Origin of the sequence: Bacillus sp. AFS059628, assembly GCF_002571225.1 — a bacterium.
Taxonomy (GTDB): Bacteria; Bacillota; Bacilli; order Bacillales; family Bacillaceae_G; genus Bacillus_A.
This window is the reverse complement of the sequence record NZ_NVEC01000025.1, coordinates 1-57,671: the sequence shown is the minus strand read 5'-3', so window position 1 is coordinate 57,671 and position 57,671 is coordinate 1. Positions and strand designations below refer to the sequence as shown.

Sequence of the window (57,671 nt, the reverse complement as noted above, 5' to 3'; positions counted from 1 at the left end):
GTGTTCGTTTGAACCTTTTTCTGAGTTAGAAAAAACATAACATTTTTTATCTAAATACGGGAATGGTTCTATATGCTCTACTACATAATCGTACGTTCTTTTTCCCATAATTATTGTATCAATTGTTTCATACATTTCTGTATAACCGTTATCTCCCTCTCCTTCCGTTTCCATTAACCACTCTAAATCATCATTTTCTTTCGCAATATATCCATCTAAACTCGCCGCAATAAATAAAACAATTTCACGTGACATCTTTTTACCTCCTTGTGTTTCATCTTGATAACATTATGATGTAAACAATATACTAACAATAAAACATGACACTTTATGTCATGTTAAAAAGAAAAAGGTGATACATTTGTCAAAAGCTAAACGCTTATTAGATATTCTTATATTTGCTTCTGCCAAAAAGACATTTACAGCTCAAGAAATAGCTGACGAATTTAATATTTCCGTTCGTACTGTCCATAGATACATTGTAGATTTAAGTGATATGGGTTTACCTATTTATGCAGAACAGGGTCGCAACGGAGGATATAAAGTATTAACAAATAGAGTCATTCCTCCTATTTTATTTACGGAAGAAGAAGCAGTCTCCATCTTTTTTGCATTTCAATCTTTAAGCTACTACAGAAACTTACCTTTTAACACAGAAATCACTTCCGTTACACATAAACTGTATAGCTCTCTTCAGCATGATGCGAAAGCGAAAGTTGATAAAATACGTTCTTATATCGCTTTTTGGAATCCGAAGAGAACGATTGATACACCTCTTTTAAACGAAGTATTAACTGCGGCTATTGAAAATAAAAATTTACACTTTCAATACGAATCTAAATCAGGGATAAAAACAAAACATGTTCATCCTATCGGTGTATATGCACATGATGGTTTATGGTATTTACCTGCTTATGATTTTAATGTAGAAAAAACATTACTGTATCGCGTCGATCGTATTCTTTCTATATTATCAACGGAAGAAAATGAAGATACATTCATGAATTTAGAAGAGTGGTTTGCCTCTAACTCTAACGTAATACATAGTCCTACTCAGTTACATGTTTTACTAACAACAGAAGGTGTACGCCAATGTAAAAGCGTTCCTTACCTTGAAGAATTCGTAGTAGTAAACGAAGACGGTTCAGGATATATATATTCAACAATTGATAAAGGTGAAATTAACTTTATTACCCCTTTATTTTATAGACTTGGGAAAGATGCACGAGTTTTAGAACCGAAAGAATTGATAGATGGTTTACGTATGCGTGCAAAGGAAGTTTTACATATGTATGGAGACTGATAGCTCTTCCATCTTTTCATAATCGTTGTTTGTAACTTTCATATAATTCCTCCTCTCACTCTATATAACGAATGAGCGATATACTTTGTGACACCACAAAATCTGTTTATAAATAAAATAAACAAAAGCCCAATTTCTCTATTTTAACTGAGAAACTGGGCTTTTTAATATTAGAATTTTCCTGACCGCTACGCCTTTTCAGTAAGCAGCATATGCTCTATCGCTTCTTTTAACAAATTCTGTGTCTCTTCCAAGTTATGATTCTGCTTTTCTTCCGGTTGTACCATATAAAACTCAGCAAACGAACGCTCTTTATATCTTGGTACGACATGCATATGATAATGTGTTAACTCGTTAAATACTCCACCATTTTGACAAACTGTAACTCCGTCAGGTTTATATACTATCTTAATCGCTTTTGCAATAATCTTAGAAGCATCCATAATTGCTTTTGCTACAATATCATTTAATTCATCTACTTCTACAATATGCTGCTTGGGCACAATTAAAGTATGACCTGGATAAAAAGGTTCATGATCTAAAAAACATGTTACATAGTCATCTTCATATACTTTATATATTTTTTCCTCTTCGTTTGCTAATTTACACCCTAAACATTCCATCATACTTTCCCCTCTCTCTAAAACAGAAAAACGTGAGAGCCGTATTCTCACGTTTTTCTGTTTCACTTTATTAGCTCAATTGTTTCCGTAACTTGTATACTATCTTTTACCGATTGAACAATCGTGCAATTTTTCACTGCAAGCTGCAGCGCCTTGTCCAACTGCTCTTCTGTAATGTTTTGTGCTTTAATTTTATAATGCAAATGAATACTTTCAACTGGTTTCGATAGAGCATCACTTCTACCAATTTCCGTTTCAATTGTAAACGTATCGTATGTAATACGTTTCTTTTCTAAAATTGTTCGAAAAACAATTGCGCTACATCCTGCGATAGAAGAAACGAGTAATTGTAGCGGTGAATACCCGTTTTCTTTTCCAATCGCTAATGAACCATACGATAAATCTGCCTCAATATCATCGTGTTTGATTGTTAGTTTCATTAGTTGTCTCCACCTTCATCGGTTTCTGCCGTTTCTTATTTATATAATAATATATGTAGCAGAAAATGATAAATGGAATACCACAATATAACGCCATTCTTTGTTCTGGAATAAACGCTAAACTAATAACAACGATACTATTTGTAATTAAAGCTAAGATTGGGACGATTGGGTATAGTGGTGTTCTATACTTTAAGTCCTCTAACTTTCCTCCGCCTTTTATATACTGACTTCTAAAGCGAAGTTGCGATAAAGCAATAATAATCCAACTTGAAACAGCTGATAAACCAGCTATAGATAATAAGTACATGTATACTGTATCTTCTGCAAGGAAGCTTGTTAATAAAGATAGAGCAGCTACAGCAATTGTTACAACTAACGCTGTAATTGGAATACCACGTTTATTTACTTTTTGGAAAGACTTTGGTGCCATTCCTTCATTTGCAAGTGACCATAGTATACGAGTTGCCGCATATAATCCTGAATTCGCTACAGATAGTAACGCTGTAATAATAACGAAGTTCATAATATCAGCTGCGTACGGAATACCGATTTTATCAAATACGACTACGAATGGACTTTCAATTACGCCAGCTTCTTTCCAAGAAATTAATCCGACTAAAATCGTCATTGTTAAAATGAAGAATAACATAATGCGCCATACTGTATTACGGATCGCGCGTGGAATTGTTTTTTCTGGATTTTCACTTTCTCCCGCTGCAATCCCGATTAACTCTGTTCCTTGGAACGAGAAGTTAACTGTAATCATCGTAAGTAATACGGCAGCTAGTCCATTCGGGAATAATCCACCATCGCTTACAAAGTTAGAAAAAAGAGGTGCTGCTTCTTTTCCGTCATATGATATAAACCCTAATAATGCACTACCACCAAGAACAACAAAGGCAAGAATGGTAACTACTTTAATACTAGAGAACCAAAATTCTAATTCAGCATAACTTTTCGCCGAAATTGCGTTTGACGCATATAAAATAATGCCGAATACGAGACACCATACCCAAACATCAACATTCGGAAACCATCTTTTCATCATTAAACCGATTGACGTTAATTCTAGTCCTACTGTTACTGCCCAGCCAAGCCAATATAGCCAGCCAATCATAAAGCCCGTTCCTGGCCCAATAAACTTCGTCGCATACTTTTGGAAAGAACCTGAAACTGGCATCGCTACCGTTAACTCTCCAAGACAAAGCATTGTTAAATACATAATAAATCCGCCCACTAAATAGGAAAGGATGGCTCCCCCTGGTCCAGCCTGATTAATGGTGTAACCTGAACCTAAGAAAAAACCAGTCCCGATTACACCACCTAGTGCGATCATAAATAAATGTCTACTCTTCATGGTACGATGTAATTTCTCATTCGTTGGTTGCTGCATCTAAATCCTCCCCCTACAAATACCCCTATATCTTGTTAAAATTTTCTGATAATAAAAATATACACGAAAGCGATTACATTTTCTATATAAAATTAAAACTTTTCTGATAAAATAATATAAAAAATCGAATTATCGCGAGATTATGATTATAATTAAAGGAAAATAAGGAGAAACAAGGAAAAACCTTTACATATATTGTAAAGGTTAACGGAGTTCTAATCTTCTCGATAAAATTGATAAACTATAATTTACGATAAAGTACATACAAGCTACTACCATAAACGTTGGAATCATATAATTTACATTTTGCCCGCTAATAATTTGAGCATTATGCATAAGCTCTGGCAGTGATATAACAACTGCTAATGCTGTATCTTTCAGCAACGAAATAAACTGACTAACAAGCGGTGGAACCATTCTTCTTAACGCCTGTGGTAAAATGATATGCCAAAGCGCTTGAACATACGTTAATCCCGAAGATCTTGCGGCCTCAATCTGTCCTTTTTCAATCGATAATAGACCACTTCGAACAATTTCAGATATCATTGCTGCTTCAAATATTGTTAAAGCAACAATTACAGCTGTTATAATTTCTAATTTCAAGCCTGCTTCTGGAAGTGCAAAATACGTGAAAAATATAATTAAAAGTAGTGGTAAGTTTCGAATTACTTCAACGATAATCCCTAATATTTGTGAGACGATAGGGATTTTCATGTAGCGCAATATCCCTACTACACTACCAATAATAAAACTAAGTACAATTGCTATGAGTGCTACCTCTAGCGTTATAAGTAATCCTTTTAATAAAAATAGAATATGATCACCTGTTATTGCTCCCTTAAAATCCATTTACACCGCCTCCTTTGCTAAGCGTTTTTCTAAATAACGCACTAGCATACTGAGCGGAATTGTTAATATTAAATAAAACATCCCGACAAATATATACACATCGAACGTAACAAATGTCTTCGTTGAAATTAAGTCTCCTTGATACATTAAATCAGCTCCAGCGATAATTCCGAGTATGGAAGAGTTTTTTACTAAATTTAAAAATTGATTTCCTAGAGGAGGGATTACGATTTTCATCGCTTGAGGTAAAACGACATGGTACATTGCTTGCGTATACGTCAATCCTGAAGAACGTGCTGCTTCCATCTGGCCTTTCGCGACTGATAGAATACCAGCACGAATAACTTCCGCAATAAACGCTGCAGTATATACGGTAAGCGTAGCTGTCCCTGCTACAAAACCATTTAAAGTAATTCCTATTACAGGTAAAGCAAAATAGAATATAAATGCAATTAATACGAGTGGAATATTTCTTACAAATTCCACCAAAGTAGCTCCCAACCAATTTAAAATGCGAATCGGTGCAATACGCATTACCGCTAATATTATGCCTAAAATAAAACTGCCTATTAATGCGATTACACTAGACATCACTGTATATTTAAATCCTTCTAAATACATATCAATGTTATTCGTTAATATAGAAAAATCAGGCACATATTCTCCCCTCTTTCTTTAGAAGAAGAGGATGAGTACTCTCATCCTCTCACTTTTACTATTTATCACTTTACTTCTCTGGTTTTTGCCCAATCCATTTCTCATATAATTTGTCATACTCTCCGCTTGCTTTCATGTCTTTAATTAAGCTATTAATCTCTTTCGTTAAATCATCTGCACCTTTTTGCACTGCAATTCCGTACGGCTCATCCGTGAAAATTTTTCCTACAACTTCATAATTCGAATCTTGTTTTGCCATACCGTAAAGAATTGCATTATCTGTCGTTAAAACATCCCCTTTCCCTGCTTTTAAAGCCGTAAATGCCTCACTGTAATTTTCAAATTCTAATACAGTCGCTTCTGGTGACTTTTGACGAATATTATTTGTAGATGTTGAACCTTTGACAGCTAACACTTTCACGCCCTTTTTCACATCATCAATACTTTTAATATCGCTCCCTTTTTTCACAAGTAACGATTGTCCTGCTTTAAAATATACATCTGAAAAATCCACTTCTTTTTTACGTTCTTCTGTAATTGTCATTGTTGCGATAATTGCATCAATATCACCGTTTTTCAATAGTGGAATACGCGTTTTAGACGTTACTTCTTTTAACTCTAACTTCTTTTCATCTCCAAGAATTTTTTTCGCAAGCGCCTTTGCAACATCAACATCGAATCCTTCTACTTGCCCTGTTGAAGGGTTTTTCAAGCCGAATAAGTTCGTATCATTCTTCACTCCAACTACTAATTTCCCCCGCTTCTTAATTTGCTCCACAGCCCTGCCTTGCTTCGTATTCGTTTCTTTCGCCTCATCTTTTTTACTTCCGCATCCGGCAATGACAAGTACGAATAAACATGAAAATACGATTAACGTAAACAACTTTTTCATTTTAAGCATAAAACTCCTCCTTTAATGGTTTAACACTCGGCTTAAAAATAGACGCGCTCTTTCTTGTTCAGGACTTGCAAAAAATTGCGCCGGTGTTGTATCCTCAATGATTTTGCCATCATCCATAAATAAAATCCGATCGGCTACCTCCCGCGCGAATCCCATCTCATGTGTGACAACAACCATCGTCATTCCTTCTTTAGCTAGCGTTTTCATAACATCAAGTACTTCCCCAATCATCTCTGGATCAAGAGCAGACGTAGGCTCATCGAACAACATAATTTCCGGCTGCATTGCGAGCCCTCTAGCAATTGCTACCCTTTGCTGTTGTCCTCCGGATAATTGATGCGGGTATACACTAGCCTTCTCCGGTATCCCTACTTTCTCTAAATAAAACATCGCTGTTTTCTCAGCTTCCTCTTTTGAAATTTTATTTACTTTAATAGGTGCTAGTGTAATATTTTGAAGAACCGTTTTATGTGGATATAAATAAAAATGTTGAAAGACCATTCCGATATTTCGGCGTAATTCATTCATATCTGTTTTGGCATTGTGTACCTCCGTATTTTGTACAATTAACTCTCCATCTGTAATTGCCTCTAGCTGATTTATGCAACGAAGCAACGTGCTTTTTCCCGATCCTGAAGGCCCAACAACTACTACCACTTCACCTTTCTTCACTTGCACATTAATATCTTTTAATACTTGAAAATTGCCATAATATTTATTTACATTACGAAACTCTATCAACATACTCCCCCCCTTCTCCTAACAAAGCATGTACATTCTTTTTATATTCAAAAATAGGCAAAAAAATAACTGCCTGCTTCATTTTACCCATAAAAAAAGCAAAGGGATTTTCCCTTTGCTTTTTCATTTCTAATCTATTAAGATACTTCTTCTTTCTTATCTTTTCCGTACTCATGCTCCCAGAAATCAGCATTTTTAATGCCTAATGGCCCTGGATCGAATACTGGATCTTTTCCTTCTTTTTTCTGCTTTTCATAATCCTTTAATGCGACTAATGCAGGTTTTTGTAATAGTAAAATCGCAATGATATTTACCCATGCCATAATTCCTACACCGATATCACCTAAAGCCCAAGCTGTTGCTGCTGTTTTTATACAGCCGTAGAATACAGCTCCTAAAAATACAAATTTTAGTACCAGAGACAGCCAAGGACGATCTTTCTCACGATTTAAGTACGCGATATTCGTTTCTGCAATGTAGTAATATGCCATAATTGTTGTAAATGCAAAGAATAGTAATGAGATTGCAACGAAACCGTTTCCAAATCCAGGGAAAACAGATTCTACTGCTGCCTGTGTATATCCCGGTCCTGGTTGAGCACCATTTAATTTATTTACGATAAAGTTTTTTCCGCTTGCATCAAATACGTTATACATGCCTGTAATAATCATCATAAATGCTGTTGCTGAACAAACAAATAATGTATCAATGTAAACGGAAAATGCTTGCACTAAACCTTGTTTAGCTGGATGTGATACTTCAGCAGCTGCCGCTGCATGTGGTCCAGTTCCTTGCCCTGCTTCATTGGAATAAATACCACGTTTTACTCCCCAAGAAATTGCTAAACCGATAATACCACCGAAAGCCGCCTCTAATGCAAAAGCACTTCTTATAATTAACATAAATGCTTCTGGCAATTTTTCAATATTCATAGCAACAATAACGCAAGCTACTAAAATATAACCAACTGCCATAAACGGTACGACAACTTGTGCAACGTTAACGATTCGCTTTACTCCACCGAAGATGATAAGAGCTAATACAACAACTAATAAAGCCCCTGATAATGTAGTGTTAATTCCAAAAGCTGTCTCTAAACTTACAGCAATACTATTTGCTTGCACACCTGGTAGTAAAAGCCCCGTTGCAAGAATTGTCGCTGCAACGAATACTAATGCATACCATTTCACACCTAAGCCTTTTTCAATGTAATAAGCAGGTCCACCGCGAAACTGTCCTTGATGTTTTGTCTTATATATTTGTGCGAGTGTAGATTCTACATAAGCTGATCCTGCTCCTAAAAAGGCCACTGCCCACATCCAAAATACAGCTCCTGGTCCACCGAAGGCAACCGCTGTTGCTACCCCAGCGATATTCCCTGTCCCAACGCGCCCTGATAATGAAAGTGCTAACGCTTGGAACGAAGAAACACCAGCCTCTGATTTTTCTCCTTGAAATGTCAGCTTCACCATTTCTCCTACATGTCTTACTTGTAAAAACTTCGTTCGAATAGAAAAATATAAACCTACTCCTAAACATAAATAAACAAGTGCTGGACTCCAAACAATATTATTTAACCAATTTACGAAAGCTTCCAACATTCCCCCTCCTTCTTTATAAAGAATATTCAGAATATATATAAAATTATAAGTGTATACCGAATCTAGGACAATATTATTTTAATAAAGTAAACATATTTTTGTATAAAAAAACAAAGTATATATTTATTTTATATACTTTGTTTTGAACAAAATGTATTATATATTCACAATTGCTTCTCTTTTTATAATTCTTTCGTATAGCTCTTCTGATAAATTCCGGAAGTTATCTGGCATATCTTTCCCTTTAAACTTCTTTTGAAGCGTGCCGTATAAACCTATATCACGTAAACGTAAAAATAGTGGTAACGATTCGTACCAACTATTTTCCAGTCTGTGCTCATACTCATATCCTTTTCGTAATACTTGTAATTGTTTACGAGCAAAGTCTGTCTTCTCTTCCGCTGTCCACGGTGTAAATAAAACTGAATAATAAAGGACCATTGCCAAATCATGAATGAAGTAATTATAGGACGCATCATCAAAATCAAAGATCGTTAGCTCTTTACCATCATAATGAAAATTACCTGGATGAATATCACCATGCATAAGGCCGAACGTTTCTCTTTCAATTGGAAGGGCCTTTATCTCATCCATTAATACCGCAGCGATCTTTTTCACTTGATCATCTTCTAATTCATTAACAATCCCACTCTCATCTTCTTCCCACGTATCACGGTAGTCTGTTTTAGGATAATCCATTGTAAGGCGATGCAGTTGGCCAATTGCTTTTCCCCATGCTTCAAAGTAAGCGTCTCCCCAATAAGGCGATTCCGCTCCTTTTACTTGCTCACCTTTTGCATATGTAAATAAAGAAGCAAAAAAGAAAGTCCCATCCTCTGCTACGATTTCTTCTACGAGATTTCGAGACGTTGAATAAAGAGGTCCTGCTACCTTTGCCCCATTCTCCGCAACATATCGTAAAAAATCTAGTTCAGCCTCTACCTCTTTTTTGGAGCGATGAGAAGAGTGAGTTAAACGCAATACGTAATCTTCGCCACGATCACCCTTCGCCTTAAAAATATAATTTTCAAAATCTCCAAGTGGCTTCTCTTCCACTGTTACATGAAACAAACTCGCCGCTCTTTTTAAAATCTCTTTTGTAAAAACACGTTCTACCGCTATTTCCATATGTATCCCTCCTATATATCTTCTTAATTCGACATAAATGTGAGAAGTACTGCTATAAATAATCTAAAAACAAAAAAAGGTTGATTAACTAAATCAACCTTTACACTATTAAAATTTTTATTTATCAATTCTTCATCAATTGATTCTCGTATATAACATTTATTTTTATTTCTCTTCACCTTTTGTCTGCATTGAATTGAAAGTCCAATTTAATTTTAATGAATCCCCTTGAAATACATTTTGCTCTGCATCATTATCTACAAATGTGAAAATTACATAAAAAGTATCATCATCACCAGGAGCAAGTCCATTTCCTTCTCGGTCTACAACACCTTTTTGTACAAGATCCGGAATACTTCCGTTTTGCGTAGCTACCTTTAATTCAGATAATGTAGTAGACCAAATTGGAACCTCATTTTTATCCAAATTCCATAAGAAATCAACACGGATATGATCACCAAAATCAGCATTTTCATTATCTCCTTTAGCATCGATTACACTGTAATCTGTCAGGAGTTTCACATCTCCTATTGCTAAAGTTCCTTTGTTTACTAATTGAAAACCACGCTCCATTTCATCACCTGGTTTAATATTATCGACATTAATAACAACTTCAGGATTAACACTCAAATCTAAAGTACCCGCTGCAAAAGTGTTTTGTGACACTTCCTTATCACTAAAATACGCATATGTTCCCCCACCAATTAAAGATAAACCAAGTGCTGCAGTTACAACACCCATACCAATTTTTTTCTTAATACTCATTTCACAAGTCCCCCTATTTTTAAAGTTCAAACTACAAACCTTATTTTCATCCCACAAACAATAATAATTTAAGCAACTCCCTTGTCCCACAACCAAATTGAACTAACTTTAAACTAGTTACTTCATGTACCAAAATGACTATTACTTTTAAAATAACCGGCAATGTTACCGTAAATCATTACCGGTTATTTGTTAACCAATCTCATCTCATTTCATTTTATATTTATTGTTTTATTGCTTTATTTACTCTAGAAGTTTGTCCACTTACTTTTTTGGTTCTAAACCAATAGAGCGTAAGATTTTATCTAACGTCACTGGCCCTACATTTTCTTTCGGTTTCTGATTTTCTTTAGCCTCTGGCCCCTTTTTCAAGAAGTTTTTCTCGATAAAACGAATATCTGTTTCATCTACAACACCATCTTGATTTATATCTCCATCTTTTACAGATACTTTTCCTTTTCCATACGATAAAGCTGCTATTCTAGCATCTTGAATATCTACCATTTTATCGCCGTTTACATCACCTGCAAGGTTATCATCCATGTTAGCTCTAAAGTTTTGTCCCACTAATTCACCGTCTTGCATCTTCCCTATTTTTGTTGTTAATTTACTATTTAAATGACCTGGCATTTCTACGAAAATATCATATTCTTTATCGCTTACTGGAACACTATGAATCTCAAATTGCCCATTTTCATTAATCGTTCCTGTATATTTCTTTCCATCCTTGCCAACTGCGTACACTTTTGCTCCTAGTTTTGTATAGTCTTTCTTACCTAAATACCCCTCTTCATTCAAGAAAGCTTCCGGACCAATATATCCTGTAACCGTTGAATGTTTCGAAACAATAGCAAAAGATTTATCTTTAAACACAGGAATCTCATTGCCTTCTGTTGCACCAACTTTTGTATAAGAGAACTTATCTACTCCAAATGCAGTTAAATCATTAAAGTATTCATCGCTCGTCATCTCGAATGTAACATCTAAAAATGGTGTATCTCCATCTAATCCTTTAAATTCTTTTCCTTCCAATGACGCGCCAATTTTCACCTTATTTTCCCAAGCTCCTTCTTCACTTACCTTCGGATCTTCTAATTTAAGATTCAGTCCATGTTGTTTTACATATTCCGTAAGTGCTGGATTTGGTTTCACATCTGTAAATTTAAAGAGCTGCTTGTAATAAGGAATTTCAAATGTACCTGACATAAGCTGTTTTACATTATTGAGATTCAAAGTTAACGTAATTTTTTCACCTAATTTTATTTTATCTTTGTCATAACTTGGAACAGCGTATTCTGTCCCTTCTTTTACAAAGACATAATCTTTATATCCAGTTGCCATATTCCCCGCAGTGGCAAGGTCATATCCAAATAATTTTAAATTTAACGGCTCATTTATTTCCTCTGGAAGTACTCCAAATTTAAAATCACCATTTGCTTGAATTGTATTCAACCAACCTGATGGGAAGGCTGAGTTTTGATAATATACAATTTGATTCGCTTTTTGATCATACTGCAAGCCTTTTGCCTTTAATGCATCTACTGTAGAATCATAAATATTACCATGCACCCATAATGCACGTTGGCCGTCTTCTTCTTTAAACATGGAATCATTGACTTCGTGTATACCAGGTTGTACATCCTTAAATTTCATTTCAGGTATTACATTATCAATGATTATGCTATCGCCTTTTGTATACGATTTCCCTTCTTTATCATATCCAACGAAGTTCAATTCGTAATCTCCATCAGGCAACATAACAGGTTTATCCCCAATTGGATGAGCTGGATCTCCTGTAAATGGAAGTACATACCCTGCCATACCAGAAAACATCATATACTCAACATTTGGTGTTAGACTACTTGCATTAAGTGTACCAACGACTCCTAATGCCTTCCCTGTCTTTCGGTCCTTCACAACTGCATCAATAGTTTCAAGAGGACTATTTAATTTAAATGTCAAAGGCGAACTAGGTCTTTCCATAAATGGATGGAATTTAGATGCATCTGTTGCCATTGCATCTCTCAGTAAATCCACAGACGCAATCCCTTTTTCTGTGAATTTAACCGCAAATGGTACTTGATATACTTCCTTTTCATTTTTTTTATTTGAAATATGAATATAACCCTCATATCTACCAAATTCAGCGTTTTCCGGAATGATAATTTCAGGACTAAGTTCCCCTGATGTACCAGGAGCTACTTTAATAGAATCTGGTACGTTTAGCTTCACACCATTCTTCGCTGCATCTTGCACACCTACACTTGTAGGTGAAAACTCTACTTCTAATTTAAATTCTTTCCCATCTGTTTTACTGCTGTTCTTAATTAACACTTTTCGGCTATCTTTAATAGGCCCAGTTTCAATTTGATTTTTATACCCAAATGCAATAGAACCTGTTTTTTCTTCAATTTCTACTTCTTCATCATCTATAACGTTTGATGTTTTATCGATAACCTCAATAGATGTATCTGCATGAACTGCACGATATGCATCAATTCTTCCTGATCCCACCTCAAATACAGAACGCTCTTCTTTTAAATCAACTGCGGTATTCATAAGTGCCTCTTTTACTTCAAATGGACTATAGTTTGGATGTTCCTGTAAAATCAGTGCCGCAACCCCTGCAGTATGAGGAGTTGCCATAGATGTACCTGACATACGTCCATACGCTACCGGATAATTTTCTCCATCCTTTGGATCATTAATATATTCAGGAACAGTTGAGAAGATAGACACACCTGGTGCTACAATATCTGGCTTAATATCATCTGTTTTCGCTGCGGGACCACGGGAACTGAAATCAGCTAAGTGATCTCCCTCTGTTTTTATATTACTAAGTTCTCCAAACGCTAACGATACATCTCCTTGTACAGCTTTTGCTTGTAATTTCTCACCATCTGCTTTTGTTAAGCGGAACGATGGAATAGATGAAGTACTTTCCCCAACATAACTTGTAATTTCCCCATCTACATTGTTATATACAATTACTGCCTTTGCGCCTGCATCCTTAGCATTTTTAATTTTTTCATCAAATGTAATCTCACCTCGTTGGATAAGAACTAACTTCCCTTTTACATCTTTCCCTGTAAAATCACCTAATTTCCCAAGCCCTGCATATATAACCGATAAGGATTGTCCTTTCAAATCTTCAATCTTATCAGTAAAGCTTTTTCCAAGTAGCATCATCTTATCTACATGTACATCACCTGCATCGGCGGAAAACGTTGGAATAGTCATTGCAGCGTCACTGGCTCCCACTGTAATGGGAAGTGCTGCTGCACTAGGTGATCCAATGGTACCTTCTTCCGGACCACTATTACCAGCTGCTACTACTGTAACAACACCAGCTAACATCGCATTATTCACTGCGACAGAAGTAGGATATAAAGGATCATTAATAGACGCTCCTAGTGATAAATTGATAACATCCATATCGTCTTTCACTGCTTTATCAATTGCAGCAAGAATACCACTTGTTTGTCCACTTCCATATGGACCTAATACGCGGTATGAATATAAATCTACATCTGGGGCAACGCCCTTCACTGCATAATCTACATTATTCTTTTTGTCTGCAGAAATTGTCCCAGCTACATGAGTACCATGGGATGTATAATATGCACTTCCCTCATAAATCTCAGGATATCCTCCAGAATTTTGCCAATCCTTATACGTTGTTTCCATTGGATCAGCATCATTATTAACAAAGTCCCATCCTTTTATGGAGTTCGGATCTATTTTGCTTGGATCCTCACCTTGCTTTGCACGATATCCTTTATATGCATCTTTTAAATCAGGGTGGTTATAATCAATGCCTGTATCCAATACCCCCACCTTAATTCCTTTACCTGTTATTTTTTCATCGTGTAGCTTGTCCACACCAATTTGTGGTACACTATCTGCCATTTTTGGCTCGATACCTGCCTTAGCTGTTTCTTTTGGCAAATCAATTTTGACCTCACGATCTTCCCATACACGCTTAACAATACCGGTACGAACTAAGTCTTCAATCATATTGGCTGGTAACGACATTGCTACTCCATTAAAAGCATTCTTATATTCTTTTGTTATTTTTACAGATTTTAAATTTGTACCTTTATCTTTATTTTTTTGAAGCTTTTCAAGCTCTGCTTTAAACCCTTTATGTGATGCCTCTACCTTTTGCTCAGCATTTGAAAGAGCTAACTTTTTTCCTTTAGCCGCTTGTTTTAATACCTCAATTTTGCTAGGTGCTTGCTTAAATTCTATAATTACATTCACATTATTAGGGCTTGCTATATTGATTCCTGGTGAAATAACAAAACCCGGTTTTGTATCTAACGTTTTCAAAGCATTACGTTGTTCCTTTGTAAGACCTTTCAATACAGCATTTGCATCATCAATCCCAGTTAAATTAGATGTATTTACCTCTTCCGCCAATACGTTATATGGAATTCCTTGAGACAATAACATTCCAACTGTTAGCGTTCCAATAAGAATTTTCCCAAATTCCCCTCGTTTCATATTGCATCTCCCCATTACTAAAATTATTTTTCTAAACAAATTGATTCTTAAATTCCCATTTAGTATTGAAAATTCTATTAATCTTAAACTTTTATTTTGTAACATTAAGAATTTCCAACACTACTACCATCCCCATAGAGCTAATCATTCACTTTAACCTTTCTATAGAAGCCCCCATAATTTATTTTCACTAAAAGATTTTCATAAAATAAATTATTAATAGGATTAAAATGTAATTCTATATTTATTATTACACGTTCTGATTTTTCTGAAAATTGAACAAAAGGCGTATCTTTTTTCTAATAATTCTATGTCTACATAGTACAAAAGAACTATCTTGCTCTTTATTCTTTGTAATATAGAATAAAGAAACACGATAGTTCTTTTAAACATCTCTTATTTAATCCAACGGAACCAATTGATTTCGAACTGCATAAATCACCGCTTGCGACCGACTTTTCACATTTAGTTTTTTAAAAATTTTATTGATGTGAATTTTAACTGTTTTATCACTAATATACAGAGCTTCAGCAATTTCTTTATTACTAAGTCCTTTTACTAATTCAAAGAGAATTTCCTTTTCACGTTCCGTCAGTTCATTTTCATTTGATTCTACTTTCATTTTTTGCTGATGATATGTAATTAATTTTTTAGTCATACGCGGATGAATAACGGAATCGCCTCGATATAACATCCGAATTGCTGCTACTACCTGCTCCGATGATGAATCTTTCAATAAATACCCATCAGCACCAGCCTGAAGTGCATCCATTAAATACTCATCATGCTCATACATTGTAAACACAAGTACTCGGCAATTCGGATAGTTTTTTTTCACCAACTCTGTAGCTTCAATACCATTTTTTCCCGGAAGATTAATATCCATCAAAATACAATCTGGTCTGCATTCTTCTACTTTTTCCAATACTCCGTCCCCAGAGCTAGCTTCTCCAACCACGTTCATATCAGATTCATCCTCTAGTATGCTCCGAATTGCGTCTCGTAAAAAAGCATGATCATCCACTACTAATATTTTAATCATTTTACGCACCCCTTGTTTGTGAATCTGGAATTAATAGTGTAATTTCTGTCCCTTTCCCTACAGAACTATCAATCTGTAAAGTAGCCCCTAACTGTTCAGCTTGTTCATTCATATGTAATATACCATAATGTGGCTCATTCTTCGTTTTAATCATAGACTCAAATAATGAGAAACCAACCCCATTATCCTTAACCCTTAAAAGCACGTGCTCACTTTGATAGCTAAGTAAAACATCAGTCTTTTCTGCTTTTGCATGTTTTACAATGTTTTGCAAACTCTCTTGTAATGTATCAAAAATAACCCTTTCTTTTGAAAAACTAAGCGCACGTGCATGACCTCTTTCATGATATGTAATATCTAGTTCGTATTCTTGTTTTAAAGACTTTATTTTACTCGCTATCGCCTGCTTAAGTCCTAATTGTTGTGTGGGATATGGTTTTAAAGCATAAATAGAATAGCGAACTTCCCCTAGGCTTCCCCTTAAATCTTTTATGCTTTTCTCTACTATTTGCTGCATATCTATTGGTTTATCACGGTATTTTTTCTGCGCGGATTCTAGTTGAAATATCACCCCGGCCAATGTTTGCGCAATACCATCATGAATTTCGCGTGCGATTCTATTTCTTTCTTCTAAAATCATTCTTTTTTCCTGCTCAGAAATCAATATCCTTGTTTTAACTACGTTAGCTAATTGGTTAGAAAATGTAGCTAACGACTGTACATCTTCCGGAAAAAACCCTGCAGTTCTACTTTTTCCTGCAACAAACATTCCGACTAGTTCATGATTTACAATAAGAGGAAAATACACAAGTGAGCGTATGACACTATCAAATATTTCATCTCCAGGAGCCGTACCAATTTTCCAATCATTAAATACTAGATTTTTAGAGAGTTCCTCAAACGCCTTGCTGTTTTCTGAATGATCAGAAATATTAGAGCGGACTTTTCCATCTTTTAATAGAATATTCCAGTTTCCATCATCTTTTGTCCATATTACATATGCTTGTATGCCGAAAAAACCTTTAAGTGCTTGTTTAATATGCTTCAAGTTTCCTCCCGTTAGTCCTCGACTAATTTCGGTCGTAATAAGAAATAATTCATATAATCGTTCCTTCTCCATCCTTATCCGTACAGAAAAAGAACTAATAATTGAGGCTGCTACAAGTGGAAAAAAGAAAAACAGTACTGTAACCTCGTTTACTTCCACACTATATGTACTAATTAATACATGCATCAGTGCCGCATAAGAGAAACCAAAAGTTTCGCAAAGAAATACAGTTACAGTTTTTTTATACCACTGATAGATTGAATATGGTTGCGGAAGGAGTATCATTAACAAATCGTAAAAGCGGTTGTTGAAAAAACAAAAAAACACGCAAAATAATAACAAAGATATTAAATTTTCATATAGAACTGACATATCTATCTTGTTAATTAATAAGAGCATACATTTATTTGAAAACCATTCGGCCAAGATCAAACTAAGCGCATGCTGAGTACTATTAAATAACATTCTTTGTATTGGTGAACGACGATGCAGGTGAATAATTAACGTTACGAGTACAATAGCAATAATAGTTATATGGATTCCAAACTGCCAACTCATAGCGTAAATTATAGGAAAGGCAAGCGAGCTCGTTCCTCTCCAAAATCGTACAGGAAAATACTCTGCAATCCCCATAAATATTAATAACAATATTAGTATTGTTGAATGAGAAGGGATTTTAATTTCAAGTAAAGATATAGTTATAGTAATTAAACCAAGAAAAGAAATAAAATAAAGATAAGAACTAGCAATCTTTTCTCTCATAAAGATAGAATTTACATCCTTCAAAACAACCCCTTCTTTCTTTATAAAACTTCATTTTCTCTATTATCCAATAAAAAACCGGCACTGGCAAAATGGAAGAACCTCCACTAGCCAATCACCGGCTGTGTACTGCACTTAAAAAGGCAAGACACAATACTATTATAAATCTCTTTTCTTAAATTTCCTATTCATCGAATGATGTAATTATATGTGCCCCTAGGTTTACCCTCCTATAGTACAAAAGATATATATTAATATCGTCAATCTAATATACGCTTTCTTCCCATTCTCCTAATTTTCATTTTCTTTAAGTATAGAAGATAACGCAACAGAACTTTCAAGCTACCTTGCCAAATAATCCAAGCATAAAATTCTCACAAAAAGCAAAAATTAACAGAAGTAACTTTATTCTAAAAGAGGTGGAAATTATGACAGAGCAAAAAGAACAGCAAGAGAGTAAAAACCAAAAGCATATGTTTCCATCACTTTCGGAAAATATGAATTACATTGAAAATAAACTCTGTCACTCAGATGATATAAAAAAATTAGATATCCCTTTTCAAAACGGAAAAGGAACAATCATATATATTGAATCTTTAGCAGATCCAAATTTAATTCATCAATTAGCTCTTGAGCCATTATTAACGCGTTCGGATTTACCTTTAGATAAATCTTTTTCTACGTTAAATATGAAAAAAGAAACGAATTTAAATTATGGAGTACAGGTTTTATTACAAGGTAAATCCTTATATTTTCATGAACATGTCGACAGTTTTTGTATTTTCGAAACAACCTTATCTTTAAAGAGAGATATAGCAGAGCCTGATAATGAAGGCATTGTACGTGGACCACATACTGGTTTCGTAGAAGATTTAGCAACGAATTTAACCTCTATTCGTAAACTCATTAAGAGTCCAAATTTAGTTGTTAAATACTTTACAATTGGTGAAGAGATGCACACGAAAGTGGCAATTGCTTATATGCAAAATATAGCGAATGACGATTTAGTTACAGAAGTGAAAAGAAGATTAGAAACGATTAAAACGGATGCACTTATGTCACCAGGATACATACAAGAATTTATAGAGGATACGTCTTTCTCGCCATTTCCGCAGCAATTAAATACAGAGCGTCCAGATAGAACTGTTGCTAATTTAATGGAAGGACGTGTTGCCATTTTATCTGACGGAGATCCAACAACGCTCATCGTACCTGTTACGTTATTCGCTTTTTATCAATCACCAGATGATTATAATAACCGCTGGATTGTCGGTTCTTTCGTCCGAATGATTCGCTTAGTAAGTTTTTTAATTGCCTTTCTCTTGCCAGCTTTATATATTGCAACTGTCGCATTTCATCCCGATGTGTTGCCGCTCGAACTTGTGTATACGATTAAAGCTTCGTTAGAGAAAGTACCGCTTCCTCCTATTTTTGAAGCTCTCTTAATGGAGTTAATTTTCGAGTTATTACGAGAAGCTGGTATTCGCTTGCCGAGCCGTGTTGGACAAACAATCGGTATTGTAGGTGGTTTAGTAATTGGTGATGCGATTGTAAAAGCTGGGCTCGTTTCTTATACGATGATCATCGTAGTAGCTTTAACTGCAATCTCATCTTTTCTCGTTCCATCAAACGATATGAGTTCAGCAGTTCGAATTCTTCGTTTTCCATTAATGCTCCTTGCTGCCATATTTGGATATGTAGGCATATCATTCGGTCTAATTATAACTTTCGTTCATTTATGTCAACTACATTCATTTCATACACCATATCTTTCTCCTATTGCCCCGATGCGAATTAAAGATATGAAAGATTCTTTCGTAAGACTACCAATTTGGTCATTTTGGGAACGACCACATGATCCAAAACCGAAAAAAATGCAACGTCAACATGTAACGAGAGAGGATGAGGACGGTGACAAACACGCAAAGTAAAATCTCGCTAGTTCAATTTACCTTTTTCGTTATTCAATGCCAAATTGGAGTGGGTATACTTTCTCTACCAAACCGCCTTCATCCGATTGCTAAAGGTGGTGGATGGATTTCTGCACTCATCGCTGGATTGGCAATTCAACTTATCATTTTACTTATGTGGCTTTTCTTAAAACGATTTCCTGATGCAGATATGTATGAGAGTGTTTGTATGCTATTTGGTAATAAGTTTGGAAAACTATTAGGTTTTGCTTATGTTTTTTATTTTATCCTTATCGGTATGACGGTTATGTTAAATGTTTGTAATGTCATTAAAGTTTGGATATTACAAGCAACTCCGTGGTATGCCATTCTCATGCTATTTACAATAGCTTGTTGTTATGTAGCTTATAATACGTTTAAAGTCATCGTACGATTTTATGTCATGACCTCTATTCTAATTTTACCTATGGCGCTTTTAATTGCCCTTGGGCTTTCCCGAGCTGATTTTTCTTATATTTTTCCCATTACAGAGGCTGGATGGTGGAATATTATTCAAGCATCGAAAGAAACAATTACAGCTATGTATGGTTTTGAAATCTTTCTTATCGCATTTCCTAAAGTAAATGGGAGTTCTGTGGCAAAACTGAAGGCAATTTCTATCGCTAATGGATTTGTGACTCTCTTTTATGCTTTTACTGTTTGGATTTGCTTTATCGTATTTAGTCCAAAACAAATTGAACTTATCCCAGAGCCAGTTGCTTACTTATTACGCTCCTTACATATCGGGATTATAGACCGGACTGATTTACTATTCATACCAATTTGGATGATAACTGTTGCTGCCTCTATTGCTAGTTATTATTGTGCTGCTTCTATTGGCATTGGACACATATTCAACCTTTCTAATCATAAAAAAGCTGTTCCAATCGTTGGTATTATTGCTTTTAGTGTAGCCTTATTTATAGATACGCCTGAAGAATTAAAAGTAATTTCTACTTTCACTGATAAGTTCACCTATATTTTCATCGTTGGCCTCCCTCTTTTATTTCTACTTTATTCAGTAATAAGAAAGAAGAAAGGAGAACAATATGTTCCAAAAAAGAGTTAAATTACTTTTTATATTATGTACTAGTTCCCTCCTTTCTGGCTGTTGGGATCAAGAACCATTAAGGGAGGCAAGGTTAGCTTATAGCATTGGAGCTGATATTACGGAAGAGAATAAACTCCAGCAAACAATAGAGCTCGTAAAAAGTTCAAGCGGAGAACAATCTTCATTCGAGAATGAAATACATTCAGCAACGGGGCATAACATAAGGGATACAAGCGATGCCCTAAAAAAAAATGTGACTGGGAATATTCGCTATTTTAAATATGGTGTTCAATTATTAGGAACCAAAATTCTAAAAAAAGGGATACTCCCCTATTTAGATGTCAGTTTTCGGGACCCAACAAATCCAACTGCTTTAGTAAAGGTTATTGCAGTAGATGGTGAAACGTCCGAGGTACTCGAAAAAAAGAAAGTAGGAAATTTATTAATTGGAGATTTTTTAAAGAAAAAAGTGAAAAGCTTAGAAGATATGAGTGTATTTCCAAAAGAAACTTTAGAAACAGCTGCTACAAAAATGTTGGATCCCGGTAAAGACTTTACCCTCCCTTCCATAAAAATAAAAGGAAAAGAAGTAATTACAAACGGGTTAGCTTTATTTAACAATGATAAATTGACTGGGCATTTACCTTTGAAACAATCGGTTTTATTCGTATTATTAACCGGAAAAATGGGAACAAGTGCCCGTATAACCCAAAAACTTACTAGCGAGGAATCAGAGAAGACATCTGATTATGTAACAATGGAAATTAGCAATCGAAAGTTAAAACGAGACTTAAAAATAAAAACCGATAAAAAAGGAAATGTTTATGCTCATATTAAGCTACAACTAAAGGTAATAGCACTTGAATCTCCAAGAGATAATCTGTATACAATGGACGATAGAGAAAAACTAAACAAAGAACTATCTAAACAACTTACGAAAGAAGCAAAAAAAATAACAAACCAACTACAAAAAGCAAATTGTGATGCTTTCGGTATCGGAAGACATCTTATCGCATATCATCCTGACTTATGGAAGAAAAAAAATTGGAATAAAGATTATGCAAAAGTAAAATTCAAACCAGAAGTAGACGTAAATATTTTGTATAGTGGTGTCTTAAAGTAAAAAGGTTGTATGCCGCGCGGGCATACAACCTTTTATTTCATATATCGATAGACAATTGATTCATATGGTCTTAAGTTAAGTTTTGTAATGTCCTTGCTGGAATCTTTATAATTCGACAGTAGTACTTCTTGTTTCATTCCATCTAATTGAACATGGGCTGGTACTGAATACGTTATTTCTTCTCCGTAGAAGTTATTAATAACAAGCAACACTTCACTCTCTGTAGTACGAGTATATGCCCAAATTTTAGGATGATTTTCATCTAAAATAGCATATTCTCCTTCTGTAATTACATCATACGTTTTTCTAAGTTCTATTAACTTTTTATAATGGTAAAATACAGACTCTTTATCTTCTAGTGCCTTCTCCACATTTATTTCTTTAAAGTTTTCAGCCACTGAAATCCAAGGTGTACTTGTTGTAAAACCACTGTTCATTTCTTCATTCCACTGCATCGGCGTACGGGAGTTGTCACGAGATTTTTGTTTTAAAATCCCGATAATCTCTTCTTTTGATAATCCTTCTTCTCGCTTTATATCATATATATTTAACGATTCTACATCGCGATATTGCTCGATGGATTCGAATTTAGGATTCGTCATACCGATTTCTTCGCCTTGATAAATGTAAGGTGTACCTTGCAACATATGCATAGCTGTCGCTAACATTTTTGCAGATTCATTTCGGTACTTTCGATCATCGCCAAAGCGTGATACAATACGAGGCTGGTCATGATTACACCAGAACAATGCATTCCATCCCCCGCCCTTTTGCATTTCAATTTGCCAATTAGACATAATCTCTTTTAATTTAATGAAATCAAAATGCGCTTCCGTCCACTTATCTCCATTCGGATAATCTACTTTTAAATGATGAAAACTAAACGTCATACTTAATTCATTGCGCTCAGGGTTTGAATATTTAATACAATTATCAATTGTTGTAGATGACATTTCTCCAACTGTAATTACATCTTTCCCTTCAAAAACATTTCGGTTCATCTCTTGTAAATATTCATGAACACGCGGACCATCTGTATAATATTTACGTCCATCGCTTGTTGCCGTACTTCCGTCATCATTTAAAAACTGTTGATCTTTTGAAATTAAATTAATAACATCTAATCGGAATCCAGTTACCCCTTTATCAAGCCAAAAGCCCATCATTTCATACACTTCTTCACGAAGTTTTTCATTTTCCCAATTTAAATCAGCTTGCGTCTCATCAAATAGATGTAAAAAATATTGCTCTGTCTTCTCATCATATTTCCAAGCAGACCCGCCAAACTTAGATTGCCAATTATTTTTTTCATCACGCCAAATGTAATAATTACGATATGGACTATTTTTATCTTCCTTCGCTTCCTTAAACCACTTATGCTCCGTCGAACTATGATTTACAACGATATCCAGCATAATTTCAATGTTACGTGCCTTTGCTTCTTCTAAAAGCTCTTCAAACTCTTCCATCGTACCGTAAGATGGATCAATGCTGTAGTAATCACTTACATCGTATCCATTATCATTTTGTGGTGATTGGTATATCGGTGTTAACCAAATATAATCTACTCCGAGTTCTTTTAAATAATCTAGTTTCTCTGTAACCCCTTTTATATCACCGGTTTCTTTATTGTAATAGCTATTAAAGCTCTTCGGATAAATTTGATAAACTACACTTTTATGCCAATCCTTCATGTTCAACTTCCTCCTACTTCTGTTTTACTCGTTTTGCAAATAACCACGTTAACGTAAATGGGATTACAACTGCGATAACCATTCCGACAATAAACATCGGAATCGATTTCGGAATGATAGAAATAAATGCTGGTAATCCGCCAATTCCGATAGCAGGTGCTAATACACCATTTAACGTAATAAATATAGCTGCAATAGCCGATCCTATAATCGCTGCATAGAACGGGAATTTATTTCGTAAGTTTACACCAAACATAGCTGGTTCTGTAATACCGAAATATGCTGAGATTGCTGATGTAGATGCCATGCTTTTATCATTTTGATTTTTAGAAATCCAGAACATCGCAAGTGCCGCACTACCTTGCGCAATGTTAGAAAGGGCAATCATTGGCCAAATGAATGTACCACCGTGCTGTGCAATTAATTGTAAGTCGATAGCAATAAACATATGATGCATACCTGTAATTACGAGCGGTGCATATAATGCTCCAAACAATACTGCACCAACTACTGGTACTGTTTCATATACACCTACTAATCCAACTGTTAATAAATCTCCAATATGACGTGTAACTGGACCAATAATCCCTAGTGCTAATACACCTGTTACGACAATCGTTGTAATTGGTACAACTAATAGTTGAATTGCATTTGGTACATGTTTCTTCAAGAAAATTTCCACTTTACTTAATACAAATGCAGCTACTAAAACCGGCAAGATTTGACCCTGATACCCTACCTTCTCAATTTGAAATAATCCTAAAATATCGAAGTACTCAATCTTTTGTCCGTCTAAACCAGTCGCTGCTTTTCCGTAATCCCACGCGTTTAATAAGGCTGGATGCACAAGCATTAATCCCATAACAATCCCTAATATCGGACTACCACCAAAACGTTTTGTTGCTGACCAACCGACAAGTGCTGGTAAGAATACGAAAGCTGTATTCGCCATCATATTAATTAAATCCCAAAGCCCACTTAAGTTTGGATACACATCTAATAAATTTTTACCTTCAAAAAATAAGTCCTTCGCCCCTAATAGGTTGTTAATTCCCATTAGTAAACCAGCTGTTACGATTGCTGGTAATATCGGCATAAATACATCTGAAAATACTTTTACAAACTTTTGAGCTGGATTTAACTTTTGATTTCCAGAATCTTTTACGTCAGCTACTGTCGCTTCCTTCATACCTGCAAGCGTTATCAATTCAGCATATACTCGATCAACATCTCCTGGACCGATTACAATTTGAAATACCCCAGCGTTATGGAACGCTCCCTTCACTAATGAAACAGATTGTAATTTATCGTTATCTATTTTACTTTCATCTTTTAAAGCGATACGGAGTCTCGTTACACAGTGTGCAGCTTGTTCAATATTGTCTTTCCCACCAATATACTGCAACACTTCCTCTGCTGTTTTACGATAGTCTTTCCCCATATTCCCGTCCCTCTTTTCTTTTTTTGATACCGTTTACAATTACATATTAACTCGTATATATAAGTTAGTCAACACTCGTATATACGAGTTTGTCATTTTTTTATAAAAAAAAGAGATGAAACGTTATTACGTTCCATCTCCTTATTTTCTCCGCGCCACATCTGAAAAATGAAAAATATCTAAGCGGTGGCGGGATTCTGTATATTCGAACTGACTTCCATCATAAAAATGCGTAAAGTTTTTCACGACAACAACATAGTCTGTTCCATTTAAATCTAAATACTTTCTATCGTCCTCTGTACATGGCTGTACTTCAATTACTCTCTGCGAATAACTAATATGAAGACCTAGTTCTTTCTCAATGTATTTATAAATGGACTGCGCTGCAATTTCACTCGTTAATCCAGGAATATATTCCGATACAAAATGATTAATATCCAAAATTACTTTTTCTCCATCAATATTCCGTACGCGTTTAATATGATCTATTTCTGTTTTCTCTTTCACATTTAATAGCTTTGCAACCTCTTTTGTCGCTTTTACTTTCTCCATTTCCACGACTTCTGTAATACAATGGCGTCCTAAACGTTCATTTTCTTCTTGGAAGCTTACAATGCCACCAAAGTTGAATTCAATGTTTTTTCGCTTTAAAACAAAGACACCTTTTCCATGTATTTTTTGAACATATCCACGCTCTTGTAATAAATCTACAGCTTTTCTTACTGTACCTCGGCTCGCTTCATATTGCTTCATTAATTCAGTTTCTGATGGGATTTTGCATCCCTCTTTTAATTGTTTATTATCAATAGACTTACTGATTTCTGTATAAATTTGTTCATACTTGCTCATCATCTACAATAGCCCCTTGTCACCTTCTAATTCTATATGTATTATACCATGCTACACTCTTCTGCCAATCTCTCACTTATTTTCCAGTATAGGAAAAATACAGGTAAATATTTAATCTTTAAAACGTATTTTTATAAAAATTTTTATATTTTTCTTTTCATTCAAAAAAACATGTAGTATACTAACTTCAAAATCAGAGGAGAAAGGGAGCAAAGAACTATGCTTACTTATACAACAATTGTAGTTACATTTGCACAAAAACATCATCATCATACGTAACCCTTGAAACCTAGCGGAAAAATTACGCGTAGGTACAAGGGTTATTCCCGTTGTACCTACGCTTTGGCGAAGAGCCATGTAGGTATTTTTTATCTACATGGCTCTTTTTTTATTGCCAAAAAGCTAGTAAAAAATGATGTTTAAGCAAAACTTACTACAAAGGAGTTAACAAAAATGGAAACGAAAAAATGGGGATTATGGATTTTAACAGCTTTTGTTATCGGAAATATGGTTGGTGGTGGCGTATTTATGCTCCCAGCAAATTTAGCACAAGTATCAGGTCCAATGGGTTCTACACTTGCATGGAGTATTACAGGTCTTGGCGTATTTATGATTGCACTCGTGTTTGGAAATTTAGCAATTCGAAAACCAGAATTAAAAGCAGGACCACAAAGTTACGCTCAAGCAATGTTCCCTTCAAAAAAAGCGGGTAAAGTTGCAGGATATAGTATGGCATGGGGATATTGGGCTGCGAACTGGGCTGCAACAGCATCTGTTATTATTTCCTTCGCTGGATATTTATCAACATTCTTTCCAGTTTTACAAAGTAAGCAAATTCTCTTTTCAACGAACGGATTTTCACTAGAACTCGGAAAAGGATTAACTTTCCTCGTATGTAGCCTTATGTTATGGGGAATTCAATATATTCTTTCTCAAAATATTGACCGAGCTGGAAATATGAATCTTCTTGCTACCATTGCAAAGATTATCGGATTTACAATGTTTATTGTAATCACATTATTTATTTTCAATGCCTCTAATTTCGGAGACGGTCAAACATTTATGAATGAAGCAGGACAATCCATTTCTTTAGGTGGACAAATCAATTCAGCTGCTATTGCAACACTTTGGGCATTTATCGGTATTGAATCGGCTGTCATGCTTTCTAATCGTGCAAAATCTCAGCGCGATGTAAAAAAAGCTACCATTTTCGGATTAATTATCGCTCTTCTTATTTACATGTCAATTACTCTACTTACAATGGGCGCTCTCCCGCAAGATGCTTTAAAAGAGTCTCAAAAACCATTAGTAGATGCATTAAATTTAGCCATTGGCAATAAAGGTGCCTATATCATGGCTCTACTTGCACTTGTATCTTTATTTGGATCTACAGTGGGCTGGATTGTTGTTAGTTCAGAAGCACCTTACCAGGCTGCAAAGAACGGACTTTTCCCCAAGCTTTTCGCGAAAACGAATAAAAAAGGTAGTCCTTCAAAATCATTATTGATTACAAATGTAATGACGCAGATTTTCTTGTTCTCAACGATTTCTGGTACCGTGTCAGAAGCTTATAATTTCGCTATCGTTGTAGCAACATTAGCTTATTTAATTCCATACCTTGTTTCTACGCTGTACCAATTCAAACTGGTTATTACAGGAGAAACATATGATATAATGCCTGGCTCTCGAATAAAGGACGGCATCATTACTACGTTAGCATTTATATATTCTATTTGGGTTATCAAAACAGGCACTGCTGATTTAAAAACGTTCTTCTTAGGAATCGGATTGTTCGTATTAGGCCTTATTCTTTATCCAGTACTAATGAAAAACTCAAAAAAATAAATTAAAAAAGAGAAGCTACCAGCTTCTCTTTTTTATTCGAAATCTGTCATTAACTTTTCTTTTAACTCTCCTACAGATAAAGGTTTCGCATAATAAAATCCTTGTACGTAATCACAGCCCATAGATTGTAATAAACTTTCTTGCTCTACTGTCTCTACCCCTTCAGCAACTACTGCTAAATGTAAGCTATGGGCAATTTCAATAACAGATTTTACAATCGTTCGCTCTGGCTGTGCATGATCATAATGAAATTCACGAATAAAATTACGATCAATTTTTACTATGTCCAGTGGTAATTGTTTTAAATAATATAAAGAAGAATAGCCCGTTCCGAAGTCATCTAAAGCAATTAATATACCCATATTCCTTAATTCTTGTAATGTAGCAATAATATAATCAAAATGTCGAACAGCAATGCTTTCCGTTATTTCTAAAATCAAACGATTCGGAGGAAAGCCCGTTCTCCTTAAAATGCTACGTACAGATAAAATAAAACGCTTTTGCATTAATTGTTGTATGGATAAATTCACAGATAACTTTAGTCCGTCTTGATACTCTGGCAATGTTTTAAACAAGCGACATGACTTTTCTAATACCCAGTCCCCTAATTTTATAATAAGTCCAGATTCTTCAGCTACTGGAATAAATTCGCCTGGCGAAATCGGCCCCTCTTCTGTCGAACAACGTACTAAAGCCTCAATACCAGTATATCTCTTCGTTTTCAAATCAATAATAGGCTGCAGCGCCACATCTAACTCTTCATCACGAATTGCCTTTTGCAAGGCAAATTCAATTTTCATTCTACGATTTATTTTCGCACGTAACTCATCTGTAAAGAAACACGCCGCATTTCTACCTTGTTCTTTCGCACTGTACATAGCTAAATCCGAATTTTTCAATAGCGTTTCAACATCTTGTCCGTCTTGCGGATATGAGCAAAGTCCTAGACTAGCTGAAATGTATACTTCATGCCCTTCAAGCATGAATGGTGCCTGAAAACACGACAACACAGATGTCGCCAGCTGCCTCATTTCATCTTGCGTATGATTTTTTGTTAACAGCACAAATTCGTCGCCCCCCAGCCTAGCCAGAACATCTTTCTCTCCTAGCACATAATGCAACCGTGAAGCAACTTCGCTTAAAAGTAAATCCCCTATCATATGACCTAACGTGTCATTTACAAATTTAAAACGATCCAAATCAAAATAAATCATACCAAATTCTTTTTTGCCTGCAATCATCTCGTTAACAGTCGTTATTAACTGTAGTCGGTTCGGCAAACTCGTTAAAGCATCATGATACGCAAGCTCCCTATAACGGCTTTCGCTTAAACGCAACCTCTGTTCTGCTTCTTTCCTACTACTAATATCATTTCGGATCGCAATAAATTGATATGGCTCTCCTTTTTCATTTAAAAATGGAACAATTGTTGTTTTAACCCAATAATATGTCCCATCTTTTGCTCGATTTTGAATTTCACCTCTCCATACTTTTCCGCTCAAAATACGCTTCCAAAGAACTTGAAAAAATGTTTTCGGGTGATGCCCTGAATTTAAAATACGATGATCTTTCCCTATTAACTCTTCTCGTGGATATTTGGATATTTCACAAAACTTATCATTTACATATGTAATAAGACCATTTCGGTCTGTAATCGCAACAATTGAAGACTCATCTAATGCTAACTTTAAATCTCGCAATGAAGAGTCATATAATGCATGACCTCTTTGTTCTAGCATGCGCATCTCTCCTTGCTTCCTATCTGACTAAAACACAACTTGTTTCTTTTCATAGAAATAGAGACATTTCATTTCCTAATAATCGTCCTTTACATAAATCATATTTTGAAATATGCCGATTAAAATAACATAATATTATTTGTAATAAAAAGCAATATAATACCGTTTCAATTATAAATAGTTGTTTCTTATCGCTATACTTAGCTTACCTTATTATACTTACATACCTTTATAACTAGCTCTATACAATCCTAGTTTCCTACTAATTCTACTTACATCTAACCTTTTTACTTTACTAGCGAAATAGACATTTGAGCACACTATACAACTATTCCTGAATAAGAATATAAAAATTAAAATTAGTATATATGTTTTAAAATTACAATAACAAAATATTAACATATTTTCACCATTTTTTTGGAAATATTTTATAAATGCTTTATTAAACTAAAAAAGAGGAAAGCCTCTTTTTTTAGTTTAATATGGATATGTTATTTGCTGATAACCCGGATATGGCGTTGGGTATGGCGCTGGATAAGTTACTGGATACGGTGCTGGATAGTAGCCTCCACCTGCTGCACCCGTTAACGCGCCAGCTGTAAGTCCCCCTAAAACACCTCCAGCAAAGCTTCCAGGGAAAAATCCACCGCCCCATGAACCACCACCCCAGCCCCATCCACCTCCGTGATGGTGGTGATGATCATGGTGATTGTGTCCTCCATGGTGGTGATGCCCACCGTTATAATTGTGCCCTCCATGATGATGATTACGATAATACAATCCGTTATTTTCTATATAATTCATGTTTCTCCGCTCCTTTTCCATTTTCTCATCTTAATAGATATTTTATGAATAGTACGGACCTTGTTGGTAACCTATATAATAGTAAGAATCCTTGCCCCTTTCCTATATAAGGGGCAAGGATTTTGTCCCTCCTACACTGTTTATTAACCAGCAAATAGCGGGCTAATAGCGTAACAATATACTGTATGTAGGACAAATGCGGAAGGCATGAGGAAAATGTCTATATTTTGTAAAAAAAACAAAACACTTTATAATAAGAATGTCGGATTGTACCTTTTTATAAGAAGTTTATATTTAAGAAAGATTAGAGGAATTTTATAAAAATGAAGAAGCCTATCGTTCAATTATTATTAATATTTGTAATTATATCTATCGTTCTTTTCCTATTAAATACATCGTTTATTTCTTTATATACATTTGTCGGTGCCTTATGGTCTATTACAATCATAGGAATTTCATTCGTTATTTTTATCGAAAATAGGTCTCCTCAAAGTACTTTAGCCTGGTTTTTAGTATTAGCACTTCTTCCCGTTGTAGGTGTGCTTTTATACTCTATTTTCGGTCGTAGCCGTTGGAGAAGAAAAAAACATCTACATCGTTCAGAAGAGCAAAGAAAATTATTCCGTGAAATATTAGAAGGAAGACGAGTAGAATTATCACTCACAGTCCCCTTACATGAGCGTTCTACACATTTAACAAAAGTTATACAAAAATTCGGAGGCGGACCTGCCGCAGATAGAACAACTACAAAACTTTTAACAAACGGAGATCAAACATTCTCAGAAATTTTGCAAGCTATCGAGCAAGCAAAACATCACATACATATTCAATACTATATTTATAAATCTGATGAGATTGGTACAAAAGTTCGGGATGCGTTAATAAAAAAAGCAAAATCTGGTGTTATTGTACGCTTCCTTTATGATGGATTAGGAAGTAATACGTTAAGAAGACGCTTTTTAAAACCTATGAAAGAAGCTGGGATTGAAATTGTTGAATTTGACCCTATTTTTTCAGCTTGGTTACTTGAAACTGTCAATTATCGCAACCATCGTAAAATTGTCATCGTAGATGGAGAAATCGGTTTTACTGGGGGGCTCAACGTCGGTGATGAATACCTTGGCCGTTCAAAAAAATTCCCCGTTTGGCGGGATAGTCATTTAAAAATAGAAGGAAAAGCACTATATAAATTACAAGCAATCTTTCTAGAGGACTGGCTCTATGCATCTAGTGGGTTGAATACTTATTCCTGGGATCAATTTATGAATAGACAATACTTCCCTGGTAAAGAAATTTTAAGTGCAGAAGGTGCTGTGCAAATTGTAGCGAGCGGACCAAGCTCAGATGATAAAAGCATTCGCAATACATTATTAGCTATTATGGGATCTGCAAAAAAATCGATTTGGATCGCTACACCATACTTTATTCCAGATCAAGAAACTTTAACGTTATTACGTTTAAGCGCAATATCTGGCATAGATGTACGTATTTTATATCCTGGTAAAAGTGATAGTATTATTAGTGATCAAGCATCTCAGTCCTACTTCACTCCACTTTTAAAAGCTGGTGCTTCCATTTATAGTTATAAAGATGGTTTTATGCATGCGAAAATTGTACTTGTTGATGATAAAATCGCGACAATTGGAACAGCAAATATGGACGTACGTAGCTTTGAATTAAATTACGAACTTATTAGCGTACTTTATGAATCAGAAACTGTTCATGATATAAAACGTGATTTTGAAGAAGACTTTAAGCATTCCACTGAAATTAAATGGAACGCTTTCCAAAAAAGAAGTATCAAAAAACGAATATTGGAGTCTTTTATGAGGCTCATTTCTCCTTTACTGTAAGCAGTCAATGTAATATTGATTGCTTTTTCTTTTGTATTTCTCTCTTTTCCTTTTCTTTGCATACCATATTAAAACAAGTTATCATAAGATGTATTACTTTATGAAAATAATGTTAGGTGGGAAATACATGTTAGAACAATTTCATATACATGCTGATTTAAAACAACAGCTCTCAAACATTCACGAAAAGAATAAACAAGAAGCTGGTGAAAATGCACATTTAATCGGTACCAAAATATATAAGGCATCTGATAACAGCATTATCGAAGATGCCATTACAGCACTTCTTCTTGGCAAAAACATTCTATTAAAAGGGCCGACTGGTAGTGGTAAAACAGTACTAGCTGAAACTCTTTCTTCTTTATTCCAAAAACCAATGCATAGCATTAACTGTTCTGTTGATCTAGATGTAGAAGGTATTTTAGGATACAACACACTACAAACAAAAGATGGCGCATCTGAAGTTACATTCGTTAACGGTCCTCTTATGAAGGCAATGAAGAGCGGTCATTTCTTATATATTGATGAAATCAATATGGCAAAACCTGAAACGTTACCACTTCTTCACGGTGCATTAGATTATCGTAAAATGATTACTAACCCATTTACACAAGAAGTTGTATACGGTGATGAAGAATATCGTGTAATCGCAGCAATTAATGAAGGTTACGTTGGTACAAGTGAACTAAACGAAGCGTTAAAAAACCGTTTCGTTATTATTGAAGTTCCTTATATTCAAGGTGATACATTAAAAGAACTATTATTAGCAGAATCAAAATTAAATGATGTTGCAACAATTGAAAAGTTCGTCGCATTTGCAAGCGACCTTATGCCTTTAGCTCGTGATGGACGTGTAAGTGAAGAAGCAGCAAGTATTCGTGGCATTATCGACGCATGTGATTTAGGTGTATATATTCCTGTTATGCGTGCAATTGAACGTAGTATTATCGCAAAATTAAACGATGAAACAGAACAAATGACTGTCCGTGAATTAGCAGAAAGTTATTTCTTTGAGGGATAATTCATGAGACAAATTTTTAGTGACAAAAAAATTGATGCGTCGCTGTTTCTACAAATGGAAAACTTAATGTATGCTCTTCTAAAAGAAGACGATGCCTACCTTGAGTATGGCTATAAAGCATACTACGACGAAATTGAAAAAAAGGTTGTCATTAGTCACTTTTGGGATGATCGAAAAGAAGAGGATACAGTAATCGGATTAAAAAGCGAAGTGTTTTTAAAAGCACTTGGTAATAAACATTACTCGGACATGACTTTAATTCGTTCTTATGCGATTGAATTACAAGAATCACCCTTAAAAAAGTTTTTAACACAATTATTTGTTCTATTAGAAGATTTACGTGTTGAGGAAATTGTAAAAAACTTACGCCCTGGCACAAAGCATATTTTTAAAAGAAGAAAAGAAATGTATCGCAATTACTTCGGCTCACAAAATGAAATCAATCGTGTTCGTAACTATCACGGTGATGGTCTATTTTGTCTCTGCTATCTGTCATTAACGAGCGATAAATATGAAATGTTTAATAATGAATACTTCGAGCAAATTGAAGCAATTTTGCATGAAACATTCCAAGTTCGTAATACGGAAGATATTATGTATATCGTTGAGAAAATTCGCTATCGTTTAGAAGGCCTTCTTGAAAGTGATATGCTTAATAATTATTTCGGACATGCTCCGCTTTATTTATCTGTCATCGCAGACGAAAAGAACTGTCGCGTCGAAGATTTAGCAAATGATGATACACAACTCATAGATGACGATGAAAATAAAAACAAAATGGATGAAAGTTTCTCTACATGGCATCGTGAAAATAAAAATAACGAAAACGAGAACTTTTTACGCTTTGAATTAGAAAGCGGAACAAAAACAAATATGATGGGCGATACTGCTCGCGAATCAGAAGATGGCGACCAAGCACTTGGTTCTGTACAAGGTACTTCTCAAAAAAGTACACAATCCAACTTTGATGGTGCTGATACAGAAGAAGCAAGAGCTTCACACGCTTCTAGCCAAAACGAGGGTGCATACGGTAAGTATAACGTTGGTGCCTCTCATACATTTAAAGAGGCTCGCAGAGCAAATAGCGATGAGAAAAAAGATTACCAAGTTATCAAATCAGTCGTTAATAAAGATGTAAAAGAATTAAAGAAAATTATCGAAAAAACGATTGAAAATAAAATGAATGCAAATAGTGATAAATATTACGGAAGACTTCGTAAGAAATTCCTTCGTATTTATACTGAAAAGCAGCCGCGCATGTTTTATAAAAAAGGACAAGAATCACAAGAACTCGATGTTGCATTCCAACTACTAGTGGACTGCTCTGGTTCTATGTATAACAAAATGGAAGAAACGAAAAAGAGTGTAGTCCTATTCCATGAAGCGTTGAAATCTTTAAAAATCCCGCACGCTATTAGCGGATTTTGGGAAGATGCCTCTAGTGCTAAACCTGAAGATAAGCCGAACGTTATCCATGAAGTTGTAACGTATAAAAACTCAACGTTACCAAACGTTGGGCCTGAAATTATGCAGCTTCGCGAAGAGGAAGATAACCGCGACGGATATATTATTCGTATCGTTTCTGAAAAGCTTGCGAAAAGACCAGAAAAGCATAAATTCTTACTTATTTTTACAGATGGTGAGCCTTCTGCGCTAGACTATCAACAAGACGGTATTTTAGATACGCATGAAGCTGTCAAACTTGCTCGTAAAAGTGGTATGGAAGTAATCGGAATCTTCATCGAAGAAGGCGAAGCAAAAGAAGCAACTTATCAATTAATGAAGAACATTTATAACCATCACTTCTTAGTTGCAAATCATGCTGAAGATTTACGTCTGAAAATTAAACCGCTATTGAAAAAGTTATTACTGAAGACGATTGAATAGAAAAACAGGANNTCCTGTTTTTCTATTCAATCACTTTGTTTCTGGCTGAAACTTGTATGGAATGGCTACTTCTAATAATGCCTCGAATCCACCATCGTAGAATGGGAATCGTTCATTTGCAATTGCTCGGTCCACCCACTCTATTGCAGAAATTTCTCCTTCATCTTCTGCAATAAGTTCACCTGTTACTACATTTGCTCGGAATGTAAAAAGTAGCGCATGATTCCCTGACTCTTCAAAGAATTTTTCATTGATCGCAACAAGCCCACCTGCCACGGCAGTTAAACCTGTCTCTTCTTTTACTTCCCTTACTAGAGCTTCCTCTAACGTTTCACCCTTTTCAACAGCCCCACCTGGCAATGACCAAACGTTTTGTTCTACATTATGTACCATTAATACTTTATCTGTTTCTTCATCATGTATTAGTGCATATACGACGTCAACTCTTTGCATGTTGCTTTTCTCCTTCAATTAAAAGGGTCGATTCCTAAGAATCGACCCTTCCTATTAATTCGTCACTAACTCAGCTGTGAGCTTTTTTTTTAACTTAGCCAACATGTCCGTTGTCATTTTGTCTAAATCATAATCTGCTTTAAAGCCCCACTCGTTCATTGCTGCTGTTGCATCAATAGAGTTTGGCCAGCTATCAGCAATTGTTTGACGAGCAGGATCTACAGCGTAATCCATTGTAAACGTCGGAATGTGTTTACGAATAGATGCTGCGATTTGCTCCGGCTCAAAGCTCATTGCTGTAATATTGAATGCGTTTCTATGCACAAGTTTACTTGGATCAGCTTCCATTAATGAAATAATCGCTTGTAAAGCATCTGGCATGTACATCATATCCATGTATGTTCCTTCTGCAATGTATGAGGTGTATGTGCCTTTTTTAATCGCCTCATAATAAATTTCAACTGCATAATCAGTTGTTCCCCCTCCTGGAGGAGCTACGTAAGAAATTAAACCTGGGAAACGTACACCGCGCGTATCAACACCAAATTTTTGATGATAATAATCACATAGTAATTCTCCTGCTACTTTGTTTACCCCATACATCGTAGTAGGACGCTGAATTGTATCTTGTGGTGTATTATCTTTCGGCGTAGATGGACCGAATGCACCGATAGAACTTGGCGTGAAGAATTTACAGTTTAATTCACGAGCTGCTTCTAATGCATTTACAAGTCCGCCCATATTTAAATTCCAAGCAAATAACGGATTTTTTTCTGCTGTTGCTGAAAGTAAAGCTGCTAAATGAATAATTGTATCTACTTCATTACGCTTTGCGATATCATGTAGTTTTTGTCCATCTGTTACATCTAACGTTTCAAATGGACCAGATGTTACTACTTCACTATCTGTTTCACGAATATCTGTTGCAATAACATTTGATGCACCGTATACATCACGAAGCTTCATTACTAATTCAGAACCAATTTGCCCTAAAGAACCGGTTACTAGAATTTTTTTCATTTTCCCCACTCCTCATTTGCAAGCTATTCAAAAGATGCCCTTACTTAAATGATGCCCATTTCTTTTCCTACTTTTTCATACTTACGAATTGCTTCATCTAACATTTCTTTCGTATGAGCTGCTGTAGGCATATTACGAACGCGTCCTGTTCCTTTAGCTACAGTTGGGAACACGATAGATTTTGCGTATACGCCTTCCTCATTTAGACGTTTACTAAATTCTTGTGTTAACACTTCGTCACCTATAATACAAGGTGTAATTGGCGTTTCACTTTCTCCAATGTTAAAACCAAGTTCTTTTAACCCTTGTTTTAAATAACGACCATTTTCCCATAAACGATCATGTAACTCTGTGCTTTCCATTAGGATTTCAATTGATCTCATGCAAGCTGCTGCATCAGCTGGTGTTAATGCTGTAGAGAATAAGAATGGACGTGAACGAACTTTTAACCAGTCAATTAAATTTTGTTTCCCTGCTACATATCCACCAATTACCCCAATTGCTTTTGATAATGTACCAATTTGGAAATCAACTTTATCAGATAGACCGAAGTGCTTTACAGTTCCTGCACCTTTTCCAAGTACACCTGAACCGTGTGCATCGTCTACATATGTCATTAAATCTAATTCTTCTGCAATCTCAACAATTTCTGGTAGTTTTGCAACATCTCCATCCATTGAGAAGACACCGTCTGTAATTACCATTAATTTATTGTAAAGACCTGATTCTTTCGCCGCGATTGCTTTTTGGCGTAAATCTTCCATATCCGAATGTTTATAAACAATAATTTTTGCTTTTGATAGACGACTACCATCAATAATAGAAGCATGGTTTAATTCGTCTGAAAGAATTGCATCATTTTTATCCATAACGGCTGAAATCGCTGCCATATTACAGTTAAATCCTGATTGGTAAGCAATTGCAGCTTCCGTATGTTTAAACTTTGCAATTGTCTCTTCTAATTTAATATGCAAATCTAAAGTACCGTTAATTGTACGAACAGCTCCTGCCCCAACACCGTACTTATGAATTGCACCAATTGCTGCTTCTTGCAAACGGCTATCTGTTGCTAATCCAAGATAGTTGTTTGAAGATAAGTTAATATATTCTTTTCCGCCAATTGTAATGATCGGTCCATTTGAACTCTCAAGCGGATCAATTACGTTATAAAGCCCCTTTGATTTTAAATCCTCTAAATTTTCTTCTAAAAATTTTGCAAGTGTTTTACTAGACATCGTGAAGCCTCCCATCGTTCATGTAAGCGAATTATTGTCTTAATAGTTCTAATAATCCCTCTACTAGCTTAACACGTTTTCAGAATTTATTATAGAAAAATAGTTTAAAGTAACCGCTTACAATTCTAGATTATATATGATTCATTACAAGAAATCTATCATTTACTTTTCATATTTGGTAGAATAAAAAAATATTTAAGGGGGCTTCAATCATGGCATTTACTGAATCTGATGTATATAATAACGAAGCGTTTTTTGAACAATATATGAAACGAAGATACCGAGAAAATAGCCCAAATGAATCACTTGAAAAACCAGCCTTCTTTCAACTCATTGGTGATGTGAAAGGAAAGAAAATCCTCGATTTAGGCTGTGGGGACGCTAAATTTGGCAAGGAATTATTAGAAAAAGACTGCCACTCTTACACCGGTATTGAAGGCTCCGAACTTATGTATGAAAAAGCTAAAAAACAAATAGAAAATAAAGTGAAACTTTAATCAGTGGGGGTTTTCTTCATCCCCTACTGATTATTAGTTGAACCAATCGAGCTTTTACGGGCAGCCCGATCCCCACCTAACTTCTTTGCTTCCACTGAATTTTGAGGTGGGGGTCTTACTGCCCGTTAATACGGGATAAAGCAATTCATTACGTATTATACAAAAGATAAGAGCTAAGATCATTCTTCTTAGCTCCTCCTTCATAACATTATTTTTTTGAATACTATTTCACTTCATTAGCTACAAAAAATTGCTCACAAACACTTGAAATACGCTGCAAGTCTACATTCCCACCAGATATAATCGCTACTACCTTTTTCCCTTTAATATATGCATCCACTTTCCCTGCAAGTAGGGCAGCAGTAGCTAATGCGCCAGCACCTTCTACAACAGCTTTTCCACGCTGTAATAAGTCCTTCATCGCTACTTCTAATTCACCTTCTGATACTGTTACAATATCATCTACTAATTCTTTTACAACTTCAAAAGTTAATTTACCAGGTATTTTAACTGCGCAACCATCTGCTATTGTAGGTGCCTCATAATGCTCTACAATCGTACCTTTGTCATAAGAAGCCTTCATCCCATGAACATTATCTGCTTGGACACCAATAATATTAATGGATGGATTAAAAGATTTTAATGCAACAGCAATACCAGAAATAATTCCACCTCCGCCAATTGGTACAATGACAGTATCAACATCCCATATGTCATCAAGAATATCTAATCCTATTGTACCTTGACCAGCCATTACTTCTACATCGTCATATGGATGTAAGTATGTTTCACCTGTCTCCTTAATAATCTCCTCACATTTTGCCTTTGCATCATCAAAGGTTTCACCATGTAAAACCACTTCAGATCCATATCCTTTAGTTGCATCAACTTTCGCCTGAGGTGCAGAAATCGGCATAACAATTTTACTCTTAATACCGAGTAAATGAGCTGATAAAGCAATTCCTTGTGCATGATTACCAGCAGAACAAGCAATTACTCCTCTCTCTTTTTCCTGATCTGTTAACTGTGACATTTTATTAAATGCACCACGGAATTTAAAAGAACCCGTTAATTGCATATTTTCTAATTTCAAGTGAATTTCTCCGCCTGTTTTACTAGTCAAATAAAATGATTTTACTAATGGCGTTTTACGAGCATTTCTGTCTAAAATGTTTTGAGCTTTTTTAATATCGTCTATATGCAACGGTAGTTTTTTTGTTATCATACTAACACCTCTTCCAATGATCTATACCTAAGTTTTCGTATGTAGCAACTCCTTTATACGAAACCATCTATATTAAGAAAAAGTCTTTATATATGTACCTCACTCTGTAATACACACAGTTGTAAACAATTCAACATCCTTTTCATATCACGTTCTTTGTAATGATTCAGACATGCAATTTGAATCCAGTTATTCTTTTGTAAATACGCTGATTCATAATGGACGATATATCCTTGTAACGCTAACACATCCCCTAACGCTTTAGAAGAAAGACCTTTATTTAATTGAATAGTAAGTATAATTGGCGCAGCATGTTCTTTCGGTGAAACTAGATTTAATCCTATAGTAGTAATAGCTTGTTCAATATATGCATACGTCTCTTTTATTTTTTCAAACACTTTTTCATCTTCAAATCTCTTCAACGCTTCTTGCAATGCATAAACTAAATTCCATGAATGTGAATATGGAATACTTTCATTTTCTTCGTACATACCAATGTCCATATAGGCCGGTAAAGTCTCGTTTACTTTCACATTATGATTATGAAAAACGAAAGATAATCCAGTAAACGATTTAATTGCCTTTCCGCTAACGCCGCTCGCAAAATATACACTCTTTAAATCTATCGGTATTGCTCCAATCGAGCTAATGCAATCTACACATAGTTTCACTTTATACTTTTCACATAATGCATTTAACTCGTCTAAATCATTTAACATTCCGGTAGATGTTTCATGGTGAACAAACCAAAGCCATTCATAATTTCCAGCTTCCATTATTTGTTCTAATTCTGTATAAATAAATGGTTGTCCCATTTCCTTTTTATACGTATCAAAATGTAATTGCGCGCGTGTTGCGTGTCCAACTAATCTATTGCCAAATTCCCCATTCGTTAATACTAGTCCTTTTCCTTTTAAAGAGCGTAATTGTAAAGCAATAGCATCATTCGCTAACGTCCCTGTTCCTAACATGATTTGCACATGTTTCGCTTTCGTCATGTGTAGTAAACGTTTTTTCACATTTTCCATCGTCACTTGAAATGACTTAGAACGATGCGAAATCGGCTTAGTAGAAAATGCCTTTCGAACATTTTCTTCAATATCTACTGGACCTGGTAAAAATGTATATTCTTTCGTCATAATCCCACCAACACTCGATGCTTCAAACATAGCAGGAGTAACATACATTGGCTGGAAGGCTGCTTCTTCAGTACCAACTAGCGTATGGAAAGATTTGAATCCCATTTGCTCATATAAAGGTAGTTCACGTGTTGTCGCAGAAATGAGTGCTAATTCATATCCATTTAGAAGCAAATAACGATGTAAAAAGCGAATTAATCCTAACAATGCTCTTCCATTTCGATATTCATGTTCTACTGAAAGTAAACGAATTTCATACACGTTTTCTCCATGCTCTTGCAAATAAAAATCTAAATTTGAAATTTTATAATCTAACGAGAATGGTCGTTTTCCTCGCAATGCAACCATACCTACTAACTTATCTTCATCTAAACAAATTAAATATGTATTTTCATCATGAAACCGATCTATACGAACACGCTCTTTCGTTTCTTCATGTTGCGGAATTTCTTCTACAAATGTTTTATAATTCAATTTATGTATATGTTCAAATTCCCAATCTTGATCAGCAACTTTATAAATTAACCCCATGCCCTATCTCCTTTATGTGTTTGATAAAAATTATAAGTGGAGATTTCCTCCACTTATTAAAAGTTCGTTTCATTCTCGATTTACATATAAAATAAGCACAATGATAAGAGCACTTAAAACAGTGGTAATAATACAATAAGAGTACAAAATCATGCAAACTGGTAAACAAGCGATTGTAATTAATCCTGGCTTAGTAAATCCTTTAAAGATTAAATAAAATATAATGAAAACAGCAACAAGGGTAAGCGCTATCAAATAATTAAATGCGATTAACCCTCCTATAAATGTTGATATACCTTTTCCGCCCTTGCCTTTAAATACAATTGGATAAATATGTCCAAGTAAAACAGCCAGTAAAGCTAACATTACAAATGCAGAATCTCCAAAAAGGTATTTTGCAATAGAAACTACAATCGCCCCTTTCATTGCATCACCTAAAAATGTAGCGATGAAATACCCTTTTCCATATACACGCCCCATATTTCTTGCGCCGGGATTCCCACTTCCTTCATCTCGAATATCAACGTTATATCTCCATTTCGTTACTATATAAGCGGTCAATATGTTTCCAAATAAATAAGAAGCGACCAAATACAAAAACTGCATACTATTAATCATATAATCATTCACTTTCTACATGGAAGTACTTATACAATATTCATGAACTATGTATATTGTACTTTTTTATCCACTTCTCTTTATACATTTTAACATCATATATTTACAAATCATACAAAAATTCTCATACAGCTATTTATTTAAATATAAATTCTTCATTAAATAATATGTTCCTTTCACCGCTGGTTCGGATTGTGATACAAATGTAACTTTTCCTATACTTTTCTCGCAGCATTTCTTAAATTCAGCATATATTTCTGGAACGAAACGCATTATGCTGCCACTTACTGCAATTGAAGTTGATACATCAAACTTCATTTTATTGTAAATACTCACCGTAATTCTCGTTAATTCCTTAGCAGCTTGCAAGATAATTTCACGTGCGTCATCATTCCCATTTCTCGCTTCCTCAATAATTAGCGGAGCAATTCCTGCAACTTTATCTTTTGAAGAACGATAAACTAGTCTTTTTATATAAGACGACGTCAAAAGTTGAAACTCATCTTGAATCCTTAAGCTTAATGGACAAAGTGCAACTCCTTGATCAAATTGATTCGTCATTCTTTTTAAACCTTGTAATGCAATCCAATATCCGCTTCCCTCATCCCCTAAAATATGTCCCCATCCACCACTATACTCGTACACTTCTCCTTTCTTCCCAATACAAATTGCACCTGTACCGCCAATTGTTAAAATTCCATCTTTTCCTTTTAAAACAGCTGCATGTGCAATCATCGCATCATTAAAAACTTCAATTGGTGTTCCGTACTTCTTCTTTAGACGTAATGTTAATTCATTCGTATTTACTCCACTTACACCCGCTAATCCTAAACAAATACAAACGCAATGCCCATTTAATACACCTTTCTGGCATTGATCAATCGCCTCCATAATATGCACAAGAGCTTCTTCAAAATCTATTAATATATTTCCAAAACCACTTGTAGCTCTTACAAGTTCATTTCCGTCTTTATCAAATGCCATTGCTTCTGTCTTCGTTCCCCCGCCATCTATTCCAATCATATACTTCATATGTTCGCCTCATTTTCATCATCTTATTGGAGGGATTGTTATATTCCCTAATACTACAGATTGCATTGCACCTGTTGCGCTCGGCACATTACTCGGATTACGATGATATGTTTCATTTGCTAAAATGGCAAAGGCGATTGCTTCCTTCGCTTCTGAAGAATAGCCTATATCTTCTTGAAGGAATAATGCATATTTTTCATCTTTCAATCCATGCCGTATCATTTCTACAAGTGTATCATTATAACTTCCGCCACCACCTAGAATTACCTCATCGATTTCATAATACGGCAAAATATACTCCTTATAATGATAAACAATTGAACTTGCAGTAAACATCGTGACAGTCGTCAATATATTTTCTTTACTATACTTTTCAAACCGCTTCAATAACTCACTTACAAATTCTTCTCCAAACTGTTCTCTACCAGTTGATTTCGGTGGATTTATTTTCAAAAATGGGTGGTTCATACAATATGTCAAAATCTCTTCTACAACTACCCCCTGTTTTGCAATGTTACCATTTTGATCATATGGCAACTGAAATAACCTTTGACACACCTCATCCATTACCATATTCCCTGGACCTGTATCAAAAGCTATAATGCTCTTCTCACTTAGTTTACTTGGTATAACGGTAACATTACCGATCCCACCAATATTTTGTAGTAGTCTATTTTTAGTTAGATGACGATATAAAATAATCTCTGAATATGGTACAAGTGGTGCACCTTGTCCCCCAGCTGCCATGTCCATCGTTCGAAAATTAGAAATAACCGTCGTTTTCGTTTCATACGCTATAACTGCTGGTTCTCCAATTTGCAATGTGGAAGGAATCATACTTCCATCTTGCTGTGGCTGATGATAAATCGTTTGTCCGTGAGAACCAATTAAATCTAATTTTCCTAAAGGAAAATTGGCCCCTTTACAAACTTCCTTTACAGCATTTGCGAAGCGTAAACCGAGTTTAAAATTTAAACTGCATATAAGTTGTACATTTGAATTTTCTATTGATAATACCTGCTGGATCTCATTTTTTATATCATTACTAAATGGCACAGTAGTAAAATGGATGAGTTCAACTTTAGAACCTACACCGCTTCCTTCTATATGAATGAGTGCTACATCTATACCGTCTAACGAAGTACCAGACATTACCCCTGCAACATACATAACATGCATGACCTCCTCTTTATTAAAAAACAATCATGTAAGTTACAAACGTACAACCGATTGAAAATAATATAAATCTAAAAAACAACTGAGCTTTTGATGCAAACGATCCATCAATAAAAGAAACAACTATTGTAAGCAAAATACTTGCCGCAATGCTGGTAACGAGCCATATACTATGCATTTGTGATAGATGTAGCATTCTTAATAAAGGTACAAAAAGAAAATTTGCACATATCACTCCAAATAGTAATAAAAATACACCTTTATAACTAAATTTTATATTCATTCCAATTCATCCTCTCTGGACTTCATGTGAAAGAAGTGATAGGCAAAATACCTATCACTCATAAATTAAAGCATAAAGATTATGAATTAACAGATTCCCCTTCACCATTCTTCTCAATTTCAAGCATATTTTTGTCGTACATTTTAAAGAATGGTAAATAAATAAGAAATGATATTGCTATATTTATTAATACTAATACAACTGCACGCCAATCTCCTCCTGTAGCTAAATATGCACCAATTGGAGCTGGCAAGGTCCACGGTGGCATAATATGCGTTGGCGTTACAAATCCCATTGCAGTTGCAGAATAAGCTATAGTAGCTGTTACTAATGGTGTAATAACAAATGGAATAATTAAGATTGGATTCAGGACAATTGGTAAACCGAATATAACCGGTTCATTAATATTAAAAATGCCGGGCACAATACAAGTTCTCGATAGTGCTTTCGAATATTTTGACCGTCCAAATACAATCATAGCTAACACAAGTCCTAACGTTGCTCCCGAGCCACCAATCCAAATAAACCATTGATAAAACGGCTCTGGTGCAATGAATGGAAAATGACTTGCCCCACTTGCTACAGCTTCACCGTTCTTCCCTAAATACACATCCCAAAGCGGCCTTGCGACAGTACCTACAACAGATACACCGTGTATCCCGAAAGACCAGAAAAAGGTAATTAAAAATACAGGGATGATAACACCAAAGTAACTATCACCAGCTTTAACTAACGGCGCTACTAATTTATCCACAACGTAATGTACATCTACTTTAAAAACGACAGTAATAAGACTCATAATAATAATAACGAAAGCCGCAGGTATAAGTGCTTCAAACGAACGTGCTACTGATGGTGGTACTTGTTCTGGCATTTTGATTGTCACATTTTTCTTCTTACAAAATCTTAATACCTCCACTGATAAAATAGAAACAATCATCGTCACGAATAATCCATGACCTCCGAGATTTGTCATCGGAAGCATGAATCCTTTTTTATCAATTAATTCAGGTGTTAATGTTAGTAGCAATGAACATACTGCAAGCTGTGCTCCTGATAAAGCATCTAGCTTATAACTTTTCGCTAAATTGTATCCTATTCCAAACGCTATATATAAAGACATAATAAACATCGTTAAACGATATGGTATTAATATACTCGTTTGATTTTTTAATGCCCAAACAGATATGAAACTATCTTTCGGTAACGGTGGAAATGCTACGATTAAAAAGAAACTTCCTACAATAATAAATGGTAATGCAGAAATAACGCCATCACGGATTGCTTGTAAATGCCTCTGTTCAGAAAGCCTTGCCATCGGTCCAGATAAATTTTTATCAAGAAACGTGACAAATTTATTCATAACGCTTCCCCCTAACTAATTAAATCGTTTACCGTTTTTAATAAAGTCGGTCCACCAAGCGGCGTATATGCTTGCGGCGGTATAATACCGCACGGGATAGATTCCTCTTCAGCGAATTTTTTAACAGAGTCAAATCGATGTCTGACTTGAGGTGCAACCATTACAACATCCCAGCCATTCTTTACTTCTTCCTCTACCTCATTTGTTCCAATCGCATGGACTTCCATATTTACACCTTTTTTCTCTGCCTCCTTTTTTAAAGCGTTTACAATAATTGCACTGGACATTCCTCCAGAACAAACGAACAATACTTTCATTTATTAATCCTCCTATACTTATAATTTATCCCCCTTCAAATGAAAGGAAGTTTCACTTTACTAACAAGCATATGAAGTAATGAAACGATTTAGTTATAATGAAAGTAAATTTCAGTAAAAATATTTTTCCTATTAAATTAATGTTTCAATATTTATTTTTCTCAATTGTAAGTACAACCTCAACTCGGATATCATATTAGTTAACCATATAATAGGGAGGCGTATAAATGATTATGAAACGTTTATTAATGACGTGTTGTATCGTCATCTTTTTTATTCCTTTCTCTTTCATTTCTCCTCACTCTACTTATGCTGAAGTAAATACTACGTACAAAAAACATGAATTACGTGCTGTATGGATCGCATCTGTTCTTAATATTGATTGGCCCACAAAAACTGGCTTACCTATCGAAAATCAAAAACAAGATTTTATTAAATTATTAGACGATGTAAAAAACACTGGTATGAATGCGGTCGTTGTACAAATAAAACCAACTGCTGATGCTTTTTACCCTTCCAATTACGGTCCTTGGTCTGAATACCTTACAGGTACACAAGGAAAAGATCCTGGTTATGACCCGCTCGCATTTATGATTGAAGAAGCTCATAAGAGAAATATAGAATTCCACGCATGGATTAATCCATACCGAATAACGATGAATCACACTGATATAAATCGATTATCGGATAATCACCCTGCAAAACAGCATCCGGATTGGGTTGTACCTTATGGAGGAAAGTTATATTACAACCCTGGCATTCCAGAAGTAAAAAAATTTATAACTGAAGGTGCTTTAGAAATCGTACAAAATTACGATGTTGATGCATTACATATGGATGATTATTTTTATCCATATAAAGTGGCGGGTGAACAATTCCCCGATCAAAAAACGTACGAAACATATAATAACGGTAGATTTACAAATATAGAGGATTGGCGACGTGACAATGTAAATGAACTTGTAAGAGATTTAAATACTGCTATAAAACAAGAAAAGTCATACGTAAAGTTTGGCATAAGCCCGTTCGGCGTATGGCGAAATATAGCTGACGATCCAACTGGATCTAACACAACTGCAGGTCAAAGAAACTATGATGATCTTTATGCTGATACACGTGAATGGATACAAAAAGGTTATATCGATTACATTACACCGCAAATATATTGGAATATAGGTTTCACACCAGCTGCATATGACATATTAGTAGACTGGTGGGTAAAAGAAACAAATAATAAACCGATTCACCTATACATTGGTCAGGCGGCCTATAAAATTAATAATAACTCTGTCCCCGCTTGGTCTGATCCGGAAGAATATCCAAGACAAATTGCATACTACCTTTTATTTCCTGAAATAAAAGGTAGTATGCATTTTAGCTTAAAAGATATTAATAACAATCCACTAGGAGTTAAAGATAGACTCGCAAAAGACGTATATAAACATCCTGCATTAATCCCGCCTATGCCTTGGCTTGATCATGAACCACCAAAACAACCGACTTTAAAAGGAGCCATTCCAAGAGAGGAAGGTATTGCTGTAGGTATCATTGATGATAGAGAGAATGACTCTGCTTATTACGCCATTTACCGTGTGAATGGAAAAAATGAAGTGGATATACAAAACCCAAAAAATTTACTTACTACTGTAAGAAAAACAAAACTTGGAGAAATTTATGTAGATAAAACAGCTATTTCTGGAGAAACGTATACGTATGTAGTAACTGCAGTTGATCGATTACATAATGAAAGTGTTGCTTCTAGTCATACAACCGTTAAAGCAAAATAACATCTAATAAAAAAGCGCCTTAAAAGCTAAGAACTATAGCTTTAAGGCGCTTTTATTATTTATTCTTAAACTTCTCAGTCGCTGCTCTCATCTTCACATTCAAATCGTGATCAATCGAGTCACGAATATCTCGTTCTACTACTTCCATTTCTTTTTGGAAATTTTGCAAGTAGATTTTTAACTCTTCTTCTTTTTCTGGTCGTTGTGAAGGTGGTAATTGTACGACTAACGATAGCATCGCCGTTAAATCTTTCATTAAGAACGTTTCAAGTTTATGTTGTTGCTCAAACATGCGTTGTTCTTGATAATACGGAAGTGCATTTAATACTGAAATTGTAATGTCATCAACCGTGCGTTGTAATGAAGGATTTATTGAGCGTTTATACGCTTGAATTGTATTTAATGCATCTGGATATCGATCATAAAAATACAATTTATAAAACGATAAGTCTGTCGGTTTTACTGTTTGCTGCGTTTCTTGTCTTAAAAAATCTTTTACTTTCATCACTGCTACATCAATATCTTCATTTGTAAGTTTTTTCGTTGTTTTTGCCATTACATGTACTTTTTTCTGTTTTTCTTTCGGTAACATTGAGAATACTTGCTCTCTCGTACGTTGACCTGATGCACAGAAAAGAGTGTTTAATGTATGTGGTTCTTTCTTTCCTTCCGTACGAATCCAACGATAAAAGAGTGGGTGTTGTGTGAATTCTTGTAGAAACGGTAATGATTTATTCGATAACTTTTCTAAAGAATCATGTGCTCTTTTATATGGTTTCGTCCATGAAAAATACAGTTTACGTCCGAAATATACAACTAAAACAACGACAGTAAATGCGATTAAAAGCAATGTACCTAATAGTACTAATACGGTTTGAATGAAACTCATTTTTTCACCTCCTCTAAAAGTCTGCTATTTTCTTGGGCGCTGAATGAGTTTTTGTTTCATTTCATCATTAAATGTATCTAGTTCAATAACAAATTTCTTACTTGACTCGATAATACGTTCTGACGATTTCTCAGAAGCTTCAATCGCAGCGAATACGTTTTGGAATGATTCACGTAATTTATCCATGCTAATTGCAGGATTTTCAAGAAGTTTTGTTGTTTCTTCTGTATTTTGTTTTAATGCTTGTGAGTTACTTAATACCATCGATTCAATTGCTTCATTTGTCGCATTCACTGCATCAATTGTTTTACGTTGATTTGTTAATGCTAGTTGGATAGCAGCAGAAACTGTTACAACGTTTTGCGTCATCGTAATTGCATTACGAATTGCCTCCGTTAACTTTTCATTATTTTTCTTAATAATGTCTACCGATGCGATAGATTGTAATAACACACTTTTCGCTTGCTGCATATTACGCGTACGCACTAAAATCTTTTCTAATGCATCATTAATTAATGGAATATCTCTTTGACGTTCTGGATTTTGTTTCTCAGCTTCCAGCATGCCAGCAAGTTTTTTCCCTAAGTATACTTGCTTATCAAGCGCGTGAATTTTATCGTGCGATTGCTCTTTAAGCATTTCAAGACCAACTGTATCTTCTTGTAAATTGTCACGACCAATTAGAAGGGATCTTATAATCTCCTCAATTTGCTTATCTATAGATTGATATTTATGCACGTATGTTTCAAGTGGGTTTTTCTTGAATACTTTAAACATAATTTTCTTCATACCACTTGCTTTTAATGAATTCGGATCAAGCTCTGATACCACTTTTCGTAACTCTAACAATGTATTTGGAATTTCTTCGTTCTTTCCATTCATCATCGCTGTGACAGGACGTTTTAATGCTGATAACGTTTGTCCTGCTGCTTGTTGCTCTTTATCCCCTAAATCTCCTAGCTGAGACAATACTTTTGATAAATCTGTATTTTGCTCGCTATTTAACTTTTGTACATAAAGATCAGCTTCTTTATTCAGTTCCTCTAATTCTTCATCTTTTATAACTGTATCCACTACTACTTCTACATTATTATCTTTCACAACCGATACAGGTTCTTTTTTCTCGAGTTCAGTCAACAAAATCGCTCCTTTATTTATATGTGCGAATTTATATGCACTATATTTCATCTATTATATCGTATTTCATATGCATTCTGACTGCTTGAAATCGATTTTTTTAGAAATGTCTGTTTATGCAGTCATTCCCTGTTTCTTACTATAAGTATACCTGTAATCAACATAATTTTCCTCAGACTTAAGACCTAGAGAACCACATGCTGAAGGCCGATTCTTCGTATGTTACATATATAAATTATGTTCTTCCTATCCTTCTGTACTCAATATTTTGACATACACCTTTTACAATGTGATAATTATATTACGCTCAATCCTATTTCTTCTTGCGCGCTACAAACGCTCCATTTTGGAATGCCAATAACACCGTTTCAAACATTTCATCTTCTTCAATCATGTTTCTAAACTCGGCTAATTCACTTGCATGAGAGGTTGCATTATCAACAACTAGAAAACCTTTTGGTTGTAAAATGCGTTTTATATGCTCAAGCCACCACATGTGTTGCGTACGCTCTGAATCTAGGAAAATAAAATCAAATGAATGATCTAGTTGCGCATCTAAAAATGCCCCTGCTTCTTGATTATGAACATCAATCCTTTGCAACAAGTTTGCCTTTTCAAAATTGACAAGTGCCTCTCCAACTCGTTCTGAAGAAAGCTCCACAGTTGTTACATTTCCATTTGTTTCTTCTACCGCATTAGCTAACCACAATGTAGAATAACCATTAGAAGTTCCAATTTCTAAAATGTTTATTGCGCTACACCCTTTTACTAAAATTGATAAAAACTGCCCCATCTCACGTGAAATATTCCGTAATCTTTCTTCCCTTGTTTTTTTATTTCGATCATGCTCTTCTCCATATTGTTCAAGTTGAAGTAATAATGAATCTAACGTATCCATTCTTTTCATCGCCTTTCCAAAGCAATATGATGAGAAAGCTCTTGTTGCCCGTCTACTTTCATTATATGCGAAACGAAAAGCTTTTTCTCGTTATATAACAAAGATTTGAAATTTTTTATAGCATATTGTTTCGTTTTTTGGTAAAGTTAATTTCTACGTGCAATTATTCCATTCATACTATTTTTATTTCAATTGCAGTTGTTAAATCATATAAACCTCATTTAAATGAATCGGTATTTCAAATTCAATTAAGCGCCCTTTCCGGACGCATTTTCTTTTGTTTATATATCTTTAAAAGAAAGGATGCTTACAATGAACGTGATTAGCTTAGATGCTGCTCGAAAACGAAAGCAGCATAAAAAATTAATGATTACTATACCGATTATTACACGTATTTATGAAGAAGACGGAGAAATTAAATTTGAGGTAGCTGGTGAAAAAGATGTACCTCTTGAAATGTTAGAAAAATAATAAAAAAACGCATTTCTGAAGAAATGCGTTTTTTTATATTTTTACATTTAAATGCATAAGTTTTTCAGGATTACCCATCATATAAATGTTTGAAATCTTCTCATCCTCAAATGCAAACGAAAGAACATACGTTATTTTATTATTTATTGTAACTATTACCCCTGGCATACCATTTACCATTTTGAAATCAACAGTGTACTCTTCTGTCAATCGTTGTGCAATCCCAAAGAACAAACGTATAATTCGATCCGCAGAGTAAATCGGATGAATCGCAGTTGTAACTTTACCACCACCATCTGCTTTCAATATCGCATCTGTTTTTAATACTTCTAACATACCTTGCGCATCACCACATTGTAATGATAATACAAACTTTTCAACATAAGCAGCCATTTTCTTCGTACTTAATGTTGATTGCTTCGGCTTATCCAATATACTATTTCGTGCGCGTTGAAAGATCTTCCTACAGTTCACACTACTCTTATCAACAATTGAAGCTATTTCTTCGTATTCATAACTGAAAACCTCTCTTAATATGAAAACAATCCTTTCTACCTCAGACAGTTGTTGTAAAAGTAATAAATATGCTGTGGAAAGGGATTCTTTCATAACAAATGACTCTGATGGCTCATTACTTTCTTCTACAAGTGGCTCTGGTAACCACATCCCTACGTACACGTTACGTTTATATGCTGCCGAACGTAATTTATCAATTGAACGATTTGTCGCCATCTTACACAAATATGCTTTCATATTTTCTATGGACTGAAGATCTTCTATATTATTTAGCGAGATAAATACATCCTGAACGATATCCTCAGCATCCATAACACTCCCAAGGATTCTATATGCTAACGAAAATAATAATGGTTGATACGCTTCATATAATTGCTCCGTTTCCATGATGAACTCCCTCACTTTCTAATTGCTTTAAAATGTGTAATGCTGCACGTTTTCCACTTGCTACTGCAGCATCAGCTAATATTTCATCATGCCCAGTCCAATCACCTGCAACGTAAACACCTGGCATTTCAGGGATATTAGGACCTGGTTTTTCAACTCGGTTTATATGAGGAAAATCATATACTACCGTTATTGTCGGCAAATATTGCTGTGTAACAACTTCTCTTTTCCAATTTGGATGTAGCAAATCCATCGTACTTTCTAACTGGTCTTTATCTTCATGAGTATCTTCCGTCTCTAGTGCAGGATTATGGTACTTAATTAAACTCACTGCAATTGATCCATCATCACTTAATTTAGCTGCTCTTGATTGATTCGTGAAAAATATAGGTTGATCTAACCCTAATGCAAATTGATGTGTCGGATTAGGTAATCGTCTCAAACCAATATCTAATGCAGCAACAGTAACCGGTACCGATTGTTCACTCCATCTATACAAACTTGTTCCTTCTGCACCTTTTATTATGTTACAAGCTTCTTTCGGTGGAGTCGTCACAATGACTGTACCTACTTCAAATACCTCATCGTCAAAACAATATATTCTTTGTTTATCTTCGTAATGCTCTATTTCCAAAACATGCTTTTTAGGCAAAATTTGCACCCCGACATGATTCGCTATTTCTCTTAATTTTGTTATTATCGTCTCCCAGCCACCATCTACATAAAATACCCCTTCTTTTATTGAAAGCTGGATTTACTTTAGTACAGATGATGCTAATTGTATTGCAGGAGCAAACGTATATGTTGTTGTTCGGCATAATGCATAAAATATATTCCGAACCATTGGATCTTTTATTTCATTTTCTGCCCATATAGTTAAACTCATTTTTGGAACTTCTCCTACATCTAAATTCCCTAAACGAATCATAAGACGTGAGAATTGTACTTTTGCAGACCACGAAAGTAGTGGTGTTGATAAAATTGTGCGAAAATCTGTTGGGATGGTAAATATATCCCCTTTCCATATTCCATGTGCTTTTGTAGATGGTATTCCACCCGGTAGATTCATACCGAGCTCATTAAAAGTTAAAAATGCTGATCCTCCTCTATATAGGGCCTGTGCTCCAAGATTCATACAAATCCCATTTTTATTTATAGTCATCCCTCGACCACCAAAGCGACTGGACTTTTCTAATACAATCACTTTTCTTCCAGCTTTCGCTAAATATATAGACGCTTTTAATCCAGCAAGGCCACCACCAACAATTGCTACATCAAATTTCTTCATAATAAAATCCCTCCTTACCGTTCTACATACAAGACGAACGATTAAGGAGGGATGTGACATGAAAATATATTTTTACTCATCTATTTTATTTCATTATTTTTTTATTCGGTCATATTGCATACGAAATAACTCAATTGCAAATGGTATATCCTCTTCACTCTTTATATAATAACTTATCCATCCTGATTCAGGTAATACGTGATGTGGTTTGGCCAATCCTTGTTTTACTAATTCATCCCGCTTTAACTTTGGAAATGGTAAATCAACTAACTTATCTCCATGCAGATGACCAAGTTCTTTCTTGCCATAATTTATTTCAATGCCACCAAATCGATGCGGTTTTTCAGAGACACCTGCCCAGCCAAGCACTTCATTTCTAATCATTTCACTAAATGACATGAACCTTCACCCCTTATTAATGATTGATGTAATATTAAATTAACACGTTCTTTACTTTTTTCCATCAATCCAAAGTATGAATGGATATACGAATATAGTTTCATCTCAACACCTTTATTTTTTACATAATTAAAATAATTTCAAAGGGGATTTATTCTATTATATAGAATTACTATTAAAAATAATTTTAAGGGACGGATTTATATGAGCGAGGTATTATTACAAAAGGCAAATTATCTACAATCTAATGAATTAAAACTCTTGAAAAAAGCTATATATTTTGCAGAGCAAGCACATGATGGACAATACCGTCAAACTGGAGAATCATATATTATTCATCCTTTCGCAATTGCAGAAATACTGCTAAAGCACAATTAATTATTCAGCAAAAACTATCTTAAATAACAGACCAATACCTCTATAGAAAGTATTGGTCTGTAAATATATAATACGAAATAAATTTCTATTTTTTAACCCTAACCTAACATTAACAATTCCGATTTTAACAATATTATCAACTCGAAATACACCCCATATTCTTTGTGGAATAGGCAATTTTATTATGATACCAACAACTGCACCTAATAAACACTAGACACATATCCTAATTTTGTAACCTTACTTATTAATAGAAAGGCAGGTAATACAATTGATTTCCAATATCGACTATACCTCCCCCTCGACTAATTTCACTTATGATTTAAGTAAAAGCAGTTTTTTTCAGAAAGATGCCCAAAATTATATAAATGTACTTGGCGTGAAACAATTAAATACTTTAGAAAACACTTCTTTATTAGATATTTATTTAAGTTCAGGTAATGTCGTAGAACCACATATTCATCAAAATGCAGCTGAACTTGTTTACTGTATTTCAGGATCTGCTGTTGTTTCTTTACTTAATCCATTTACAAATCAAATATTAAACTTACCGATAAAACCAGGGCAAGTTGCCAACATTCCACAAGCGTGGTGGCATTATGAAGTTGCTACAGCAGATGATACCCATTTATTAGCTATTTTTGATGCACCAACGCCAGAGGTTATTTTTGGTTCTGATATTTTAAGGTTAACTCCCACAAATATGATGGCTCATACTTACTGTCTCGATGAACAACAATGGAAACAAGCGGTATCCCTTATTCAATCCACTACAGTAATCGGTCCTCCAGCAAACTGTAATCAAAACCGAGGACCTATAAACCCAGCAACTCATCCTCCTAATCCACAACAAAATTTATATTATCAAGATTCATATTATTTCCCTCTTTACTGGGGATATTAATTTATATCATTAAAAGCCAATTATTTATCTCCTCGGAAAATACGTAGGAGATTTTTTATTGTATATCCCTCATTCCTATTTTTTATCGTAACAATTAATAGAGTACATACATATAATAGTTATATATTTAATTGGAGGTGATAGTACTATGAGTAATTATAACTATCGAAAAAACTACTCTCATAATAAAAATAGTAGTTCATCAACATCCTCTCAATCTTCCAATTCTCAATCTTCCAATTCCCAATCGCAAAGAGATTTAGCCGAGCAAGGCTATGTAAAGAAAAAAGGATGTAACTGCAATAAAAATAAATAAGATCTTTTTTAGCTATACAAAAGGGAATACTCTTAAAAAGAGTATTCCTTTTTTCAATGCTCACCATTTAAGACGCTATGTTTAGACGAATGTTATCCCTGCACTTGCGAATCCTGTAATAGCAGTAGCTATATCAAAACCAGGTGTATTTGATGAAACAACAAGTAATATCTTCTCTTGTGGAGCTACCGCAATTGCTTCTGCGACAATACCACTTGAAGTAGCACCGACATTAATTACACCACTAAATGGCGGTGTTAATTGTAACGGTGTACCTACTGGAGCGAAAGTATTACTTGCTGCTGGTGCTCTGTACAACTGCATTTGAATTTGTATGTTTCCTAATGCCAAAGCAACCGCTTCAGTTACACTAAAGAATCCTGCTAACGAAGTAATTGTACCTGCGCGAGGAGCTACAAATGCGAAATCAAATACTGGAGGTAAAGGACCTATAGTAATTGGGCCACCAACAATTACAGGGAAGAATGAACTTCCAAATCCAAGAAGTGCTCCTGTGTTTGCCAACCCACCTAAAACAGTTAATAATTCTACTGGTGTTCCTGATGCAAACGGAATAACCGCTCCGCCTCCTGTTGGACCTGTTAGGCCTGTTGCTCCTGTTAGGCCTGTTGGACCCGTTGGACCTGTTGGACCTGTTGGACCTGTTGGACCTGTTGGACCCGTTGGACCCGTTGGACCCGTTGCTCCTGTTAGGCCTGTTACTCCTGTTGCTCCACCAGTACCTGCTGGACCTGTCGCTCCTGTTGGGCCTGTTGCTCCTGTTGCTCCCGTTGGACCTGTTGGACCTGTCGCCCCTGGAGTAGCATTGATTAATTGAATTAATAAATTAAAAAGAAGTTGTAAAGTTGCAGAATCAACATTTGAGTTGCAGGATATAGGGATAAGATCTAAAGCGAAGAAGAATTGTGCAAGGGCGCTATAAAATTGTTGCAATAATGTTGACAATTGACCTAAATTAGGAGCTGGAGATTGTAATAAAACTAAAATACTTTGAGTTAATTGTTTCAAAAAATTAACTTCTGGGGAAGGTAATAAGGAATTTAAGAAAATTAAAAATTGATTAAACAAATTGAATAACGCTACTCTGTTTGCATCACTTGGATTTGCAAAAAATGCTGAAATAGCTGATACTAATGAGTTTAGTAAAGTAATTAATTGACTTAATTGTTCCCTAGTAATAGGAACTGACTGTGGGTTTTTACAACAATCTGCTGAAAAAACAATCGGATTGCAGTTATTATGATCAAAACAGTCATTATGTTTCATTTATTTCCTCCTTACATTTCTTATATTTGAGTATTTTCCTACTATAAGAACTATAAAATTGTGCATAGATTTAATTCACTTAAAATAGGAAACATGAATGATAATTAAACTTTAAAATGTTATTTAATTATGTTCATGACTCACATATTAATTATATGTTTTTAATAATTGACTGCTTAGATTAAACACCTAAACTTAAAAGTTTATTTTATTTTTCCACGTTTATCTCTTAGGTCCAAAAGCACATTTTAACTTGAGTATAAAAACAAAGCATTAGCATATAACCACCAAAACAACAATACCTTTACTAAAATTGTGTTCCCTCTCTTATCATGAAGCCGTTTCTATTATCAAAACTTTCATACAATATATTGGACAAGTTATCCCATACTTTGTTCAAAAAATAATTTAGGGAGTGAAAATTAATTGCCAATTATTCAACCATTTATGGCATCTAGAAGATTTACATCTACATTAGGAGCTGGAACAGGAACAGGTGCAGCTTTTGCAATTGCTGCTACAGCTTTTTTAAACGATGCTGGTACTATACTGCAACTGCTTTTCCGACTTTTACGTATTACAACCTATATGTAAACGGCATTCTTCAACCTAGTGTGAACTCCAGTGTTACTACTGGACCTACTGGTGCTATTACAATTCCTGGTGGAGATGCATTAGACGGTGGAATTCCAATTACAATCGAATTTATCTTCACTTAGTTTTAGCTACTTTAATGTAGAGCAAAAGGACAGATTCTTTTTATTTAAGAATCTGTCTTTTTTAATTAATAATGATAAATTGCAAAATAATTGAAGAACCTTGTGATGGTGGTTGATTATCTAATAAAGTTAGCTGACCAGTACTAACCTGATATAATGGTTGCGGTTGAAGTATTCCATTTATAAACAGATTAATGTACGAAACCTCATCAGGAGATAATATGTGAGTTGTACCATATTGAGCTAGCCCATCTGAATCTGTATATATAAGTTTTTCTCCATCTGAAAAAGTGTAAAATAATAAATTAGTTGTTGTTATGGGGCCAATAACTCCAGTTGGCCCCGTTGCCCCTGTTATTCCCGGTGGACCTGTTACTCCGGTCGGGCC

Annotated in this window: 49 protein-coding genes and 4 pseudogenes (1 of these 53 running past the window's edge); 14 read left to right on the top strand and 39 right to left on the bottom strand. The window is 35.0% G+C overall.

All coding sequences use genetic code 11. The features are described 5' to 3' along the window. Positions 1 to 255, bottom strand: the 5' end (the start) of a protein-coding gene (locus tag COL05_RS10070; RefSeq protein ID WP_098668515.1) for a dihydrofolate reductase family protein. Its footprint begins 267 nt before the window's first position; only the first 255 of its 522 coding nucleotides appear in the window; it begins with the start codon at positions 253 to 255; the stop codon falls past the left edge of the window. Between the two features lie 106 nt (positions 256 to 361). Between COL05_RS10070 and COL05_RS10065 the strand changes: the two genes are divergently transcribed. Continuing rightward, a complete protein-coding gene (locus COL05_RS10065) occupies positions 362 to 1,303 on the top strand; it encodes a helix-turn-helix transcriptional regulator (RefSeq protein ID WP_098668514.1) in 942 nt (313 codons plus the stop codon). A 188-nt stretch (positions 1,304 to 1,491) separates the two neighbouring features. On the opposite strand, the gene COL05_RS10060 is transcribed toward COL05_RS10065, so the two are convergent. The 14 genes from COL05_RS10060 to COL05_RS09995 all read right to left on the bottom strand — a co-directional run bounded on the left by COL05_RS10060 (position 1,492) and on the right by COL05_RS09995 (position 17,786). After that, on the bottom strand, positions 1,492 to 1,926 hold the full coding sequence (locus tag COL05_RS10060) for an HIT family protein (RefSeq protein WP_098668513.1): 435 nt from the start codon (positions 1,924 to 1,926) through the stop codon (positions 1,492 to 1,494). Between the two features lie 62 nt (positions 1,927 to 1,988). Next, entirely contained in the window at positions 1,989 to 2,366 is a 378-nt protein-coding gene (locus tag COL05_RS10055) for an OsmC family protein (protein ID WP_098668512.1), read from the bottom strand. Further along, the gene (locus tag COL05_RS10050; protein WP_074607392.1) at positions 2,341 to 3,762 is read right to left on the bottom strand and encodes an amino acid permease; all 1,422 of its coding nucleotides are present in this window, start codon (positions 3,760 to 3,762) and stop codon (positions 2,341 to 2,343) included. Before COL05_RS10050 ends, COL05_RS10055 begins: the two co-directional genes overlap by 26 nt. Before the next feature lie 204 nt (positions 3,763 to 3,966). Continuing rightward, on the bottom strand, positions 3,967 to 4,611 hold the full coding sequence (locus COL05_RS10045) for an amino acid ABC transporter permease (RefSeq protein WP_074615412.1): 645 nt from the start codon (positions 4,609 to 4,611) through the stop codon (positions 3,967 to 3,969). Beyond that, complete coding sequence (locus COL05_RS10040; RefSeq protein ID WP_098668511.1) at positions 4,612 to 5,268, bottom strand: amino acid ABC transporter permease; 657 nt, start codon at positions 5,266 to 5,268, stop codon at positions 4,612 to 4,614. Positions 5,269 to 5,338: 70 nt separating this feature from the next. Continuing rightward, positions 5,339 to 6,169, bottom strand: coding sequence for a glutamine ABC transporter substrate-binding protein GlnH (gene glnH / locus COL05_RS10035; RefSeq protein WP_098668510.1), 831 nt, complete (start codon positions 6,167 to 6,169; stop codon positions 5,339 to 5,341). Between the two features lie 12 nt (positions 6,170 to 6,181). Continuing rightward, the gene (locus tag COL05_RS10030; protein WP_218937608.1) at positions 6,182 to 6,910 is read right to left on the bottom strand and encodes an amino acid ABC transporter ATP-binding protein; all 729 of its coding nucleotides are present in this window, start codon (positions 6,908 to 6,910) and stop codon (positions 6,182 to 6,184) included. Further along, positions 6,894 to 7,037 carry an amino acid ABC transporter ATP-binding protein gene (locus COL05_RS32290; protein WP_257152557.1) on the bottom strand — a complete coding sequence of 48 codons (144 nt, stop codon included), beginning with the start codon at positions 7,035 to 7,037 and terminating at the stop codon, positions 6,894 to 6,896. Before COL05_RS32290 ends, COL05_RS10030 begins: the two co-directional genes overlap by 17 nt. 10 nt (positions 7,038 to 7,047) lie before the next feature. Then, a complete protein-coding gene (locus COL05_RS10020; RefSeq protein WP_098668507.1) occupies positions 7,048 to 8,508 on the bottom strand; it encodes an alanine/glycine:cation symporter family protein in 1,461 nt (486 codons plus the stop codon). A 159-nt stretch (positions 8,509 to 8,667) separates the two neighbouring features. Then, positions 8,668 to 9,639 carry a phosphotransferase enzyme family protein gene (locus COL05_RS10015; RefSeq protein WP_098668506.1) on the bottom strand — a complete coding sequence of 324 codons (972 nt, stop codon included), beginning with the start codon at positions 9,637 to 9,639 and terminating at the stop codon, positions 8,668 to 8,670. 165 nt (positions 9,640 to 9,804) lie between these two features. Further along, on the bottom strand, positions 9,805 to 10,404 hold the full coding sequence (locus COL05_RS10010) for a TasA family protein (protein WP_098668505.1): 600 nt from the start codon (positions 10,402 to 10,404) through the stop codon (positions 9,805 to 9,807). Between the two features lie 264 nt (positions 10,405 to 10,668). Next, on the bottom strand, positions 10,669 to 14,910 hold the full coding sequence (locus tag COL05_RS10005; protein ID WP_098668504.1) for a S8 family serine peptidase: 4,242 nt from the start codon (positions 14,908 to 14,910) through the stop codon (positions 10,669 to 10,671). Between the two features lie 400 nt (positions 14,911 to 15,310). Beyond that, entirely contained in the window at positions 15,311 to 15,952 is a 642-nt protein-coding gene (locus COL05_RS10000) for a response regulator (protein ID WP_000590680.1), read from the bottom strand. A 1-nt stretch (position 15,953) separates the two neighbouring features. Continuing rightward, positions 15,954 to 17,786: a GAF domain-containing sensor histidine kinase gene (locus COL05_RS09995; RefSeq protein ID WP_098668503.1), complete on the bottom strand. Its 1,833-nt coding sequence runs from the start codon at positions 17,784 to 17,786 to the stop codon at positions 15,954 to 15,956. 404 nt (positions 17,787 to 18,190) lie between these two features. On the opposite strand from COL05_RS09995, the gene gerKA reads away from it, so the two are divergent. Genes gerKA through gerKC form a run of 3 tightly spaced genes read left to right on the top strand, consistent with a single transcriptional unit; the run spans position 18,191 to position 21,885 of the window. Then, complete coding sequence (gene gerKA, locus COL05_RS09990) at positions 18,191 to 19,693, top strand: spore germination protein GerKA (RefSeq protein WP_098668502.1); 1,503 nt, start codon at positions 18,191 to 18,193, stop codon at positions 19,691 to 19,693. After that, positions 19,674 to 20,780, top strand: a complete 1,107-nt coding sequence (locus COL05_RS09985; RefSeq protein WP_098668501.1) for a GerAB/ArcD/ProY family transporter — start codon at positions 19,674 to 19,676, stop codon at positions 20,778 to 20,780. Before gerKA ends, COL05_RS09985 begins: the two co-directional genes overlap by 20 nt. Beyond that, positions 20,761 to 21,885 (top strand): spore germination protein GerKC, encoded by a 1,125-nt coding sequence (gene gerKC / locus COL05_RS09980; RefSeq protein ID WP_098668500.1) that lies wholly within the window; start codon positions 20,761 to 20,763, stop codon positions 21,883 to 21,885. The genes COL05_RS09985 and gerKC overlap by 20 nt, the downstream gene beginning before the upstream one ends. Before the next feature lie 32 nt (positions 21,886 to 21,917). Here the strand turns inward: gerKC and treC are convergent, their stop codons facing one another. The 3 genes from treC to treR all read right to left on the bottom strand — a co-directional run bounded on the left by treC (position 21,918) and on the right by treR (position 25,872). Continuing rightward, complete coding sequence (gene treC, locus COL05_RS09975) at positions 21,918 to 23,579, bottom strand: alpha,alpha-phosphotrehalase (protein ID WP_098668499.1); 1,662 nt, start codon at positions 23,577 to 23,579, stop codon at positions 21,918 to 21,920. A gap of 13 nt (positions 23,580 to 23,592) precedes the next feature. After that, positions 23,593 to 25,020 (bottom strand): PTS system trehalose-specific EIIBC component, encoded by a 1,428-nt coding sequence (gene treP, locus COL05_RS09970; RefSeq protein WP_098668498.1) that lies wholly within the window; start codon positions 25,018 to 25,020, stop codon positions 23,593 to 23,595. Positions 25,021 to 25,161: 141 nt separating this feature from the next. Next, positions 25,162 to 25,872: a trehalose operon repressor gene (gene treR / locus COL05_RS09965; protein WP_001976171.1), complete on the bottom strand. Its 711-nt coding sequence runs from the start codon at positions 25,870 to 25,872 to the stop codon at positions 25,162 to 25,164. Positions 25,873 to 26,322: 450 nt separating this feature from the next. On the opposite strand from treR, the gene COL05_RS09960 reads away from it, so the two are divergent. Then, a complete protein-coding gene (locus COL05_RS09960) occupies positions 26,323 to 27,714 on the top strand; it encodes an amino acid permease (protein ID WP_098668497.1) in 1,392 nt (463 codons plus the stop codon). A 32-nt stretch (positions 27,715 to 27,746) separates the two neighbouring features. Here the strand turns inward: COL05_RS09960 and COL05_RS09955 are convergent, their stop codons facing one another. After that, positions 27,747 to 29,453: a putative bifunctional diguanylate cyclase/phosphodiesterase gene (locus tag COL05_RS09955; protein WP_098668496.1), complete on the bottom strand. Its 1,707-nt coding sequence runs from the start codon at positions 29,451 to 29,453 to the stop codon at positions 27,747 to 27,749. Positions 29,454 to 29,930: 477 nt separating this feature from the next. Beyond that, positions 29,931 to 30,257 carry a cobalt transporter gene (locus COL05_RS09950; protein ID WP_098668495.1) on the bottom strand — a complete coding sequence of 109 codons (327 nt, stop codon included), beginning with the start codon at positions 30,255 to 30,257 and terminating at the stop codon, positions 29,931 to 29,933. 323 nt (positions 30,258 to 30,580) lie between these two features. Between COL05_RS09950 and COL05_RS09945 the strand changes: the two genes are divergently transcribed. From COL05_RS09945 to COL05_RS09935, 3 genes are all read left to right on the top strand, one after another. After that, positions 30,581 to 32,110, top strand: coding sequence for a cardiolipin synthase (locus tag COL05_RS09945; RefSeq protein WP_098668494.1), 1,530 nt, complete (start codon positions 30,581 to 30,583; stop codon positions 32,108 to 32,110). A 127-nt stretch (positions 32,111 to 32,237) separates the two neighbouring features. After that, positions 32,238 to 33,131 (top strand): ATP-binding protein, encoded by an 894-nt coding sequence (locus tag COL05_RS09940; protein WP_098668493.1) that lies wholly within the window; start codon positions 32,238 to 32,240, stop codon positions 33,129 to 33,131. Between the two features lie 3 nt (positions 33,132 to 33,134). Then, positions 33,135 to 35,018: a vWA domain-containing protein gene (locus COL05_RS09935; RefSeq protein WP_098668492.1), complete on the top strand. Its 1,884-nt coding sequence runs from the start codon at positions 33,135 to 33,137 to the stop codon at positions 35,016 to 35,018. 30 nt (positions 35,019 to 35,048) lie between these two features. Here the strand turns inward: COL05_RS09935 and COL05_RS09930 are convergent, their stop codons facing one another. The 3 genes from COL05_RS09930 to COL05_RS09920 are packed head-to-tail and all read right to left on the bottom strand — an operon-like array spanning position 35,049 to position 37,726. Then, positions 35,049 to 35,471, bottom strand: coding sequence for an NUDIX hydrolase (locus COL05_RS09930; protein WP_098668491.1), 423 nt, complete (start codon positions 35,469 to 35,471; stop codon positions 35,049 to 35,051). 54 nt (positions 35,472 to 35,525) lie between these two features. Then, a complete protein-coding gene (locus COL05_RS09925; RefSeq protein ID WP_098668490.1) occupies positions 35,526 to 36,491 on the bottom strand; it encodes an L-threonine 3-dehydrogenase in 966 nt (321 codons plus the stop codon). A gap of 44 nt (positions 36,492 to 36,535) precedes the next feature. Continuing rightward, the gene (locus COL05_RS09920; protein ID WP_000095906.1) at positions 36,536 to 37,726 is read right to left on the bottom strand and encodes a glycine C-acetyltransferase; all 1,191 of its coding nucleotides are present in this window, start codon (positions 37,724 to 37,726) and stop codon (positions 36,536 to 36,538) included. A gap of 212 nt (positions 37,727 to 37,938) precedes the next feature. Between COL05_RS09920 and COL05_RS09915 the strand changes: the two are divergent. Continuing rightward, positions 37,939 to 38,211: pseudogene (locus tag COL05_RS09915) on the top strand (class I SAM-dependent methyltransferase); the annotation flags it as partial. 235 nt (positions 38,212 to 38,446) lie between these two features. Here COL05_RS09915 and tdcB read toward each other — a convergent pair. The 8 genes from tdcB to COL05_RS09875 all read right to left on the bottom strand — a co-directional run bounded on the left by tdcB (position 38,447) and on the right by COL05_RS09875 (position 45,907). Continuing rightward, a complete protein-coding gene (gene tdcB, locus COL05_RS09910) occupies positions 38,447 to 39,448 on the bottom strand; it encodes a bifunctional threonine ammonia-lyase/L-serine ammonia-lyase TdcB (protein WP_098668489.1) in 1,002 nt (333 codons plus the stop codon). Between the two features lie 86 nt (positions 39,449 to 39,534). Continuing rightward, positions 39,535 to 41,118, bottom strand: coding sequence for an aminotransferase class V-fold PLP-dependent enzyme (locus COL05_RS09905; protein WP_098668488.1), 1,584 nt, complete (start codon positions 41,116 to 41,118; stop codon positions 39,535 to 39,537). A gap of 69 nt (positions 41,119 to 41,187) precedes the next feature. Further along, positions 41,188 to 41,736 carry a glycerol-3-phosphate 1-O-acyltransferase PlsY gene (gene plsY, locus COL05_RS09900; RefSeq protein ID WP_098668487.1) on the bottom strand — a complete coding sequence of 183 codons (549 nt, stop codon included), beginning with the start codon at positions 41,734 to 41,736 and terminating at the stop codon, positions 41,188 to 41,190. A 132-nt stretch (positions 41,737 to 41,868) separates the two neighbouring features. After that, positions 41,869 to 42,768 (bottom strand): BadF/BadG/BcrA/BcrD ATPase family protein, encoded by a 900-nt coding sequence (locus COL05_RS09895; protein ID WP_098668486.1) that lies wholly within the window; start codon positions 42,766 to 42,768, stop codon positions 41,869 to 41,871. 18 nt (positions 42,769 to 42,786) lie between these two features. Further along, a complete protein-coding gene (gene anmK, locus COL05_RS09890) occupies positions 42,787 to 43,938 on the bottom strand; it encodes an anhydro-N-acetylmuramic acid kinase AnmK (RefSeq protein WP_098668485.1) in 1,152 nt (383 codons plus the stop codon). Positions 43,939 to 43,960: 22 nt separating this feature from the next. Then, complete coding sequence (locus tag COL05_RS09885; RefSeq protein ID WP_098668484.1) at positions 43,961 to 44,227, bottom strand: hypothetical protein; 267 nt, start codon at positions 44,225 to 44,227, stop codon at positions 43,961 to 43,963. A gap of 79 nt (positions 44,228 to 44,306) precedes the next feature. Continuing rightward, positions 44,307 to 45,590, bottom strand: coding sequence for a PTS sugar transporter subunit IIC (locus tag COL05_RS09880; protein WP_098668483.1), 1,284 nt, complete (start codon positions 45,588 to 45,590; stop codon positions 44,307 to 44,309). 11 nt (positions 45,591 to 45,601) lie between these two features. Continuing rightward, positions 45,602 to 45,907 (bottom strand): PTS sugar transporter subunit IIB, encoded by a 306-nt coding sequence (locus COL05_RS09875; RefSeq protein ID WP_098668482.1) that lies wholly within the window; start codon positions 45,905 to 45,907, stop codon positions 45,602 to 45,604. Positions 45,908 to 46,134: 227 nt separating this feature from the next. Here COL05_RS09875 and COL05_RS09870 point away from each other — a divergent pair, with 227 nt between their 5' ends. Continuing rightward, the gene (locus COL05_RS09870; protein WP_098668481.1) at positions 46,135 to 47,694 is read left to right on the top strand and encodes a glycoside hydrolase family 10-like protein; all 1,560 of its coding nucleotides are present in this window, start codon (positions 46,135 to 46,137) and stop codon (positions 47,692 to 47,694) included. A 55-nt stretch (positions 47,695 to 47,749) separates the two neighbouring features. Here the strand turns inward: COL05_RS09870 and COL05_RS09865 are convergent, their stop codons facing one another. The 3 genes from COL05_RS09865 to COL05_RS09855 form a co-directional block, all read right to left on the bottom strand. Beyond that, the gene (locus tag COL05_RS09865; protein ID WP_098668480.1) at positions 47,750 to 48,583 is read right to left on the bottom strand and encodes a DUF3974 domain-containing protein; all 834 of its coding nucleotides are present in this window, start codon (positions 48,581 to 48,583) and stop codon (positions 47,750 to 47,752) included. 24 nt (positions 48,584 to 48,607) lie between these two features. Beyond that, a complete protein-coding gene (locus tag COL05_RS09860; RefSeq protein ID WP_000137416.1) occupies positions 48,608 to 49,720 on the bottom strand; it encodes a toxic anion resistance protein in 1,113 nt (370 codons plus the stop codon). Positions 49,721 to 50,033: 313 nt separating this feature from the next. Continuing rightward, entirely contained in the window at positions 50,034 to 50,627 is a 594-nt protein-coding gene (locus tag COL05_RS09855; protein WP_098668479.1) for an O-methyltransferase, read from the bottom strand. 303 nt (positions 50,628 to 50,930) lie between these two features. On the opposite strand from COL05_RS09855, the gene COL05_RS31275 reads away from it, so the two are divergent. After that, complete coding sequence (locus COL05_RS31275; protein WP_001100984.1) at positions 50,931 to 51,089, top strand: hypothetical protein; 159 nt, start codon at positions 50,931 to 50,933, stop codon at positions 51,087 to 51,089. Between the two features lie 33 nt (positions 51,090 to 51,122). Here the strand turns inward: COL05_RS31275 and COL05_RS09840 are convergent, their stop codons facing one another. The 3 genes and pseudogenes from COL05_RS09840 to COL05_RS09830 form a co-directional block, all read right to left on the bottom strand. Then, entirely contained in the window at positions 51,123 to 51,992 is an 870-nt protein-coding gene (locus COL05_RS09840) for an RNA polymerase sigma-70 factor (RefSeq protein WP_098668478.1), read from the bottom strand. Beyond that, a pseudogene (locus COL05_RS09835) lies at positions 51,970 to 53,280 on the bottom strand (phytoene desaturase family protein). The gene COL05_RS09840 and the pseudogene COL05_RS09835 overlap by 23 nt, the downstream one beginning before the upstream one ends. 93 nt (positions 53,281 to 53,373) lie before the next feature. Next, on the bottom strand, positions 53,374 to 53,679 hold the full coding sequence (locus tag COL05_RS09830) for a luciferase domain-containing protein (RefSeq protein WP_098668477.1): 306 nt from the start codon (positions 53,677 to 53,679) through the stop codon (positions 53,374 to 53,376). Between the two features lie 204 nt (positions 53,680 to 53,883). Between COL05_RS09830 and COL05_RS09825 the strand changes: the two are divergent. Both COL05_RS09825 and COL05_RS09820 read left to right on the top strand, forming a co-directional pair. Next, positions 53,884 to 54,051: pseudogene (locus COL05_RS09825) on the top strand (HD domain-containing protein); the annotation flags it as partial. Between the two features lie 277 nt (positions 54,052 to 54,328). Beyond that, the gene (locus COL05_RS09820) at positions 54,329 to 54,961 is read left to right on the top strand and encodes a cupin domain-containing protein (protein WP_098668476.1); all 633 of its coding nucleotides are present in this window, start codon (positions 54,329 to 54,331) and stop codon (positions 54,959 to 54,961) included. Positions 54,962 to 55,358: 397 nt separating this feature from the next. On the opposite strand, the gene COL05_RS09815 is transcribed toward COL05_RS09820, so the two are convergent. Next, positions 55,359 to 56,564 carry an exosporium glycoprotein BclB-related protein gene (locus COL05_RS09815; protein ID WP_142337420.1) on the bottom strand — a complete coding sequence of 402 codons (1,206 nt, stop codon included), beginning with the start codon at positions 56,562 to 56,564 and terminating at the stop codon, positions 55,359 to 55,361. Between the two features lie 426 nt (positions 56,565 to 56,990). Here COL05_RS09815 and COL05_RS09810 point away from each other — a divergent pair. After that, positions 56,991 to 57,283, top strand: a pseudogene (locus COL05_RS09810) (DUF4183 domain-containing protein). Between the two features lie 61 nt (positions 57,284 to 57,344). Here the strand turns inward: COL05_RS09810 and COL05_RS09805 are convergent. Continuing rightward, a partial coding sequence (locus COL05_RS09805; RefSeq protein WP_142337419.1) for a DUF4183 domain-containing protein occupies positions 57,345 to 57,671 on the bottom strand: 327 nt, incomplete at its 5' end.

Excerpts from the sequence above, each read along its gene's own strand:
- tdcB (WP_098668489.1), bottom strand. The coding sequence starts at position 39,448 with ATGATAACAAAAAAACTACCGTTGCATATAGACGATATTAAAAAAGCT.
- plsY (WP_098668487.1), bottom strand. The coding sequence starts at position 41,736 with ATGATTAATAGTATGCAGTTTTTGTATTTGGTCGCTTCTTATTTATTT.
- COL05_RS09855 (WP_098668479.1), bottom strand. The coding sequence starts at position 50,627 with ATGAAAAGAATGGATACGTTAGATTCATTATTACTTCAACTTGAACAA.
- treP (WP_098668498.1), bottom strand. The coding sequence starts at position 25,020 with ATGGGGAAAGACTATCGTAAAACAGCAGAGGAAGTGTTGCAGTATATT.
- COL05_RS10000 (WP_000590680.1), bottom strand. The coding sequence starts at position 15,952 with ATGATTAAAATATTAGTAGTGGATGATCATGCTTTTTTACGAGACGCA.
- COL05_RS09935 (WP_098668492.1), top strand. The coding sequence starts at position 33,135 with ATGAGACAAATTTTTAGTGACAAAAAAATTGATGCGTCGCTGTTTCTA.
- COL05_RS31275 (WP_001100984.1), top strand. The coding sequence starts at position 50,931 with ATGAACGTGATTAGCTTAGATGCTGCTCGAAAACGAAAGCAGCATAAA.
- COL05_RS10010 (WP_098668505.1), bottom strand. The coding sequence starts at position 10,404 with ATGAGTATTAAGAAAAAAATTGGTATGGGTGTTGTAACTGCAGCACTT.
- COL05_RS09870 (WP_098668481.1), top strand. The coding sequence starts at position 46,135 with ATGATTATGAAACGTTTATTAATGACGTGTTGTATCGTCATCTTTTTT.
- COL05_RS10050 (WP_074607392.1), bottom strand. The coding sequence starts at position 3,762 with ATGCAGCAACCAACGAATGAGAAATTACATCGTACCATGAAGAGTAGA.
- COL05_RS09950 (WP_098668495.1), bottom strand. The coding sequence starts at position 30,257 with ATGAATTATATAGAAAATAACGGATTGTATTATCGTAATCATCATCAT.
- gerKA (WP_098668502.1), top strand. The coding sequence starts at position 18,191 with ATGACAGAGCAAAAAGAACAGCAAGAGAGTAAAAACCAAAAGCATATG.
- COL05_RS09840 (WP_098668478.1), bottom strand. The coding sequence starts at position 51,992 with ATGGAAACGGAGCAATTATATGAAGCGTATCAACCATTATTATTTTCG.
- COL05_RS09955 (WP_098668496.1), bottom strand. The coding sequence starts at position 29,453 with ATGCTAGAACAAAGAGGTCATGCATTATATGACTCTTCATTGCGAGAT.
- COL05_RS09945 (WP_098668494.1), top strand. The coding sequence starts at position 30,581 with ATGAAGAAGCCTATCGTTCAATTATTATTAATATTTGTAATTATATCT.
- COL05_RS09830 (WP_098668477.1), bottom strand. The coding sequence starts at position 53,679 with ATGTCATTTAGTGAAATGATTAGAAATGAAGTGCTTGGCTGGGCAGGT.
- COL05_RS09885 (WP_098668484.1), bottom strand. The coding sequence starts at position 44,227 with ATGAATATAAAATTTAGTTATAAAGGTGTATTTTTATTACTATTTGGA.
- COL05_RS09895 (WP_098668486.1), bottom strand. The coding sequence starts at position 42,768 with ATGAAGTATATGATTGGAATAGATGGCGGGGGAACGAAGACAGAAGCA.
- glnH (WP_098668510.1), bottom strand. The coding sequence starts at position 6,169 with ATGCTTAAAATGAAAAAGTTGTTTACGTTAATCGTATTTTCATGTTTA.
- COL05_RS09925 (WP_098668490.1), bottom strand. The coding sequence starts at position 36,491 with ATGAAAAAAATTCTAGTAACCGGTTCTTTAGGGCAAATTGGTTCTGAA.
- anmK (WP_098668485.1), bottom strand. The coding sequence starts at position 43,938 with ATGTATGTTGCAGGGGTAATGTCTGGTACTTCGTTAGACGGTATAGAT.
- COL05_RS09960 (WP_098668497.1), top strand. The coding sequence starts at position 26,323 with ATGGAAACGAAAAAATGGGGATTATGGATTTTAACAGCTTTTGTTATC.
- COL05_RS09930 (WP_098668491.1), bottom strand. The coding sequence starts at position 35,471 with ATGCAAAGAGTTGACGTCGTATATGCACTAATACATGATGAAGAAACA.
- COL05_RS09865 (WP_098668480.1), bottom strand. The coding sequence starts at position 48,583 with ATGAGTTTCATTCAAACCGTATTAGTACTATTAGGTACATTGCTTTTA.
- COL05_RS10015 (WP_098668506.1), bottom strand. The coding sequence starts at position 9,639 with ATGGAAATAGCGGTAGAACGTGTTTTTACAAAAGAGATTTTAAAAAGA.
- COL05_RS09905 (WP_098668488.1), bottom strand. The coding sequence starts at position 41,118 with ATGGGGTTAATTTATAAAGTTGCTGATCAAGATTGGGAATTTGAACAT.
- COL05_RS09920 (WP_000095906.1), bottom strand. The coding sequence starts at position 37,726 with ATGTCTAGTAAAACACTTGCAAAATTTTTAGAAGAAAATTTAGAGGAT.
- COL05_RS09880 (WP_098668483.1), bottom strand. The coding sequence starts at position 45,590 with ATGAATAAATTTGTCACGTTTCTTGATAAAAATTTATCTGGACCGATG.
- COL05_RS09875 (WP_098668482.1), bottom strand. The coding sequence starts at position 45,907 with ATGAAAGTATTGTTCGTTTGTTCTGGAGGAATGTCCAGTGCAATTATT.
- gerKC (WP_098668500.1), top strand. The coding sequence starts at position 20,761 with ATGTTCCAAAAAAGAGTTAAATTACTTTTTATATTATGTACTAGTTCC.
- COL05_RS10045 (WP_074615412.1), bottom strand. The coding sequence starts at position 4,611 with ATGGATTTTAAGGGAGCAATAACAGGTGATCATATTCTATTTTTATTA.
- COL05_RS32290 (WP_257152557.1), bottom strand. The coding sequence starts at position 7,037 with ATGAAAAAGCAAAGGGAAAATCCCTTTGCTTTTTTTATGGGTAAAATG.
- COL05_RS09815 (WP_142337420.1), bottom strand. The coding sequence starts at position 56,564 with ATGAAACATAATGACTGTTTTGATCATAATAACTGCAATCCGATTGTT.
- COL05_RS09940 (WP_098668493.1), top strand. The coding sequence starts at position 32,238 with ATGTTAGAACAATTTCATATACATGCTGATTTAAAACAACAGCTCTCA.
- COL05_RS10005 (WP_098668504.1), bottom strand. The coding sequence starts at position 14,910 with ATGAAACGAGGGGAATTTGGGAAAATTCTTATTGGAACGCTAACAGTT.
- COL05_RS10055 (WP_098668512.1), bottom strand. The coding sequence starts at position 2,366 with ATGAAACTAACAATCAAACACGATGATATTGAGGCAGATTTATCGTAT.
- treC (WP_098668499.1), bottom strand. The coding sequence starts at position 23,579 with ATGAAGGATTGGCATAAAAGTGTAGTTTATCAAATTTATCCGAAGAGC.
- treR (WP_001976171.1), bottom strand. The coding sequence starts at position 25,872 with ATGATGAGCAAGTATGAACAAATTTATACAGAAATCAGTAAGTCTATT.
- COL05_RS10060 (WP_098668513.1), bottom strand. The coding sequence starts at position 1,926 with ATGGAATGTTTAGGGTGTAAATTAGCAAACGAAGAGGAAAAAATATAT.